This window comes from Rhodobacter capsulatus (genome assembly GCF_003254295.1).
In the GTDB taxonomy this organism is placed as follows: Bacteria; Pseudomonadota; Alphaproteobacteria; order Rhodobacterales; family Rhodobacteraceae; genus Rhodobacter; species Rhodobacter capsulatus.
Genome location: NZ_QKZO01000003.1, coordinates 73973 through 131643, shown reverse-complemented (window position 1 = coordinate 131643; position 57671 = coordinate 73973). Strand labels below are relative to the sequence as shown.

General features: G+C 68.7%; 45 protein-coding genes, 1 tRNA gene and 2 pseudogenes (1 of these 48 cut by a window edge). 15 read left to right on the top strand and 33 right to left on the bottom strand.

Features of this window, described 5'->3' with window-relative positions; translation table 11 throughout:
- The 5 genes from LY44_RS05255 to fabI form a co-directional block, all read right to left on the bottom strand.
- Nucleotides 1-355, bottom strand: partial view of a SurA N-terminal domain-containing protein gene (locus LY44_RS05255; protein ID WP_081024528.1) — the 5' portion only. The gene continues 1493 nt to the left of window position 1, outside the view; the window shows 355 of its 1848 coding nt (coding positions 1-355); the start codon lies at nt 353-355; the stop codon falls past the left edge of the window.
- Nucleotides 356-419: 64 nt separating this feature from the next.
- Entirely contained in the window at nt 420-1598 is a 1179-nt protein-coding gene (locus LY44_RS05250; protein WP_055209880.1) for an aminotransferase, read from the bottom strand.
- 153 nt (nt 1599-1751) lie between these two features.
- Entirely contained in the window at nt 1752-2258 is a 507-nt protein-coding gene (gpt, locus tag LY44_RS05245; RefSeq protein ID WP_013068061.1) for a xanthine phosphoribosyltransferase, read from the bottom strand.
- Between the two features lie 10 nt (nt 2259-2268).
- Complete coding sequence (locus LY44_RS05240; RefSeq protein WP_055209879.1) at nt 2269-2886, bottom strand: LysE family translocator; 618 nt, start codon at nt 2884-2886, stop codon at nt 2269-2271.
- Between the two features lies 1 nt (nt 2887).
- Entirely contained in the window at nt 2888-3709 is an 822-nt protein-coding gene (fabI, locus tag LY44_RS05235; protein WP_055209878.1) for an enoyl-ACP reductase FabI, read from the bottom strand.
- A gap of 125 nt (nt 3710-3834) precedes the next feature.
- Here fabI and pdxH point away from each other — a divergent pair, with 125 nt between their 5' ends.
- The 4 genes from pdxH (at nt 3835) to LY44_RS05215 (ending at nt 5771) form a co-directional block, all read left to right on the top strand.
- The gene (gene pdxH / locus LY44_RS05230) at nt 3835-4458 is read left to right on the top strand and encodes a pyridoxamine 5'-phosphate oxidase (protein WP_055209877.1); all 624 of its coding nucleotides are present in this window, start codon (nt 3835-3837) and stop codon (nt 4456-4458) included.
- A gap of 184 nt (nt 4459-4642) precedes the next feature.
- Nucleotides 4643-5176 (top strand): cold-shock protein, encoded by a 534-nt coding sequence (locus LY44_RS05225; RefSeq protein ID WP_055209876.1) that lies wholly within the window; start codon nt 4643-4645, stop codon nt 5174-5176.
- On the top strand, nt 5095-5646 hold the full coding sequence (locus tag LY44_RS05220; RefSeq protein WP_081024527.1) for a DUF192 domain-containing protein: 552 nt from the start codon (nt 5095-5097) through the stop codon (nt 5644-5646). The genes LY44_RS05225 and LY44_RS05220 overlap by 82 nt, the downstream gene beginning before the upstream one ends.
- Before the next feature lie 48 nt (nt 5647-5694).
- Nucleotides 5695-5771: transfer RNA gene (locus LY44_RS05215), tRNA-Pro, on the top strand.
- 167 nt (nt 5772-5938) lie between these two features.
- Here LY44_RS05215 and LY44_RS05210 read toward each other — a convergent pair.
- Together LY44_RS05210 and LY44_RS05205 are read right to left on the bottom strand one after the other, a co-directional pair.
- Complete coding sequence (locus LY44_RS05210; RefSeq protein ID WP_055209875.1) at nt 5939-6304, bottom strand: hypothetical protein; 366 nt, start codon at nt 6302-6304, stop codon at nt 5939-5941.
- 4 nt (nt 6305-6308) lie between these two features.
- A complete protein-coding gene (locus LY44_RS05205) occupies nt 6309-6725 on the bottom strand; it encodes a hypothetical protein (RefSeq protein ID WP_055209874.1) in 417 nt (138 codons plus the stop codon).
- 365 nt (nt 6726-7090) lie between these two features.
- Here LY44_RS05205 and LY44_RS18505 point away from each other — a divergent pair, with 365 nt between their 5' ends.
- The 6 genes and pseudogenes from LY44_RS18505 to LY44_RS05180 form a co-directional block, all read left to right on the top strand.
- Nucleotides 7091-7228 (top strand): HNH endonuclease, encoded by a 138-nt coding sequence (locus tag LY44_RS18505; RefSeq protein WP_317617964.1) that lies wholly within the window; start codon nt 7091-7093, stop codon nt 7226-7228.
- Entirely contained in the window at nt 7221-7517 is a 297-nt protein-coding gene (locus LY44_RS05195) for a hypothetical protein (protein ID WP_055209873.1), read from the top strand. Before LY44_RS18505 ends, LY44_RS05195 begins: the two co-directional genes overlap by 8 nt.
- Complete coding sequence (locus tag LY44_RS17590) at nt 7498-8346, top strand: hypothetical protein (protein WP_146707201.1); 849 nt, start codon at nt 7498-7500, stop codon at nt 8344-8346. Before LY44_RS05195 ends, LY44_RS17590 begins: the two co-directional genes overlap by 20 nt.
- A 170-nt stretch (nt 8347-8516) precedes the next feature.
- Nucleotides 8517-8801, top strand: coding sequence for a head-tail connector protein (locus LY44_RS05190; RefSeq protein ID WP_055209886.1), 285 nt, complete (start codon nt 8517-8519; stop codon nt 8799-8801).
- Nucleotide 8802: 1 nt separating this feature from the next.
- Nucleotides 8803-9282, top strand: coding sequence for an HK97 gp10 family phage protein (locus LY44_RS05185; protein WP_081024526.1), 480 nt, complete (start codon nt 8803-8805; stop codon nt 9280-9282).
- A pseudogene (locus LY44_RS05180) lies at nt 9275-9625 on the top strand (DUF3168 domain-containing protein); the annotation flags it as partial. The gene LY44_RS05185 and the pseudogene LY44_RS05180, both read left to right, overlap by 8 nt.
- A gap of 289 nt (nt 9626-9914) precedes the next feature.
- Here LY44_RS05180 and LY44_RS05175 read toward each other — a convergent pair.
- The 13 genes from LY44_RS05175 to LY44_RS05115 all read right to left on the bottom strand — a co-directional run bounded on the left by LY44_RS05175 (nt 9915) and on the right by LY44_RS05115 (nt 24683).
- A complete protein-coding gene (locus LY44_RS05175; RefSeq protein ID WP_055209872.1) occupies nt 9915-11957 on the bottom strand; it encodes a vWA domain-containing protein in 2043 nt (680 codons plus the stop codon).
- A complete protein-coding gene (locus tag LY44_RS05170) occupies nt 11954-13306 on the bottom strand; it encodes a serine/threonine-protein kinase (protein ID WP_055209871.1) in 1353 nt (450 codons plus the stop codon). Before LY44_RS05170 ends, LY44_RS05175 begins: the two co-directional genes overlap by 4 nt.
- A gap of 14 nt (nt 13307-13320) precedes the next feature.
- Complete coding sequence (locus LY44_RS05165) at nt 13321-13596, bottom strand: hypothetical protein (protein ID WP_055209870.1); 276 nt, start codon at nt 13594-13596, stop codon at nt 13321-13323.
- Between the two features lie 18 nt (nt 13597-13614).
- The gene (locus LY44_RS05160) at nt 13615-15273 is read right to left on the bottom strand and encodes a formylglycine-generating enzyme family protein (RefSeq protein WP_223230672.1); all 1659 of its coding nucleotides are present in this window, start codon (nt 15271-15273) and stop codon (nt 13615-13617) included.
- A gap of 46 nt (nt 15274-15319) precedes the next feature.
- Nucleotides 15320-16513: an ABC transporter permease family protein gene (locus tag LY44_RS05155; RefSeq protein WP_055209869.1), complete on the bottom strand. Its 1194-nt coding sequence runs from the start codon at nt 16511-16513 to the stop codon at nt 15320-15322.
- A complete protein-coding gene (locus tag LY44_RS05150) occupies nt 16510-17220 on the bottom strand; it encodes an ATP-binding cassette domain-containing protein (RefSeq protein ID WP_055209868.1) in 711 nt (236 codons plus the stop codon). Before LY44_RS05150 ends, LY44_RS05155 begins: the two co-directional genes overlap by 4 nt.
- On the bottom strand, nt 17217-18662 hold the full coding sequence (locus tag LY44_RS05145) for a trypsin-like peptidase domain-containing protein (protein ID WP_055209867.1): 1446 nt from the start codon (nt 18660-18662) through the stop codon (nt 17217-17219). The genes LY44_RS05150 and LY44_RS05145 overlap by 4 nt, the downstream gene beginning before the upstream one ends.
- On the bottom strand, nt 18662-19810 hold the full coding sequence (locus LY44_RS05140) for a serine/threonine protein kinase (protein WP_055209866.1): 1149 nt from the start codon (nt 19808-19810) through the stop codon (nt 18662-18664). Before LY44_RS05140 ends, LY44_RS05145 begins: the two co-directional genes overlap by 1 nt.
- 6 nt (nt 19811-19816) lie before the next feature.
- Entirely contained in the window at nt 19817-21280 is a 1464-nt protein-coding gene (locus LY44_RS05135) for a PP2C family protein-serine/threonine phosphatase (protein WP_055209865.1), read from the bottom strand.
- The gene (locus LY44_RS05130) at nt 21277-21882 is read right to left on the bottom strand and encodes an FHA domain-containing protein (RefSeq protein ID WP_055209864.1); all 606 of its coding nucleotides are present in this window, start codon (nt 21880-21882) and stop codon (nt 21277-21279) included. The genes LY44_RS05135 and LY44_RS05130 overlap by 4 nt, the downstream gene beginning before the upstream one ends.
- A 59-nt stretch (nt 21883-21941) precedes the next feature.
- A complete protein-coding gene (locus tag LY44_RS05125; RefSeq protein WP_160320061.1) occupies nt 21942-23534 on the bottom strand; it encodes an FHA domain-containing protein in 1593 nt (530 codons plus the stop codon).
- 73 nt (nt 23535-23607) lie between these two features.
- A complete protein-coding gene (locus LY44_RS05120; RefSeq protein ID WP_223230671.1) occupies nt 23608-24063 on the bottom strand; it encodes a hypothetical protein in 456 nt (151 codons plus the stop codon).
- Between the two features lie 65 nt (nt 24064-24128).
- A complete protein-coding gene (locus LY44_RS05115) occupies nt 24129-24683 on the bottom strand; it encodes a hypothetical protein (protein ID WP_111395971.1) in 555 nt (184 codons plus the stop codon).
- 376 nt (nt 24684-25059) lie between these two features.
- Here LY44_RS05115 and LY44_RS05110 point away from each other — a divergent pair, with 376 nt between their 5' ends.
- From LY44_RS05110 to LY44_RS05090, 5 genes are read left to right on the top strand one after another with little or no spacing between them, the layout of a single operon-like run.
- Complete coding sequence (locus LY44_RS05110; protein WP_055256477.1) at nt 25060-25707, top strand: hypothetical protein; 648 nt, start codon at nt 25060-25062, stop codon at nt 25705-25707.
- The gene (locus LY44_RS05105) at nt 25707-26450 is read left to right on the top strand and encodes an FHA domain-containing protein (protein ID WP_055209860.1); all 744 of its coding nucleotides are present in this window, start codon (nt 25707-25709) and stop codon (nt 26448-26450) included. Before LY44_RS05110 ends, LY44_RS05105 begins: the two co-directional genes overlap by 1 nt.
- Nucleotides 26362-29355: a tellurite resistance TerB family protein gene (locus tag LY44_RS05100; protein WP_223230670.1), complete on the top strand. Its 2994-nt coding sequence runs from the start codon at nt 26362-26364 to the stop codon at nt 29353-29355. Before LY44_RS05105 ends, LY44_RS05100 begins: the two co-directional genes overlap by 89 nt.
- The gene (locus LY44_RS05095; RefSeq protein ID WP_055209859.1) at nt 29342-30652 is read left to right on the top strand and encodes an ATP-binding protein; all 1311 of its coding nucleotides are present in this window, start codon (nt 29342-29344) and stop codon (nt 30650-30652) included. Before LY44_RS05100 ends, LY44_RS05095 begins: the two co-directional genes overlap by 14 nt.
- A gap of 9 nt (nt 30653-30661) precedes the next feature.
- Complete coding sequence (locus LY44_RS05090; protein WP_081024525.1) at nt 30662-33439, top strand: DEAD/DEAH box helicase; 2778 nt, start codon at nt 30662-30664, stop codon at nt 33437-33439.
- Between the two features lie 9 nt (nt 33440-33448).
- Here the strand turns inward: LY44_RS05090 and LY44_RS05085 are convergent, their stop codons facing one another.
- From LY44_RS05085 to LY44_RS17850, 13 genes and pseudogenes are all read right to left on the bottom strand, one after another.
- Nucleotides 33449-35293 carry a hypothetical protein gene (locus tag LY44_RS05085; protein WP_055209858.1) on the bottom strand — a complete coding sequence of 615 codons (1845 nt, stop codon included), beginning with the start codon at nt 35291-35293 and terminating at the stop codon, nt 33449-33451.
- On the bottom strand, nt 35290-43590 hold the full coding sequence (locus LY44_RS05080) for a hypothetical protein (protein WP_146707200.1): 8301 nt from the start codon (nt 43588-43590) through the stop codon (nt 35290-35292). The genes LY44_RS05085 and LY44_RS05080 overlap by 4 nt, the downstream gene beginning before the upstream one ends.
- Nucleotides 43574-44704 (bottom strand): hypothetical protein, encoded by a 1131-nt coding sequence (locus tag LY44_RS05075; RefSeq protein WP_055209856.1) that lies wholly within the window; start codon nt 44702-44704, stop codon nt 43574-43576. The genes LY44_RS05080 and LY44_RS05075 overlap by 17 nt, the downstream gene beginning before the upstream one ends.
- A complete protein-coding gene (locus LY44_RS05070) occupies nt 44688-45197 on the bottom strand; it encodes a hypothetical protein (protein ID WP_055209855.1) in 510 nt (169 codons plus the stop codon). The genes LY44_RS05075 and LY44_RS05070 overlap by 17 nt, the downstream gene beginning before the upstream one ends.
- The gene (locus tag LY44_RS05065; protein ID WP_055209854.1) at nt 45194-47347 is read right to left on the bottom strand and encodes a hypothetical protein; all 2154 of its coding nucleotides are present in this window, start codon (nt 47345-47347) and stop codon (nt 45194-45196) included. The genes LY44_RS05070 and LY44_RS05065 overlap by 4 nt, the downstream gene beginning before the upstream one ends.
- Entirely contained in the window at nt 47334-48914 is a 1581-nt protein-coding gene (locus LY44_RS05060; RefSeq protein ID WP_055209853.1) for a hypothetical protein, read from the bottom strand. The genes LY44_RS05065 and LY44_RS05060 overlap by 14 nt, the downstream gene beginning before the upstream one ends.
- The gene (locus LY44_RS05055; protein ID WP_055209852.1) at nt 48911-49969 is read right to left on the bottom strand and encodes an AAA family ATPase; all 1059 of its coding nucleotides are present in this window, start codon (nt 49967-49969) and stop codon (nt 48911-48913) included. The genes LY44_RS05060 and LY44_RS05055 overlap by 4 nt, the downstream gene beginning before the upstream one ends.
- Nucleotides 49970-49998: 29 nt before the next feature.
- Nucleotides 49999-50691, bottom strand: a complete 693-nt coding sequence (locus tag LY44_RS05050) for a hypothetical protein (RefSeq protein WP_055209851.1) — start codon at nt 50689-50691, stop codon at nt 49999-50001.
- A 49-nt stretch (nt 50692-50740) separates the two neighbouring features.
- Nucleotides 50741-53272: a vWA domain-containing protein gene (locus LY44_RS05045; RefSeq protein WP_055209850.1), complete on the bottom strand. Its 2532-nt coding sequence runs from the start codon at nt 53270-53272 to the stop codon at nt 50741-50743.
- The gene (locus LY44_RS05040; RefSeq protein ID WP_055209849.1) at nt 53272-54903 is read right to left on the bottom strand and encodes a hypothetical protein; all 1632 of its coding nucleotides are present in this window, start codon (nt 54901-54903) and stop codon (nt 53272-53274) included. The genes LY44_RS05045 and LY44_RS05040 overlap by 1 nt, the downstream gene beginning before the upstream one ends.
- A 10-nt stretch (nt 54904-54913) precedes the next feature.
- On the bottom strand, nt 54914-55891 hold the full coding sequence (locus LY44_RS05035) for a DUF58 domain-containing protein (protein ID WP_160320060.1): 978 nt from the start codon (nt 55889-55891) through the stop codon (nt 54914-54916).
- A gap of 10 nt (nt 55892-55901) precedes the next feature.
- A complete protein-coding gene (locus LY44_RS18120; protein WP_055209847.1) occupies nt 55902-57125 on the bottom strand; it encodes an AAA family ATPase in 1224 nt (407 codons plus the stop codon).
- A 4-nt stretch (nt 57126-57129) separates the two neighbouring features.
- Nucleotides 57130-57671, bottom strand: a pseudogene (locus LY44_RS17850) (hypothetical protein); the annotation flags it as partial.

The following is a 57671-nucleotide window of genomic DNA, read 5'->3' as shown; positions in this document are numbered from 1 at the left end:
CGGCGCGGATCTGACGGCTCACCTCGGCATCGCCGACCGACAGCTCCAGCCTGCGCGCCTGTTCGCTCAGCGCCGCGGTGTTGAAAAGCTGCGCCTGCACGACCTGATCCAGCCCCATCGCCCGGACCTCGGACATGCTGGGCGCATGGCCGATCTGCGCCGCGACGGCGTTGATTTCCTGGCGCAGCGCCTGCGCATAGTCGCGCGCGGTGATCTCGCTCTCGCCCACCGCGCCGATGCTCTGGCCGCGGTTCGAGAAATTCCCGACCTGGTAGCCGCCAAGCCCCAGCACGATCATCGCCAGAAGCACCCAGACCGTCACGCTCTTGCCAGAGCTGCGCAGCATCGTCGACATCGGACCTCCCGGGGTTTTCTGGTCTTTTGCGGTGTTTAGGGCTTTGGGCGCGGGGCCGCAAGCGTCACGGGGTCAGGGCGGCAAGCCGTCTCATCAATTCCGCGATCCCCGCGGTGTCGATATTGGCAAAGGCGATGCGCAGATGCCGCGCGCCTGCCGGGTCGGTTGCGGGCATGAACATCGTGCCGGGCAAAAGCAGCACCGAGGCTTCGGTGACAAGGCGTTTGGCAAAGTCGGGCGCGGGCAGGGGCGAGGGATGGGTGACATAGGCGAAATAGGCGCCACAGCCGAGCGTCGTCCAGCCGGGCAGGGCGGCGAGCCCCGCGGTGATCGCGGCGCGGCGCGACAGGATCTCAGCGCGCTCGCCCGCGACCCAGTCGCGCAGGTGGCGCATCCCCCAAAGTGCTGCGATCTGGCCCAGCTGGCCGGGGCAGATCGCGACGGTATCGAGGAATTTTTCGACCTCGGCCAGCCGCGCGGGGCTGGCGATCATCGCGCCGACGCGGTGGCCGGTCAGCCGATAGGCCTTGGAAAACGAATATAGCTGGATCAGCGTATCGTCCCAATCAGGATCGGCGAAGAGATCATGCGGCGCGCCCGTGCGGGCGTCGAAATCGCGGTAGGTTTCGTCAAGGATCAGCGCCAGGCCGTGACGGCGGGCCAGATCGGCAAAGGCGCGCACCAGCGCGGCCGGATATTCGACGCCGCCCGGGTTGTTCGGCGTGACCAGCACGATGGCGCGGGTGGCAGGGGTGATCAGCGCCGCTGCATGATCCGGGTCGGGCAACAGCCCCGGCCCGGTGGGCAGCGGTACGGCGCGCACCCCCGCTATGTCGAGCCACATTTTATGGTTGAAATACCAAGGCGTTGGCAGAAGAGCTTCATCGCCTGCACCCGCCAGCGTGGCAATCGCCGCGCAAAAGGCCTGATTGCAGCCCTGGGTGATCGCGACCTGCGCCGGGCGGATCGCGCCGCCATAGGCCAGGGACCATTGCGCCGCCACCTCGGCGCGCAGATCGCCGTTGCCAAGGACGGGGCCGTAAAGATGCGCGGCGGGATTATCAAGCGCGGCTTCGGCGATCGCCTGGCGCAGCGCCAAGGGCGGCGGATCGACGGGCGCGGCCTGGGAGACGTTGATCAGGGGCCGCCCGGGCGGGAAGGTCACCCCTTCCAGCCAGCGCCGCGCCTCCATCACCGGGGGGGCAAAGGTAGCGGCAAGCGCGGGGTTCAGCGGCTGGATCATCGCGGGCTCCGGTCAGGGTCGCGCCACCCTTCCATTCGCTTGCGCCCTTGGCAAGGGTGGGACGCCTGCGGCGGGCGCGTATTTGCACCAAGAAAAAACCGGCTGCTTTTTCTTGGTGCAAATACGCCCTTTCGCGGGGGGGGGGGGCGAGGCTCAGTCGGTGCCGCGATAGGGCTGGACGTATTGCAGCGCCATGTCCCAGGGAAAGAAGATCCAGGTGTCTTGCGAGACTTCGGTGATGAAAGTGTCGACCTGTTCGCGGCCCTTGGGCTTGGCATAGACGGTGGCGAAATGCGCCTTGGGGTAAAGGCGGCGCACCAGCTCCAGCGTCCGGCCCGAGTCGACCAGATCGTCGATCACCAGGATGCCCTCGCCGTCGGCGCCCATCAGATCATCCTGCGGCGCCTTGATCACCACCGGGTCCGATTGGGTCTGGTGGTTATAGCCCTTGACCGAGATCGTGTCGATGATGCGGATGTTCAGCTCGCGCGCGATGATCGCCGCGGGGACCATGCCGCCGCGGGTGATGCCGACGATCGCCTTCCAGGCGCCATTGTCCGGCCCCTTGCCATCCAGCCGCCAGGCCAGCGCCCGCGCGTCGCGGTGCAGCTGGTCCCAGCTGACGTGAAAGCCTTTTTCGTGCGGCAAACGTTCGGCCATGGATGCCTCCTCAGGTCAGGGCAAGCTTCAGGCCCATCAGCCCCAGAAGCCCGCCGAAAATGCGGTCGATCAGCGTCTTCAGCCCCAGATAGGCGGCCCGTGTCCGGTCGAGCGAGAAGATCCGCGCCACCAGCACGTTCCAGACCGTGTCGTTGAAGAAGATGATGCCCAAAATGACGCCGTAAGCCCAGAAAGGCAGCACCGGCGGCAGGAAGGTCAGAAACACCGTGCCGAAGAAGACGGCCGGTTTCGGATTGGCCAGTTGCGCCGCGATGCCGCGCCAGACTTGGCCGAGCGCGGTGCGCTTCGCGTCGTCTTCGGGCAGGTCCATCGACATCGGCTCTGCCGAATGGCGCCACATCTTGTACGCCAGATAAAGCAGATAGCCCGCCCCCGCGAATTTCAGCACGGTGAGCAGGGTGGGGGCGATCCTGAACAGGATCGCCAGCCCGAACATCGCCGCCACCGCCCAGATGCAGGCGCCAAGGCCGATGCCGACGGCCAGCCAGGCGCCGCGCACGAAGCCCTCGCGCAGCGAGGTGCGGGCGGCCAGAAGCACCGCCGGACCCGGAGAGATCGCCGCCGCCAACGAAATCATGTAGATGCCGAAGAAGGCGGCGAAGCTCATCTCAGTCCTTGCGCCCCGTCACCACGTCGATATCGGGCGCATCCACCGCCTTCATGCCGACGACATGATAGCCCGCATCGACATGCAGGTTCTCGCCCGTGGTGCCCGAGCCCAGATCCGAGAGCAGGTAAAGCGCGGCCTTGCCGACCTCTTCCTGGGTCACGTTGCGGCGCAGCGGCGAATTCAGCTCGTTCCACTTCATGATGTAGCGGAAATCGCCGATGCCGCTGGCCGCCAGCGTCTTGATCGGCCCGGCCGAGATCGCGTTGCAGCGGATGCCAAGCTTGCCCAGATCCTCGGCGATATATTTCACCGAAGCCTCGAGCGCGGCTTTCGCCACGCCCATCACGTTGTAATGCGGCATCACCTGTTCGGCGCCGTAATAGGTCAGCGTCAGAAGCGAGCCCCCCGCCGGCATCATCGCGGCCGCGCGGGCGCAGACGGCGGTGAAGGAATAGACCGAAATGTCCATCGTCATGGTGAAGTTGCCGCGCGAGGTGTCGACATAGCGGCCGCGCAGCTCGTTCTTGTCGGAGAACCCGATCGCATGGACGACGAAATCGAGCGTCCCCCAGGCGTCCTTGAGACCGGCAAAGAGCGCATCCATGCTGTCTTCGTTCGCCACGTCGCATTCGAACAGAAGCGGCGTGCCAAGGCTTGCGGCCAGCGGCTCGACGCGCTTTTTCAGCGCCTCGCCCTGATAGGAAAAGGCCAGCTCGGCCCCCGCCTCGCCAAGCGCCTTGGCGATGCCCCAGGCGATCGACTTGTCATTGGCGAGCCCCATGATCAGGCCCCGTTTTCCCGCCATCAAGCCTGCCGTCATCTGGATTCTCCTGCTTGCCTCTGGAAAGTGCGCCTTCCTTAGGCGAAGATTGCAAAGTCAGCAAGGCGGGTTGACGTCGGGGCAACGGCGCCTTGGCGTCGCATCCTTCAGGGAAAGGGCAGGACATGAGCGACAGAACCGGCATCTTCGCGGGCGAGGATCCCTTTGCCCTGGCGCAATCCTGGCTGATCGAGGCCGAAAAGACCGAGATCAACGACCCGAATGCGATCGCGCTGGCCACCGTCGATGCCGAGGGGCTGCCGAATGTCCGCATGGTGCTGCTGAAAGAGATCGAGGGGCGGGACGCGCCCTCGGGCGGGGCGTTCCTATTCTACACCAATTACGGCTCTGCAAAGTCGGCCGAGATCACCGCGGCGGGCAAGGCCGCTTTCGTGATGCACTGGAAAAGCCTGCGCCGTCAGATCCGCGTGCGCGGGCTGGTCACGCGTGAGGAGGGGGCGCAGGCGGATGCCTATTACGCCTCGCGGTCGCTGAAATCGCGGCTGGGCGCCTGGGCGTCGCGGCAAAGTGAACCGCTCGCCTCGCGCACGGCGCTGATGGCCGAGGTGGCGAAGGTGACGGCGGCGCATGGCACCGCGCCGACGCGCCCGCCGTTCTGGGGCGGCTTCCGGATCGTGCCGCTCGAGATCGAATTCTGGGCCGATGGCGCCTTCCGGCTGCATGACCGGTTCCGCTGGCACCGCGCCGCGCCGGGCGCCGCCTGGGAAATCCTCCGGCTGAACCCCTGATCCTGACGCGGCGTCAGCCTGAAATGCCGCTCAAATTGGCTGCATTTCACGCTTCGCCAAGTGCAGCCTGCCCAAAAAGACAAGCCAAATCAGCTTGAATCCGGTTGCCAACCTGTGACAACTGGTCTGCAGCGCTCTGGCGGACCTCCACAGTCCCGGCGCATCAGAAAATGGACGGCAGCGGATGGTTGACGAAACGGGCGCGGCGCGTGAAGTCGCGGGTCGGGTGAAATGGTTCGACGCGGGCAAGGGCTTCGGCTTCATCCTCGACGGTGAGGGCGGACCGGACATTCTGCTCCACGCCAACGTGCTGCGCAATTTCGGACAAAGCTCGGTGGCCGACAATGCGGGCATCCGCGTGCTGGTGCAGGCGACGCCGCGCGGCGCGCAGGCGGTCGAGGTGCTGGAAATCTCGCCGCCCGAGACCGACACCCGGCTGGCGCCGATCGAGGATCTGGGCGAGACCGACCCCGAGGTGATCGCGGCGCTGCCGCTGGAACCGGCGCGGGTGAAGTGGTTCGACAAGGGCAAGGGATTTGGCTTTGCAAATGTCTTCGGGCGGCCCGAAGATGTGTTCATCCATGTCGAAGTGCTGCGCCGTTCGGGATTCGCCGATCTGGCGCCGGGAGAGGCGCTATGTCTGCGGGTGATCGAGGGGCGGCGCGGCCGGATGGCGGCGCAGATCACAAGCTGGGAAGCGGCGCTGCGCGCGCGCTGAGCCGGTTGTTCGGGCTGTCGGCGCTGGCTCTGGTCTGGGCCGGGGCGGCCTTGGGCGCGGAGTGCGACCGGGCCGGTTTCGCGGCGGCCCGGCAGGGGCAGGGGCCCGCGGTCTTGTGCATCGAGGGCGCAAAGGGTCCGGTACGGCTCAGCGTCGAGATCGCCGATACCGAGGCCGAGCGCGAACGCGGCCTGATGGGGCGGCGGGATCTGCCCCCCGGCACCGGGATGATTTTCGTCTATCCGACGCCGCGGCGGGTGGCCTTCTGGATGCATGACACGCCGCTGCCGCTTGACATGCTGTTCATCGACGCCGCGGGCCGCATCGAGTCGCTGAAGGAAAACGCCCGTCCCTATGATGACACGCCGATCTGGTCGGCCGGTCCGGTGCTTTACGTGCTGGAGATCGCGGGCGGGCAGGCGACGGCGCTGGGGCTGAGCCCCGGTCAACGCGTTGCGCCGCTTGACTGAGGCATTTCCCCTTTTCAGCGCCCGCCGCTGCCGTTATGGAAGGCAAAGCGGGGCGTAGCGCAGCCTGGTAGCGCGTCTGTTTTGGGTACAGAAGGTCGTGAGTTCGAATCTCGCCGCCCCGACCAATCCGAATTTCCATTTATAATCGACGGCTTAGGTGTGGTTTTGGTCGGCTGTGTGTTACAGTCTGGCGTGTGTAACACATGGGCTTTCCGGTTGGGCCGACTCGCCTGTGACATGAAAACGGGCGAGGTTTTCACCCCGCCCGCGTGCTTGATGATAACGCCGGGGATCAGGCGGCTTCGAGCCTGCGTTCGACGGCGGCAAGAACGTCTTCGAGAAGGTCCGGTGGTCTCTGCGCAAGGGCGTCATCGGCTTCGTCGCGTTCGAGCGATTTCAGAACAAGATCGCGCTTGATCCGCGCGACCTTGGCTTCAGCTTCGGCACGTCGAAGCTCGGCTTCGCCTTTCCTAGCCGCATAGGTAGCGCGCTGATCTTTCTTTTGTTTCTCATAGGCGACAGGATCGCGCTCTTCCTTCCACCGTCTCGCGTTACGTTCTGCGCGCTTTCGCTCATTCTCGGCCTTGATGTCGGCCAGCAGCGCTTCGAGCTTAGCCGTTTTCCATGCAGGCGCTTGCCTTTCGTTGTTGGCTGTCATGGCGTTATATTATCGCATAAACCTTCATCGGGCGGGGCGGCGTTGCAGCGTCGCCCCTTTCTTGTTCGGCCGCGCGCGCGATTGCTTCGCCAAGGTCAACCGCAACGTCGAGTGCGAGAGGGAACTCTCGTTTGGTGAGGCCGGAGACAAGCTTCAAGCCATTGCCCGCGCGTTTGACCTGAATACCCGACAGCGCGGCGAGCCCTTCGAGCCATTGCTTCTTGCGCTCGGGATCGACCGAGAGGGTCGCGGCCCCTTTAAGCACATCTGCAAGCGTCGGGCCTTGATCCATCGGCACGGCAGCGTCAAAGCCGTTTGCGGTGATGATGATTTCGGCGCCTGTCCTTTGCACGACGACACCGGGCACAGTCGCCGGGATGGTGCCAGCCGCGATCTCTGACCGGACGAACCGGGCGATCACTTCGGCAATGGTGGTGTGCCTCGCCTCGGCGATCTGGCGCAGTTGTTCGATACGTTCCGAGGGAAGGCGGATACACCCCCGCGCGACTGCGCGAGATCGAAGAGCTGGGCTTCGACCCGGCCTTGGACCGCGAGGGCCTGCGCCGTCTGAAAGCGATGACCTGACATGCCCCGCCCGCCCCATATCTGCGCCTGTGGCCACCTTGTGGCGCGCGCTGCACTTGCCAGAAAGACGCCGACCGCGCCCGCAAGCGCCGCCACGATGCAAAACGCCCCTCGGCCCGCGAGCGCGGTTACACGACTGATTGGGAAAAAGAGCGCGCGGCGTTCCTGCTTTGCCACCCCTGTTGCGCGCTCTGCGGGGCGGTGGCGAGCGTGGTCGATCACATCACCCCGCACCGGGGGAACAAGGCGCTCTTCTGGGACCGCTACAACTGGCAAGCGCTCTGCAAGCCCTGCCATGACCGGGTGAAGCAAAGGCAAGAGCGGGCGGGCGATGTTTGAGGCGCCTGCACGCCGGAACCCCGAGCGGAACCTGTGGCTTGAGGTGCTTTATCGCACGGTGGAAGACGCGACCAAAGGGCCGCGCCATGTGCCCAAGCCCGCCGACAAAGCCCTGATCATGCGCGAGGCGCGCGACTACCTGACCCGGCCGAGTCGCGACCTTGCAATGGTCTGCGCACTGGCCGGGGTGGACATGGGAGCCGTGATTGCCCGGATGCGGGAGAATCTATCAAAGGATCTGAGATCGGAGCGGCCGCGCGCAAAAATTGTTGACTCTCGCAAAATTTAATCAAGATAATGCAAAATTGCAGGCCATTTCTGGAGTCTCTTTTATGTCACTCGTAAGCTTTGCACCTCCCGGCTTGTTCAAATTTTGCGCACCGGAGCATAATATCTTCAATGGCTGCAATACTATTAGGGTTGGAACTCTTTGGGGCTTTAGAGATGAAGAAAATGCTCACCTTAGGGATGAAGGAGAGGGGACGTTAGATTATAAGATTCGATTTCCTGATTTAACGCCAGTTTCAAATGAATGGATTTCTGAAATCGGCGGAGATATCGCCAGAAATGTGCATATTGGTCAAATGCAGTTTTCCAACGGAATATTTTCCATCCGCGAAGCCAGCATTGCAGCCTCCTACGCGAATTGCTGGGTCTTTTGCGTATCAACCACTTCAGACGCGGCCGGAAATATTTCTTGTGCTCACAACTCCAAGTGGACCATACCGGGTGAAAAGGTTACCGACTTTGCGACATATATTGCGCAATTGCTTTGGGAAAGCGTTGATTTGCTTGATCTCCCCGCAACCATAAGAGACACAAAGAGTCTTCAAGAGATACAGAGAGGGCTGTCATTAAATGCGGAAATGCGCCCCGTCACTTATAGGGACAGAGTCATTATTGCAACATGCGAAGAAGACTTCCCCGTATCTGAAGTGAGAGCCCTGAAGGAGAGCATTCCATTTATTAAACCCAGATCATTTGAGTCCGAGAGAGAATTTAGATTTCTATTTCACTTGTCATATCAGGGCAAAAGAATTTCGATAGAGAACAGGCCAAAGATCCTCAAGTTGCGACCAATAGATTCTCTGGCGCAAGAGTGGAAACCCCGGGCATAAACGCACAACCTTATGTGCCGGGCGTGTCATTGATTTTGCGGAACCTTCCCCGGACCGGCGGGGGGAGGTCTGCGCAGGATGGGCGCTAAATAACTTTTTCGCAGACTCTTCAAACCGTTGAAGGCATGTGTTACATTATCACGCATGCCTTTCTTGACGAGTTTTCGAGTATGCCTTTCGTTACCGTGCCCGAGCTGAAAGCCCAGCTCAACATCGACCACGACCTTGATGATGCGCTTTTGTCGCACCAGATCGACGCAGCCGAAGCCCATGTCGCAAGCTTCATCGGTGCGCCGCTGACCGAGCCCCTTCCGGCCGCGATCCGGCAAGCGGTGCTGATGCTGGCCGCCTTCTGGTATGAGGCCCGCGAGGCCGCGCAGGCCGGGGGTGCGCCCTATGCCGTGCCATTCGGGGTGCATGACCTCTTGCAACCTCATCGGGTCTGGGTGGTCTGACATGGCCGAGCTGGACCTGAACGCCCAAGCCGCCCGGCTGGCGCGGCGCCTTGAAGCGATTCCCGCAACCGTTCTGGAATCCCTGCGCCCCGCCGTGGTGCAGGCGGCCGAAGACCTTGCCGCCACCGCGCGCAGCCTTGCCCCCGAGGCCGAGGGTGATCTGAAGGCGTCGATCGTCGTGACCCCGCCCGGCGCCGAGACCCCGGCTTATGCCGAAGGCGGCGGCCGTCGCATCGCGGGGGGCAATCAGGCGCTTATCACGGTGGGCAACCCCGAACAGCGACACGGCCACCTTTTCGAGTTCGGCACGAAGCCGCATGTGAACGCCGGGCAATTCGCGGGCACGCAGCACCCCGGCACCGCGGCGCAGCCCTTCCTTCTGCCCGCCGCGCGTCTGACCGAGGATCGCGCCCGGCGCCGGATCGCCCGCGCGATCGGTCAAGCCGTGCGCAAAGCCGCGCAAGGGGGGGATCATGCTTGACCCGGCTCTTGCCTTTCAAACCGCGGTGCGCGCGGCGCTGATCACCGCGCCCGAGGTGCTGGCCCATGTGCAGCCCGCGAACATTCGCGCAGGCAGCATCCGCCCCGAGCGCCTGCCTTCGGTGGTGCTGGGCGATGCCCGCACCGAGTTCCTGGGCTGCGCGGCCGGTTCGCAGCGTCTCGCGCGGGTGTTCGTGACGCTGCACATCTGGGCGCAGGAAGACGGTGCCGACACCGCGCGCCAGATCGGGGCGGCGATCCATGCCGCGCTGGAGTTCGGGCCGAAAGACACGGCCGAGATCAGCCTCGACGACTGGGCGCAACCGTGCCTGGTCTGGCTGCGCGACCCGCAGCCCGAAGGTGTGTGGCGCAGTCCGGCGTGTGTGACACATGCGGCTTTCCGGTTCGGCCGACTCGCCTGTGACGGGAAAGCGGTCGAGGTTTTCCCCCGCCCCAGGGCTTGTGGACAGTGTCGGGGATCAGGCGGCGTCGCTCCTGCATCCGATGGCGGCTCGAACGTCTTCGAGAAGGTCCGGCGGTATCGCTGCAACTGCGATCGCGGCTTCGGTCTCGGCGCGCTGCCGGGTCTTGCAGGGGCTGCCCTTGCCGCCCGCGCAAGCCCTGCGCGACGGCTCAGGGCAAATCGTCAAGCCGCATCGGATAGACCAGCGCCGCGGCTCCGGCCCCGGTGCCCAGATAATCCACCCAGGCATCGGTGGCCTCGTTGTAACGGCTGTAGCGCTCGATCTTTTCATGCAGCTCGTTCACCACGGTCTGCTGTTCGGAAATCGACAGACGAAGCCAGTCGTCGTTGGTGATCGCCATGATCCGCGACTTGTAGGGCAGCCCCTCAAGATATTCGCTGATCGCCGTGACATCGGCAAGGCTGGCATCGGCGCGGCGTTTCACCTTGTCCGGGCTGCGGCTCATGTCGGCCGCGGCCCCCAGAACCTGCGCAAAGAACTTGTCGGGGTCGATCACATTGTCCTCGGCGGACTGGACGATGATCTTCAGCGCCTCCTGCAAATCGCTCAACTCGGACTTGCTGATCAGCACCCGGATCGACAAGGGCTTGAGCCCGGGCCGGTCGAAGTCGCGATCGGCGACCACCGCCTCGAACACATCGGGGGCCTTTTCGCCTTTTTGCGAGCCAAGCCAGGCCAGATGCATGGTGCGCCCGACCGAGGCGACCGCGGCCAGGCCCGCATCCGCAGGGGCGGGCTCTGCGGCGACCCCGGGCGCATCGGGCAGGTTCGACGCGCCGTCCTGAAACCGCGTCACCTGATCGACGATGAAGGCGCCCACGTCATGGGCCTTTTGCCGATAGATCTCGGGGGTTCCCTGCTCGATCGGAAAATACAGCGGATCACCATTGGGTTGCGCGGCAAGGCGACGATAGGCGGCCTCGGCGGTGGCGTGGTCTTTCGCCCCCTTGGGGGTGCGCAGATGCATCACCATGATGGCCGCCCGCGCCCGTTCGCGCGCCAGCGCGCTCAACCCTTCGGCGCTCAGCCCGGTGGCAGAAAGCGGATCGCCCGCCTCGCGCGGGCCCGCATCGGTGACAAGCACGATGAACCGCGCCCCGAACCCGGTCCAGTCGATCGCGCTGATCGCCTGATCGATCCCGGCGTAGGAATCCTCGCGGAAACTGCGCGTGGAAACCCGGGCCTCGGTCATCTCTTCCATGCCGGCCAGGAACTTCTCCGGCGAAGCGCCATCTTGCAAGGTGACGAAGGTGCGGGTCTGATAGTCAAGACCCGGCACCGCGGCCGCATCGTCGCGAAAGCCGATCAGACTGAAGGCGAACTTGTCCGAGGCCCCCGATCGCCCCGCCTGCGCATAGATTTCCGTCAGCGCCGCGCGGGTGGCATCAATGTAGGGCTGCATCGATATCGTCGTGTCGACAACGAAAACGACCCCGGCGCGATAGCCGGAGCCCGGCGCGGCAGGAGCCGGGGCCTCCCCGTCCTCAAGCGGAACCTCGTCCGCGGCCGTCAAGGGGGCGGGGGCCGCCGCGGAAGCGGAGGGCGCCTCCGCCCGGTCCGGGTTCGCCCGTGCCACGGCAACCTGCAACAGGTTGACGAAATTCCCGTTTTCGAACACCGCCTCTTCCGAGGAGAGGATCGGCATGACGTAAAGATTGCGCCGCATGTCCACCGTCGTGCGCGGCCCGAGCGCGACCAACCGTTCGGAGCGCGGGCCACCGGCCTCGGCAGCCTCGGCTTCGGCGCGCAAGGCCGCAGCCGCAAGGGCCGGGTCCTCGGCCTCCACGACGCCATAGGCGCTGTCATAGCCGTCAAAGAACAGCAGCCGCCCGAGGTTTTCCGATCCTTCAAGCGTCGCAACGATGTTCTGCTTCCAATCGGTCGTGGCAGAGGCCCTGACCCAGAACAGATCCGCGCCGGTCTCCTCGGCCCCGACCTTCAGCCAATCGCCCTCCCGGGCATAGACATAGAACGCCTGCAGCGGTTTGAGCCTGTCGGGCAAGGGCTGGTCCGGGGCGCTGTGCCGCGGCGTGATCTCGCGGATCAGCACCCGCTGATGCAGGCTGGTCTTGCCCTCCATCAAAAGCGGCGTCTCGGCGCGCGACGGGCAGGCCAGGGCCAGGCTGCAAAGCGGCAGCCCAAGGCCCAGGAGCGCGCAGCGGATCAGCGCGGAAAAGCGCAACAGCGTCATGGCGAAACCCTTGCTTGCGCGGCGGCATCTTCGGTCAGCGCTGCCGCCTTCTGGTAAAATCGCTGCGCCGCAGCCGGATCGGGCGCGGCAAACGGGGACCGGGCCGGGTCATGCGTTGCCGGATCATACATCCGGGCAATGGCAAGCGTCGCCTCGCGGCGGATCTCGAGCGGTTGAACCGGGTCGTTGGCCAGCTTCATCAGACTGCCCAGCGCCGCATTGAGATTGTCCGCGCCCCCCGTGGCGATCAGCGCATCGACCCGTGCCATCGGATCGTCGTCCTGCAGGGCCTGCCCCGCCAGGGCGACGGCATCGGATCTGGCGGACCCGTGCTGGCCCATCAGCGCAAAACCCGCGCCGCCAAGCGCCAGAAGAACGACAAGGCCAAGCGCGATCAGCAGGCCTGCACGGGCATTCGCCTTCCCGGCGGCCGGTTCGACCGCAGGCGGCAGGGGCGGGACGGCAGAGGGCGGCGGCGCTTTGGCGGCGGGGGTCTTGTCCAGCCGGTGCGCGGTGTCAAGCAGGGCCTGCTCGAACAGCGGCACAAGGTCGGTGGCGCGTCCGGCCGGATCTGCGACCAGCAGCCGCTCCAGCACGCGGCACAACGGTTCCGAGATCCGCGTCCCGTCGATCCCGATATCGTCGCGCCGGTCTTCGATCGCAGCCAGCCCCTTGCCCTCGCCGGGCACGGCCAGCCCCGCCACCTTCATCAAGACCAGCCCGAGCGCATAGCAATCGGTGGCCGCCCCGACCCGGTTGCCGAACAACCCGAATTGCTCGGGGGCGCAAAAGTCGAGTTTGCCCGCAAACCCGGTGCCGATGATCGACTTGTCGGTGCCGATCGTGTCGGAGGCCAGACCGAAGTCGATCAGCTTGGCCTTTTTCACGTTGTCGCCCGGAATCAGGATGTTGTCGGGCGCGATGTCGCGATGCACCAGACCGAGCGCATGGATGCAGTCAAGCCCCTGCGCCAGGCGCAGCCCAAGCCCGAGAACATCGGCCGAACCCAGCCGCTGCCCCCGCGCCAGATAGTGTTTCAGCGGCTTGCCATCGACAAATTCCATCACGAGGAACAGGCGCCCCTCGCGGTCCTGCAAGGTGGTTTCATAGCGAATGATCGCCTCGTGCTGCACCGCGCGCAAATGCGTCGATTCCCGGCGAAACAGCTCGACCGCCTGCCGGTTGGCCGCGAAAGCGGGCGACATCACCTTGACCGCGACCGGATGCCCCGTGGCCAGATTGATCGCGCGGTAAGTGGCGCCCATGCCGCCCTCGCCCAGCAGGGACTCGATCCGATAGCTGTCCTGCACCACCGATCCGGGTTTCAGCACTTGCGTCCCAGCGGACATCCTTGTCCCCCCGCTCAACGTTTTTGCGGCATGCGCAGCGCAAAGGCGGCGTGTTTGGTGAAGGTGCGGATATCCATGATCTGAAAGCAGATGCCCGCAAACACGAAGGACATCGTGACCCCGAAGATGATCATCAAAAAGCCGAAGACCATCACCCAGGAGGGGTCCGGGACGCCAGGCACCCCCGAAAGCCGGATCACCATCGCGCCCAGATAGCACGCGCCCACCACCATCAGCGTGGTGGCGATCCAGATCAGCACTTCAAGAGACTTGTTGAGTGTATCGCGCATTGGAACCCTTTCCTTGACTTACTTGAGATCGGCGGCGGCTTTGGCCATCGCCGTGAAATCCTTGGTGATCAGTGACATATCGGCGAAGCCCTTGGTGCGGCGGGCGTCCAGATGGGTTTCCAGAAGCGCCAGGCACGAGCCCCGCCGGGCCGAGCGGGCCAGGATTTCGGGCCGCAGATACTGCAACTGCGCCTCCAGCAGCGCGGCGGAATAGTCCGCCCCCAGCCCTTCGACGAGATCGGAATATTCGTTCACCTCGCCCTCGGTCAGGGCCTTCAACTCGCGCAGCTTCTGCAAGGCCGCCTCGCGTTCGGCACGCACCTCGGCCGCCAGAGCGGTGTCATGCGCGGCCATCGCCGTCATCTCCATGCTGTCGTAATCGGGCAGCAGCATCGAGATGGCAAAAGCGTTCAGCAGCCGTTGCACCGCCTGATCGCACACCATCACCGAGGCGGAAATCACCATCCGCAAGGTGCGGTCCCGCTGCGCGTTGCGCTCGGCCTGGGCGGCGTCGATCACCGCGCGGATACGCTCGATGCGGGATTTCTCGCGCCCGTCCGCCGCCGCCGCCGCCAATTGCTCCAGCAACTGCCGCGCCTCGGTTTCCGTGGCGGTGCCCTTCAACCCGGGATCGGGCCGCGCCAGATCGTCAAGCGCCCCGATCAGCGCCGCCTGCTGGTCGGGCGCGGTGATCGACAGGGCCGAGATCACCAGCCGGGTGCCGGTGAAGCGGTCGCTGGCCACCGTGCCCGAAATCAGATCATAGGGCGCGACCTCGTAGCGGATCGCCTGACCAAGGCTCTCGGCCGGGGTGCGCGCATCGCCCCCGCGCTTGACATAGCCGCCCGCCTGCCCGTGCATCCTGCCGTGCCGCACCATGTAAAAGGGCGCGCCGATGATTTCGGCGGCATTGCCAAGCATGTCATGCAGTCCCAGCGCATTGGGCTTGAGCGTGCCGATGATCTGGATCTTGCCGCCCGCGCTCTCGGTGCCGCCATAGGCCACGTATTCCGACAGGCTTTCGCCCTCTGCCAGCGGCGGCAGCGGCGCGCGAAACTGGGCCTCGGACAGCGCCGTGCCGCCGCGTTCGGCGAATTCCCATTCCTCCTCGGTGGGCAGACGCAGAAAGGCCCGCGTAGCGCCGACGGCGGGCAGCATCTGCGGCGCGGTGTGCAACAGCCAAAGCGTGTAGCTTTGCGCGAACAGATCGTAGTCGATCTTGCTGTGACCGACGGCGGGCAGGAAATCGCGCTTGCGCGGCGCCTTGTCGGGACATTCCGGCGCGGTCACGGCGGTATATTGCGCCTCGGCCAGTTCGTATTTCGCCATCCAGAAATAGCCGCGCGCCGAGCTGCCCGCCGCGCTGTCCGCCGCGCCGTCCGCATCCGAAAACGGTCCCGAGACGTAACCGCGCCGCAGCCCGTCAAGATAGGGCTGCGCCTCTCCCTCCTGACCCAGAACCACCGCGACATCGCCGATCGCCCCCTCGGTGTTCGGCGTGTCGATGCGACGAAACACCATCGCCCCGCCACAGGGCATGGGCAGGGTCAGATCTCCCTCGGCGGGTTGCGGGTTGTAATATTTTTCCTCCCAGGTGATCGCAGGCGCGGCCGCGGTCTGCGCGAAAACCGCACCCGACATGGTGGCCAGCGCAGCCGCCGTCGCGATCATCGTCATCCATCCCGTCCGCATCGGTCCTGTCCGCATCGGCATGCCTCCGTCCTCATCCTTCCCGCAGCACGTCTTCGGCCCCGATGCGGTCGATCGCCCGCACCGCCCAAAGCGCCGCCGTCACCGCCGTCACGATCCCGAGCAGCAATGTCACGCCGATATCGCACAGCCGCAGCCGCGCGACGGTTTCGCCGGTCGTGCTTTCGAAAAGCCGGTTCACCGCCAGATCGAGGCCCAGAACCAGCGCCAGCGTCAAAACGATCCCGGCCATCACCAGGATCAGCGATTGCAGCATCGGAACCAGCCGACGCCGCCTGTTTGCCATGCCGATCAGCGACAACAGGCTGAAGGCAACCCGTTGACGCGCCACCATGGCGCGCAGATTGGCCGCCATCGCCGCCCAGAACCCCGCCACCGCCAAAGCCGCGATCAGCGCGTAAAGAAGCCCGAGCGTGTCTCGAAACCCCAGCAGAAGCTCGGCATTCTGCGCCCGCGGCCGGGTCTCCACGCCTTGGGCCCGCAAGGCCGCGGCAAGCGGGGTCAGGTCTTCCAGACGGCGGGCATAAAGCCGGAACGAGGCGTAGCTGTCGGGCTCGGCCCGGGGGCTGCGCCAATCGGCCGGGGTGATCGCGGGATCGTCGCGAAACATCTCGACCGCCAGAAGATCGGGCAGCGCCAGAAACAGCGCCGCGCGCGGATAGCGCACCGCGGGCAGGACGCCGAGCACTTCGAGATCCGCCCGTGCCGCCTCTTGCCGCCCGTCGATATCGCGCGCGATCAGGATCTCGACCTGTCCGCCCGCCTGCAGCTGCAGCGCCTTGGCCAGCGTCTCGCTGAGCACCACCCCCCCGGGCGCGACAAAGGGGGCCGCCCCCGCGAGCAGCGGATCGCCTTCGCCCGATCCGATCAGCGTCACCGCGCGCGCGGTCTCGCGGCCCGCGCTGTTGCGCAGGGCATTGGCCTGGGCGTTGATCGAGCGCGTGGCGGGCATCGCGAAAGCCACGTCGGGCCGCTGGCGCAACAGCTCGAAAAACGCCGCATCGTGCCGCCCCGCCCCGACCGCGATCAGCTCGCGGTTGGCGGGGTCCTCGACAAGCCGATCGACCATCGCCTCGATCACGCCGTTTTTCAGCGACAGCACCACCAGAAGCGGCGCCAGCCCCCCCGCCAGGGCCGCAACGAAACACAGGCTGGCCAGCCATTCGTGCCGCATCTCGCGCCAGGCGATCATGAGCGCCTGTTTCATGCCGCCTCCTGCCCGGTAAACAGGCTCACCTGCACCCCCTCGCGGTCGATGACCAGCCGGTGACGGCAGCGCGGCGCCCCGCCAAAGGCGCCCTCGGCCGCCTTGTGCGAGGCCAGCAACACCGCCGCCCCCGCCGCGGCGGCCAATTCGGCGATCAGCGCCTCGACCGCGGCGGTATTGGCCGGATCAAGCGCCGAGACCGGCTCGTCCAGGAGCAGCAGGCGCGGCCGCGCCCACAGCGCCCGGGCCACGGCCGCGCGCTGGCGCTGGCCGACCGAAACCTGATCGGGCCGCCGCCCCAGCAGATCCGCGATGCCCAGCCGGTCAAGCACATGGCGGCTCCAGTCCGGATCGGGCGCAAGGCCGGTCAGCCGCATCGGCAGGGCGATATTCTCGCCCAGCGTCAGGAACGGCACCAGCCTTGCGGTCTGCAACACGAAGCCCAGAACGTCGGGGGGCGCGCAATGCGCCCGGTCGACGGCGCCGCCCGTCACCGCCCGACCGCACAGCCGCAGGCTTTCCCCCGGCATGCCGCCACCCGGGATCGCCGCGCCGATCAGCCCGAGCGCGGTGCTCTTGCCGGTGCCCGAGGCACTGTCGAACACCCGCACCTCTCCGGGCTCAAGGTCAAGCCGGTCGATGACCACGGCGAATTCGGGGCTCAGCCTGATCCCCAGATTGCGCACCTGCAGCACCCGCCCGGTCATCCGCGTGCCTCGGTCGGGATCAGCGACACCGGCTCGGAGCCCATCACGATGCGGGAGCGCGAGGTGATCTGCACCGGGCGGTTCGGGACCAGTCGGCGGCCATCGACCAGGGTGCCGTTGGTCGAGCCCAGATCGGTCAGCATCAGCCGCCGCCCTTCAAGGCGCAGCCCGGCATGCAGGCGGCTCATCCCCGCGCCATCGACGCGGATATCGGCCTCGGGGCCACGTCCGATGCGCAAGCCGCGGCTCAGCCGGTCACGATCGACGCCATGCCGCAGATCACCGCCGAACACCAGCGTCAGAGCCGTGGCCCCGGGGCGCCCGGTTCCGGGAAGGATCAGCGGCTCCGGGGCGGGCCCCGACGCAAGCTCCGGCGCGGGCCGGGACCGCGCCGCCAGCACCGCACCGCCGATCACCACAAGCGCGGCGGCGAAGGCCATCGCCGCGACCGCCCAAGTGGGAAGCCGGAACACCATCTTCGGCAGGCTCTCGGCGGGGGCGGCAGGCCGCGTCGCGGTTGCGGGGGGCAGCGGCGCGGGGGGCAATGGCGCGGGGGCCGGCGCTTGCGCCAGCGCCCCGGCCTCTGCCCCGGGCCCGGCGCAATCGCTGCTTGCGAGCTGAAAGGGAATGCCATGATCGTCCAGAAATCCGATCATCTCGGGCGCCCCGATCGCCCAATAGGTGTCGTTGGCGGCATCGCCCTCGCCGCTGTCTGTCGCCACCGCGGTATTGAGCCCCACGACCTGGGCGCAGCGATCCAGCAAGGGCCCGCCCGAGTTGCCCGGATTGATCGCCGATGTGTGCTGCACGATGTCGAAACGCGTGTCGCTGCCGGGATCGTCCCAATTGGCATGGGTGATCTTCGACACATTGCCGCTGGTCAGCGTCGAGATGAAAAAGTCCGGATCGAAAAGCGTCGTGCCCAGAAAATCCGAGGTCCCGGGAAAGCCGATCGCCTCCACGCTTTCACCCTTGCGCGCAAGCTGCCGACGGATCGGCAACGCCTTGATCCGGTGCCGGTTCGAAGGATCCCTGCCGCCCGCATTCGGGCGCAGCGTCAGCACCGCCAGATCGATTTCGGCGCTCTGGGCGGCGATCTCGGCATCATAGACGAAAACCGCGCCATCCTGATGAAACCCCACAAGGATCGTGCTGGCGCCCCTGATCACGTGATGGTTGGTCAGAAAGTGAAGCTCTGCCCCCTGTGCGGCGCGCCCCAGAATGAACCCCGAACCGGTTCCGACGCTTCCGGGGCCCTCGACCAGCACCCGGCCCACGGCGGGATCGGCGGCCGAGACGATCATCTCGAGCGAAGGCGTCTGGGCAGGGGCAACGGCAGGAAGGCCCCCGCCCGTCAGCGCAAGGCAGGTCAACACCAGCCCCGCGCCGCAGGACAGGCGCGCAGGGGCAAGGCGACGCAGTCTGAGGGTGGTGCTGCGCATCAGAATTTCTCCTGCGGGATCAAACCGAAAAGCGTCGCGCCAATGGCAATGCCCAAAATGATCAGAAGCATCGTGACGATCTTGGCGCGGTCGGATCGCGGTCCGTCGGACTGGATATGCGGCACTGGCCGAGGTCTGGCGGAGGCCGCGACCTCCTCGCTGGCGCCGGGAAGGGGAGGGGGCGTCGGACCCGCGCTCGGGCCGCCGGGCAGCGGCCCCATCCGCTCGATCGGGCGGCAATAGTCGAGCGCGGTCTGCGGCCGGTCCTTGGGCATCAGCGCGCAGCCCCGGTCGATCAGCGCGAGAAGCGTGTCGGAATGGACCGTCTCGACGCGATTGCGGCGCAGCATCTGGCGCACCGGCACATAAGGATCGCTGCCGCTGCGCGCCTGTTCCTCGGCACGCAAATCGGCGGGCGGGGGCACGCTTTGGGAGATCCATTCATAAAGCACGACCGACAGGGCAAAGAGGTCGGTCCAGGGCCCTTCGATCAGGGTCTGTCCCCCGGTCCGGCTGCGCGGCAGGCCGGGGAATTGTTCGAGCGCCCCGTATTTGCGCGACAGCATCGAGCCCAGCCCGCGTCCCTGGCCGATCCGGCGTGCCGCGCCGAAGTCGATCAGAACCGGCGCGCCCGAAGCGGTCATGATGATGTTGGAGGGTTTGACGTCGCGATGGATGAAGCCCGTCTTGTGCACGGCGCTCAAGGCCCGGCACAGCGTGACGATCAGTTTGCGCAGCTGTCTTTCGTCGGGCAGTTCGCCCGACTGCGCGCGCAGACGGGCAAAGACGTCCAGCGGGTCTCCGGCGACATAATCCATCAGACAATAGGCGGTTCCAAGCTTCTCGAAGGCGCCGCGGACCCGGACAAGGCCCGGTTGACGCGGCAAATCCTTGAGAATGAAGGCTTCCTCCAGAAAGGCCTTGCGGCCGATCTCGAAATTGCGTGCCGCCTCCTTGCCGTCGCGCGGCAGCACGATCCCGTCTGCGGCCCGCCGGGCGAAATCCGACGGAAAATATTCCTTGATCGCGTAATCGCCCGCCCCGTCCTGCGACCGGGCGCGATAGGTGATGCCAAATCCCCCTTGCCCCAACGGGGCGTCGAGCACGAAGCCCGCGATCTTCGTTCCGACCGGCAGCGCGTCCTGCATCGGTCGTTACTCCCCCGCCGGTGCCGCCGCGGCGCCGCCCCCGGTCCCGGCTTCGGGGGGCAGATTTTTCGGCACAGGCAGAGGCGAGGTCGTCAAGATGGCCGGACCCTGCGGCTTTTCCGTCGCCTCCGCAGCCTGCGGGGCAGAGGTCGCGGCCCCGGTCGCGGCTTCGGGGACCGCCTTCTCCTCCTTGGGCGCAGGGGGCGGCGTCACGCCCTCGGGCGCAATCGCATCGGGGGGCGGGATCGCATCGGGGGCCGGGCGCGCCGCGTCGACCGTCGCCCGGCTTTCCGGTGCGCCCTCGATCAGCCCGTCGTCCGTTGCCGCGGGGGCATCGGCCGGATCGGTCGCCGTCGCATCAGCTTCCGTCCGCGGCGTGCCCTCTGGCGGCGGGGGCGTTTCAGGCACGGCCAAGCCCGGAGCCTCGGACCCCGGCCGTTCCCGATCGCCGTCGTCACCACCGGGCGCGGCGGAATGCGGTCCGGCCTTCGGCGAAGCGGCGTCGGGCGCGGGCTTGGCGGAGGTCGCGTCTTCGGTCGCGGCGCTCTGGCCGGGGGCTGGCGGGGTCTCTCCGCCCCAGCCGATCAGATAGATCAGCGTCGTCAGACCCGCCACCAGCAGGGCCGCGCCACCGATCGCCGCCGCAGGCGGCACCTTGGACAGCAGCGAATTCCGTTGGTCGAAGAGACTGCGGGTGGACAGCAGCCGCAGCGCCGAGGGATCGTAGCGGGCCACGACGACGGTGGTATTGTCCTGCCTCGGGGCCCGTGCCGCATCGACGGCATTGAGCAGATCGGCCGCAATCTCCTGCGGCGCGCTGCGCCCGGGCTGCGACAGGATCTGACGGATGCGGCTTTCGTCCAGGGTCTCGAGCCCGTCGCTGGCCAGCAAGAGGATGTCCTTGCGCTCCAGCTGGATCGAATTGGCGTCCACCAGGGCGATCTTTTCGCCGATCAGCGCCGATCTGAGGGCATTCTTGCGCTGGTGCGCCTCGGCATCTTGCGACCGGATCTTGCCCGCGCGCACCAGTTCGGCCAGTTCGCCGCGCACCGAATGATCGGCGTTGAGCCGACGCAGCACGCCGCCGCGCAGCAGATAGAGGGCGCTGTCCCCGACCGAAAGCCAGTAAAGCCTGCTGCCCAGTTTCATCGCCGCCACCAGCGTCGAGCCCATCCCCGCCAGCTGCGGCTCGCGCGCGATGCGTTCGCGCAGGGCGGCATTGGCGACCTCCATCGCCTCGAACAGGCGTCCGGCGGGCTTGGGATTGCGCGATTGCGCGATGCAATGGCGCTCGAACGTGTCGATCACGATGCGCGAGGCCACCTCGCCGCCGACATGGCCGCCCATGCCGTCCGCCAGAACGATCAGATAATCGGTTGCCGGGTCGGTCTCGCTTTGACACGAGATCGCATAGGCATCCTCCTGCCGCTCGCGCGCGCCCAGACCCTGCCTGCCGACGGCGACGCTCATTTGCCCTCGCCGTCGCCCGCCAGGTCCGCCCAGTCGAACCCCGCATTGCAAAAGGCGACGAAGCGCACGGCGGTCTGTTTGGTCAGCTGGATCGTCGTATAGTTCTCAAGCGTCACCGGCATCGCGATGATCTGCCCGTTCATCCGCGAAACGTTCTTGCCGGTGCCCGGCACCGCCATGAAGCTGCGGCTTTCGTCGTCATAGATGATGCGCAAATGATCGTGCGAGGAGATCTGCGGATCGCCGAAAGGCATCGGGACGCGTTCCTCGTCGGACCGGCCCAGCGTGTTGAGCCCGGCCCCGATCTGCATCGACCGGCCCATGCCCGGCCCCTTGATCACCACGAGCCAGCCGGTCACGGGGTCTTCCATCGCGGCGGCGCCGTCCTCCTCGATCGCGCGGCCGATGGCGATCTGGGTGCGGTCCGCGCGCGCGCTCGTGCTCAGCACCGTCTTGGCCTCTCCGAGCGGGGTCACCGTCGTGTCCGTCCAGCCCGCGCCCAGCGTCTCGGTATAGGCATTCGCCGGATCGGTTTCGGCAAAGGGGGCATCGGCGTCATGTTCGAGCCCTTCGAGCCAGCTCGTCTTGTCGGTTCCACCCATGTCATACTCCTGTTTCTGGCCGCCTCGCGCGGCCGATGGGACTTGCTTCGGGGCGCCGTTCAGGCCAGCACGAAACGAACCGAAAGATCCCCGAATGTGAGCGTGTCGCCTGCCTTGATCGCCTTGGCGCCGGTGATGATCTTGCCGTTGACCCGGGTCTTGTTCAGGCTGCCCGCATCGGTCAGGTTGAAGCTGTCGGGGCCGGCTTGCTCGAGCTCGGCATGAAGCCGCGAGATGCTCTTGTCCTCGAGAACCAGTTCGCAGCTGTCGGAGCGTCCGATGCTGACGCGCGCCTTGCGAACGGCCAGCCGCTCGCCGGTATCGGTCCGCACGAGCCAGGCGCGCGGCGCGGGCAGGGCGACGTTGGGGGCCGGCGGCGGCGCGGGGGGCAGATCCTCGGGAAGATCAAGCGGAAAGTCCGCCTCAAGGTCCAGCTCGGGCGCCGATTTGCGCGTGAGCCCCAGCACCAGCCCCACGATCAGCAGCACCGCCGCCAGACCGCCACCCGCCGCCCACCACATCAGCTTGAGGCCCTGCCACTCGCGCTCATACCAGGGCTCGGGGGCCGGGGCGGCGGCCGGTGGCTTGGCGGGCGGCGCCGGTGTCACTTCGGGCGGATTGCGCAGCGCCTCGGGCGTGAAGCGCGCCGTGATCAGTTCCTCGTCGTAAACCCCTGGCACCCCGGCGCGCGGCTTGCGCAGCGTCACGGTGATGTCGGCCTCGACCGGGGCCCCCTTGGGGACGATGAGACCGGAGCTGTCGGCGGCGCGGTTCACCGTGGCAAGGAACTCCGCGACATCGGCCGCGACCCGGCCCTTGTCCCGGCTTTGCAGCTCGATCCCCTTGCTGGTGCCCAGCGTCCCCTCGCTCAACTTTTGCAGGTAATCGAGACCGCTGCCGTTTTCCACCACGCCGACCGGACGCCAGAAAAGCCCCAGCGTCGAGATCGTCACCCCCTTTTCGGCCGCCGCCAGGGACACTTCGGCAATCGTCCGGTTGCCCTCTTCCTGGCCGTCGGAAATCACGATCAGGTTGCGCAACACCGTCGAGGATCGTGCCGCCAGAACGTCGATCGCGTCGCGGGTGCTGGTGGCGATGCGGGTGTTCGAGCCGCGCAACTCCAGCGTCTCGACGATGCGGGCCAGCGCTTCGTGGTCGGTGGTGAAATCGGACAGGCGTTCAAGCGATTCGCTGAAGCCGTAAAGCGCCACCGGCTGCCCCGCGGGCAAGCCGCGCAGCACCTCGGCGATGACGCTGCGCTCGCGCGGCCAGCTGGGCTTGCGCGCAAGGCCCAGCGCCGGGGTGGTGTCGATCAGCACCATCGTCTCCGCCAGCCGCAAGGCGGGGTCGATCTCGGCCAGATCGCGCTTGAGCGCGAAATCGCCCTTGGCCGCACCGGCTTCGACTTTCGAAATACGGTCGCGTTCGCGGCTTGGCGGCACCCGCAACACGCAGCTGTCCGCGGGCGCGGGCGCCTTGGGGGCACAGTCGAGCACGGCCAGACCCTCGGCGGGAAAGCGCGTGGCCGCGGCCGTCGTGCCGGGCGCGGGCTTGTCATCAGGGCCGATCTGCTGGGCCGCGACGGGGGCGGCCATCGCAAGCACGGTGGCCGCCATCGTCATGGCGGTGCGGAAACGCGAAGTGGTCTTCATCTGGGTGTCCCCCGTCTTGCGCATTCAGCTGGGGCGCCGTCGCCAACCGGGCCGCGCCACCGTCGAGCCCCGGTCAGCGGGACAAGGCTCTGATCGACGCCGAAAGGCGGCGCAACTCGGCCCGTGTCACCGCAAGATCGCCCCCGGCCTCCACATCGGCCTGCACCGCGTTGATCTGCCCTTCGAGCGCATTCAGCTGCGCCAGCTTTTCGGGATTGCCCGCCACCTGCGCCCGTGCCGCCGCAGCCTCGCCCCGGACGGCCGCAATCTGCGACTTCAGCGACGCGATCGATTGTGCGTTGGAGGCCGTTTGCGATTGCAGCCCGCCGATACGGGCCTGGGCGGAATTGTTGTTGCGAATGATCGCGGCCGCTTCGGCATCCTTCGCGGCAATCTGCCGGTCATATTCGCCAGTGTTGAGATTGCGCACATTGTCGAAAAGATGGGCCGTCTCCGGATCGGTGGAACCGCTGCACCCGGACAGTATGACGGCACCGGGCAAAAGCAGCGCGAAAAGAAAGCGTGTCATCATGAGATTTCCTCGGACCGGTTGAAAGCCGACGCCTCCCGGTCAAATGGGCGGCGCCGGAAAACTCAATTGGCGATGGCCAGAAGTTTGCGGTTGCGCGCCAGACGCGCCTGGGTGCTTGCCGCGGCGCTCGACAGCGTGGCCAGATTTTTCTGGCCGCCTTTCGACGCCGCCTGCAATTCGTTGCGCGTGGTACTCATGTTGCGTTCGCTCGTGGCCAGCGCGGCATCGACCGTGCGCCTGTTGGCGTTGATCGCATTCAGCCGCGCCCGGTAGGAGGCATCACTGATCTGCTTGTTGGCAAGTTGCCGCTTGAGCGAGGCGATTTCGGAATTTTGCGACCGCAGAACCGCGCGCAGGCTGGTTTCGACGCCGTTCAGCTTGGCGCTCACCCCCTTGAGGTTGGCCAGAACCTGATCGCGCTTCACCAGTTCGGTCTTTTTCGCGGCCGCCGCCTGACCGACCTGATTGCCCGCGACCCCGCCCGCGACGGCGCCCAGCGCAGCCCCCCGGGCGCAATCATCGCCGTCGCCGCCCATCAACAGCACAAGGCCGCAGCCCGCCAAAGCACCAACCGCGGCCCCTTCCAGGGTGTTGCGCACGATGATGTTGCTGGTCACCTGATTGAGGCTTTTCGCATCGGCTTCCAGCTGTCGCTCGGCCGGGGTTTTCTGGGCCGATACCTAGGCCAGCCCGACCCCGCCGCCCCCCGCCATGCCCCCCGTGGTCTCGGTGCAGGCGCCAAGCCCCATGGACGCCAGCAGAAGGCTGGTCACAATCACCTTGCGCATCACAGATGCCTCCAATCTTTTGTCGAATATCTTGCGCAGAGATTATATCCAGTTTCTCGAATCTCAACACAAATTTGTGTCCTCAATGTGATAAAATACAATATATTCATTCGGCACTCATATTTAAAGACGCCATCTTGTGCGCGTGGCGGTTTCCATTGCGGTCAAAACAATTTCCCGTCCGCATTCATGCCAACCCGGAAATATGGACTCGCGCAGCGGCAGGACGATTGGCAAGATCGGGATTGATTCGGCCGGAAGGCTGCAAATGGAATTGGAGGAGGCTGCAGTGCCGGCAAGGACGCGACGCCAGTCCCCGCTTCACAATTTGTTTTCGCGTTACATGCGGGTGGCAAGTGTGCTCGGAAGCTTTTCCGACATCCTTTCGGTCGGCGGCACGATCGCGGGATTGTTTGGCTGGGTGGCTTCCGGAAACGATCTGGGGGTTCCGCAACTCCCGCTCGATCAGGCGCCGCTACCCATTCGCATGGCGCTGTTCTGGCTTTTCTCGGCGGGTCTTGGCTGGGTTCTGGGTCTGATCGTGCAAGTGCTGCGTCACCATGCGCGCACCGTCCGGTTGATGATCTCGCTTTTGGCGACGCTGGTTGCTGCGGGGTTTCTCACCGGCTTTGGCGATTGGCTGATCGCTCCGCGCCACCCCTCGGATCTGCCGCAGCAGTTCGTGCTGACCTTGCTTGGCGCCATGGTGGCGATGCGCTGCACGGTCGAGAACCTGTCGGCCAGCCGGACCGGTGTCGGCGCGGCCGAAGTCGAAGAGCGAAGCCTTGTGCTGCTGGCCTTTGCGATCTCGACCGCCGCGTTCCTCGTGTTCATCGAACTTGGAGCAAACTGATGGCGGGCAGCGGATCTCTGGAGGGCAGGGCGGCCGCGTCGTTGCTGCTTGCGGCCGGAACGATGGACCTGCTGACGGTCTATGGCCTGGTGCAGCTGGCAGAGCCGTTCGTGGCGCGGGAGGCGCGGGAAATCCTGCCCGCCGAGGTCGCCCCCTATGCGAATGCGGTTCTGATCTTGTTCGCATTGGGGGCGTTTTGGGTGGTCACCGACGTGGTCCTGTCGGGGCACAGCCCGGGACGCATCGCCTTGGGGCTGTCGATGCGCGACCGCGAGGGGCGCCCGTTGTCGCTGCCGCGGCGGATCACCCGGGCGATCGGCCGGGTCATGTTCGGCGGGCTGACCGGTTTGCGCGTGACCGGGCTTGCGGGCTATGACCGGATGGCGGGAACGGTCTGGTACGGGCCTTTGGGGGTTCCGCCGACGGCGGCGCGGCGCATCGCCTTTCTCAACGGTCGGCTGGCGGGGCGGTCGGTGGCCCTGGGCAAGCTGCCCGGATATGCACCGGCGGCCCCCATCCGCATCGGGCGCGACCGCAAATGGGCGCAGCTGCCGCTCGACGATCCCCGCGTCTCGGGGCAGCATTGTCTGCTGCGGGTCGAGGGGGGCATGGCTCACGTTCGGGATCTGGGGTCACAAAATGGCACGCTGATCAATGGACGCCCTGTCACGCCCCAGAAATGGTCGGCAGTTCCGCCTGGCGCAGAGATATCGGTCGCCGGATTGCGCCTGTTGCTGCGGTAATCCCGCCGCGAATCCCGCCGTGCGCGGGGCGCGTGCGAAGGACGGGGCGCCTGAACCGCAACTTGGCAATCCCGCGACATCAGGCGGCTGCAATCAGTCAGCCCACGCCTTTCCCGACCCTTTCGGCGTCTTGCTTAAACCTGGGACATCGCCCAGATTGACGGAATACAAGCATCACGATTTGAGACCCGCAATGCTCGCAGTCCTTGTTTCGCTTCTCCGCATGATGCTGTTTTATGCGCTTTACGTCATGCTGTGCCTGTTCGCGATCGCTCTGGGGCTGCCAAACTGGCCGGTCGGAGCCCAGATGGCTTTGGCATTCGGGGGGCCGGCGGTCTTGGTCTGGGCGCAGGAAAGACGGCGCCGCAAGCGGCGGCTTCGTCGTGACACGGTTGAAACGCCGGACAATCCGCGTCATGCGCAAAACGCCCGGGTCAACGCGCCGCCGCCGCTTCCGCCCGTAACGCCGGGCGCGGCATTGCCCGGGGCCGTCTGGATCGGGCGCGGCAGCCTTGAAACCGGCAAAGCCGCGCCTGCCCCGCAAGTCTTGCCACAGCCGACAGAGGCGCCCCGCCTGGACGCGAGGCCGGATGCGACGGGGGATGCGACGGGGGATGCGGCGGGGGACGAGAGCCTGCGGCGGGACCGCGAAGCCTTGCGGGCGCAACGCGAGCGCGCAGAACAGCATCGGCTTGGACAGAACGACTGGAGGAACAATCGTCAAAGGGAGCTGGAAGAGCAGCGCAGGGCCAGTCGTGACGAACCGCCGCAACAGCAAGCCTTGGCAAAGCGCCCGACACCGGCGCGTTCCTTGCAAGGCTGGGTTCCGGGCCATCAGAGCGTCGATCTGGCCGGGCGCGATATCGGCGGGATGGTCTATGTTGGCACTCCGCTGCGCCTTGGGGGCGAGGGGTATTCCAGGAAGAGCCGCCCCTATATTGATCCGACGCTGTCGGTTGCGGCCTACGGCGCCGACAAGGAGGGCAAAGAGATGCCCTACTGGCCAGGTTATTCGGAGATTTCCCCGGTTTGCCGGGCCACCTATCTCGATTGGCTTGCGGGTGGCCGCAGGGATGCCAGCTATGACCCGGGCTACATGTTCCTGTATTTCTATGGACTTGAACGTCGTTTCTTCATCGATCAGGCGCCCGAAGAGGAAAAGCGTGAGATCCTCGAGGAAGTCAGGCGCCTTGCATCGCTTTACGCCCACAACGGATCGGCGCAGCGCTATCTGGGCGAGTTCATCCAGATCGCGCAGATCGCGGTTCGTGACCCCGCCGCGTCGGAGCCCCTGTTCGATTTCCATGGCTGGGAGCTGCCCTTTGGCGTGAAGGCCGCGATCGGAACGAAGATTGCGCAGGGGGAACCGCTTGGCTGGGATTGGACGCTCAGCTGGCTGATCTGCCATCCCGAGCATCCGATGCGCACCGCATCGAAACGCTGCGCCGAGGAATTTCGCGCGCTCTTTCGGCTGCGTTTCGAAGCGCGATTTCCCGAGGGCCTGAAGGTCACCAAGCCCCGCAAGAGCCTTGAGGCCCGGTATCAGGCCGCGTCGCAGGAGTTTCAGGCCGATCTTTCGCCGCGGCTCGACGGCAAGCCCTTGCCCGATATTTCCGGGGTCCGGAAGCCGGTCGAGATCGCCCGGGAAATCGCCGATGAGGTTACGGAAGCGCTTGAAAGGTTCAGCCGCTATCTTGGGCGCAACCCGGAAGGCCGTGGGAGTCTTGAGGCCCATGCCCTGCTGCCGCCGGAATTGCGCGCGCTGTTCCCCTCGACGCAGCTGGAAGCGCTGAGGGCCTGGGCATCGGAGCGCGTGGCGGCAGGGGGGCTTGTTCCCGCGACGGATGTGATCGCCCGGATCGAGGGCACGCGGCCCGAAAAGCTCACCAAGGCACAGCTGACGGGGGCTGCCGACACGCTGGCCCGCATCGGCTTCGGGCTTGCGCCCGATCCGCGCTTTGCCTTGCGCGCCCCGAAAGTCGATGAGCCGCTGGTGATTTTCGCGCTCGAGGCACCGGTCGAGAACCTCGAGGACGTGTCTGCGGCCTATCGGTTGGCGCTTCTCGAACTGGCGCTTGGCGCCGTGGTCGTGCTGGCCGATGGTGTGGTGTCCGAACCGGAGCGGCAGGCGCTTCTGGCGCGGATCGCGCGGGCAGACCAGATCTCCGAACCCGAGCGGTTGCAGCTGAAAGCCAACATGGAATGGCACCTTGCCGTGCCGCCCGATAGCGCGCTCTTGCGCCGCAAGCTCAAGGAGGCCGGCCCCGAGGCGCAAAGCGCCCTGCGTGCCGCGCTGGTGGCCGCCGCCCATGCCGACGGCTTGATCCAGCCAGAGGAGGTCGCGCAGATCGAGAAGCTCTACCGGGCGCTTGGCCTCGATCCGGGGCTTGTCTATTCCGATATCCATGCGGGCGATGATGTCCCGGTTCGGGTCCGGCCCGCCAGCGCCGGAGCCCCGGGCGAGCCGATCCCGGATCAGGCATCGGCCCCCCGCCGCGCGCTCGATCCGGCGCTGATCGCGGCGATCCGCTCGGATACGGCGCGTGTTTCCTCCGTCCTGGGCGAGATTTTCGGCACGTCGGCCGAGGCGCAGGAGGAGGCGTCGACGCCCGAGTCTGCCGCTTCCGGCGGCAGTGTGACGGTGATCAAGGGGCTGGATCCGGCCGCTTCCGCGCTGGTGTTCGAGATCGTCAACTGCACCCATCTGACCGAAGCGGCCTTCGAGGCCGCCTGCAAACGGCATGGTCTGATGTCCGCCGGGGCGCTGGAGGCGATCAACGAATGGGCGTTCGAGACGCATGACGAGGCGCTGCTGGACGCTTACGACGGTTACGACGTGTCGCCGCAGATTGCTGCTGCGGTGCGGGGGCACTTTGCCAAGGAGGAAGAGAATGTCGACGCTTAAACCCCGTGAGCGCGATGCGATCGTGCAGGCCTTGCGCGCCGGTGTCGTGCCCAAGCAGGGGCTTCGGCACCTTCAGGTCGGCCGCGTGCGCGAAATCGAGGAGCTGGTCCGCGATATCGACCGCATCGCCGATGGCGGCGCCGCAATCCGCTTCGTGATCGGCGAATATGGCTCGGGCAAGACGTTCTTCATGAACCTGATCCGGCTGGTGGCGTTGGAAAAGGGGCTCGTGGTGATGTATGCCGATCTGGCCCCGGATCGGCGTCTGCATGCCTCCGGCGGGCAGGCGCGCGGGCTTTATGCCGAGATGGCGCGCAATCTTTCGACGCGGACAAAGTCGGACGGCGGCGCGCTGGCCAGTGTCGTCGAACGCTTCGTTTCGCAAGCGCAACGCGAGGCGGACGAGACCGATACGCCGACGGGCATGGTGATCCGCGCGCGGCTGGCGCATTTCGAGGAATTGACCGGCGGCTTCGATTTTGCCGAGGTCATCCGCCGCTACTGGGAGGGGCATGAGGCGGGCGATGAAGAGTTGAAGTCGGCGGCGCTGCGGTGGCTGCGCGCCGAATTCGCCACCCGCACCGATGCGCGCAAGGCGCTTGGCGTGCGCACGATCGTTGACGATGCAAGCGTCTACGATCATCTCAAGCTGATGTCGGCCTTCGTGCGCGCGGCGGGCTACAAGGGGCTGCTCGTCGGGCTTGACGAGATGGTGAACCTGTTCAAGCTGACCTCGGCGCAGGCGCGCAACGCCAATTATGAACAGATCCTGCGCATTCTCAACGATGTGCTGCAAGGCAGCGCCGAACATCTGGGGTTCCTGATGGGGGGCACGCCGGAATTCCTGATGAACACCCGGCGCGGCCTTTACAGCTACGAGGCGCTGCAATCGCGGCTTGCGGAAAACAGCTTCGCGCGCGACGGGCTGGTCGATCTGTCCGGGCCGGTGATGCGGCTTGCCAGCCTGACGCCCGAGGATCTGTTCGTGCTTTTGCACAACATCCGCGCGGTCATGCAGCACGAAGACGCCATGCTCCCCGATGCCGCGCTTGAAGCCTTCATGGCGCATTGTTCGGACCGCATCGGCGAGGCCTATTTCCGCACCCCGCGCAACACGGTCACCGCCTTCGTCAACCTTCTGGCCGTGCTGCAGCAAAATCCCGGCGTCGCCTGGTCCGATCTGATCACCGGCATCGCGTTGCACCCCGATCAGGGCGATGACATGAGCGACGTCGACGAAACGACCGGGGCCGCGCCGCCGCAAGGAGAGGACGAGCTTGTCAGTTTCCGGCTTTAGGGCAAGGGCGTGAGCGGCGCCTTCGAGAAACTCGCCCGCCCGGTCCAGAAATGGATCCGCGCGCAGGGGTGGCGCGAGTTGCGCGACATCCAGAGCCGCGCGATAGGCGCGATTTGTGACGGGCAGGGCGATCTGATCCTTGCCGCGGCCACGGCCGGGGGCAAGACCGAGGCGGCTTTCCTGCCGCTGATCTCGCAGGTGCTGGAGGCCCCCGCCGCCGAACCGGGCTTTGATCTGCTCTATATCGGTCCGCTCAAGGCCTTGATCACCGATCAGGCGCGACGGCTTGAAGACATCTGTGCCGAGAGCGGTTTGCCCGTCGTGCCCTGGCATGGCGATGTCGCGGCCTCGGTGAAAGCGCGCGCTCTCAAGGCCCCGCGCGGCATCCTTCTGATCACGCCGGAATCGCTCGAGGCGCTGTTCGTGCGGCGCGGGCTTGAAATTCCACGCCTTTTCGGTGCCACGCGCAGCGTGGTGCTGGATGAACTCCATTCCATCCTCGACAGCGAGCGCGGCGTGCAGGTGCGCTCGCTTCTGACCCGGCTGGAACAGGCCACGGGCCGGTCCCTGCGGCGGATCGGCCTTTCGGCGACGCTGGGCGACATGGGCCTTGCGCGGCGCTATCTGCGCCCCGATGCCCCCGAAACGGTCACGCTGATCGCGGCCTCGGGGGGCGAGGCAGAATTGCGCTTGCAGCTGCGCGGCTATCTCTCGGGTGAGGAAGACGAACGCGGCCCCTCGGCCACCGACGCGATTGCCGCGCATCTCTTCGATCATCTGCGCGGCAGTGACAATCTGGTCTTCGCGGGGGCGCGGCAATCCGTTGAAATCTATGCCGACCGGCTGCGTGCGCGCTGCGAAGAGGCGCGTCTGCCGCAGGAATTCTATCCCCATCATGCCTCCTTGTCGCGCGAGCATCGCGATTTCGTCGAAACGCGGCTGAAGGACTGGAGCAAACCCACCACCGCGATCTGCACCTCGACGCTCGAACTGGGCATCGACATCGGGGATGTCACCTGCGTGGCGCAGATCGGCGCGCCGTTCAGCGTGGCCGCGTTGCGTCAGCGGCTCGGGCGTTCGGGGCGCCGCGCGGGCCAACCCGCGATCTTGCGGCAATATTCCGTCGAGACGCGGCTGACACCGCAAAGCGGGCTTGTCGACCGGCTGCGGCTTGGCCTTGTTCGGGCGGTGGCGATGATCGAGCTTCTGCTTGCGGGCTGGTGCGAACCTCCGCGCGCCGATCAGCTGCATCTTTCGACGCTCGTGCATCAGGTTCTTTCGGTGATCGCGGGGCAGGGCGGCGCCTCGGCTTCACAGCTATATCGGCTGCTGTGCAAGGAAGGGCCGTTTCGCCAGGTCTCGGCGCCGCTCTTCATGGATGTCCTGCGGGCGATCGGACGCGCCGAGGTCGGGCTGATCGAACAGGCCGCCAACGGGCTTTTGTTGCTTGGTCCGCGCGGCGAAAAACTGGTCGCGCACTACGGGTTTTACGCCGTCTTCCCGACACCCGAGGAATACCGGCTGATGTCTGCGGGCCGCGACCTCGGGACGATCCCGCTCGACAACATCCTTGCCCCCGGCATGATGCTGATCTTCTCCGGGCGTCGCTGGAGCGTGCGGGACATCGACACCGGCGCGAAAATCATCGTCGTCGAACCTGCAAAGGGCGGTGTGCCGCCCCGTTTCGGCGGCGAGCCCGGGCTGATCCACGACCGGGTGATCGAAAAGATGCGCGAGATCTACACGGGCGATCAGACCCCGGTCTACATGGACCGGACCGCAGCGGAATTGCTGTCCGAGGCCCGCAGCCATTACCATGCTGCCGGTTTCGGGCGGTCTGCGATCGTGAATATCGGCCCACGAAACTGGTTTCTGGCGACAGGATGCGGCACCGTTCGGACTGCAACGCTCGCCTTGGCGTTGCAGGGCGTCGGGCATCAGGTCGAACGCCACGACGGGTTTCTTGAGGTCACCTGCGGCACCGATGCGCCGCCCCTTGAAAAGACGCTCGCGCGCTGGGCCGAGGGGGCGGCGGTGGATTTTTTCGCGGCGGGGCCGAACCTCGTGTTCGAACCCTATCACCCCTATCTTGACGGGGATCTGCTGCGCACCGATGCGCGCAGTTCACGGCTGGACGCCGACGCCTTGCCCGGACTTTGTGCCCGGTTGCTCGAAGATTTCGTGTCATCCCCGGTCGAAGCCGGGACCTTCCGCGCACCATCGGGCGCTATTCCGCCGCTGCCGGACGCGGAATATCGCTTTGTGGCGCTTGATGTCGAAACCGCCAACGGAGATTGCGCCAGCATCTGCCAGATCGGCCTTGCCTGCGTGCGTCCTGACGGGACGATCGACAGCTGGTCGAGCTATATCGACCCCGAGGCGCCGTTCGCGCCGTTCAACACGCAATTGCACGGGATCGGGCCTGCGAAGGTGCGTGGGGCACCAAGATTTCTCGATGTCATAGCGTTCCTTGAGCCGTTGCTGCGCCGTCATGTGATCTTTCAGCACAGCGGCTTCGATCGGCGGGCGATCTCTGGCGCGCTTGCCTTGGCGGGCGTGTCGGAACCGGACTGGCGCTGGCAGGACAGCGTCCGGATCGCCCGCTGCGCCTGGCCCGAATTTCGCGGCAAGGGCGGGCATGGCCTCGCGCATCTGAAGGACCGTCTTGGCCTCGACTTCGCGCATCACGACGCCGCGGAAGACGCGCGCGCGGCGGCTTTGGTGGTGCTGAAGGCAGAACAAAGGCTGGGGTGCGCGTTCGACGATATCTTGCGGATGCGCCGGTGAAATCCCCTTTCAGCGCGCGTTTTGCGCGCAGTCCCGCACCAGGCGCAAAAGGCGCATGGACCGCCTTGGGTCGGGAACCGGTTTCCCGTCTTGCAGCCTTGGCAGTTCCGCGCGATCGCAGGCCCCGGAGAGCGATGCGTAGCGCAGGCGCAACGGCGCATCGGGGGCCCGCAGCCGCAGCGGATCGGGCAATCTGGCCGCAAGCGCATCCGCAAGCGCATCCGGATCGGCCGGTCGTTCCGCGGCCGCCAGCAGCTGCGGGGCGAGGGCCCGGAGTTCGGTCCGGCTCAGCGCGCCGTTGAGCGCAAGGCTTCGGCCGGTCTGCACAAGAACGCTGCACGGCCCCTCGGACAGCAGCGGGCGCAGCGGCCGGGCGCCCGTCGCCCCCAGCCAGTCCCACAGATCCGCGGCCGCCTGTCCGATCCTGCTGCCGGGCGCGGTCCGGGCGGCCAGACGCGCAACCTCGGCGGCAAGGGCGGTGATTTCCGTCACCGCGCCCGGATCGGCCAGCAGGCGAAACTCGAGCCCCTCAAGATAGCGTTGCACAAGCGGCTCAGGCAGGGCGCGGGGATCACGCGGACCGGCAAGCCAGTCAAGGAACCTCTCCCGCTCGGTCGCGGGCAGGCCGGCCAGACCCGGCGCCTGCGAGGCCGTCCAACCGGCGGCCTGGAAACGTTGCGCATCAGCGGGTTCCAGCGCGAAGGGCATGGCGCCAGCGGGGGTCGAGGGCGCGCCGCCCTCGCCCGAATAGGTCCAGCGCGGCAGCCCGGGCAAGGGATTGGCACGCCATTCCCGGGGCAGCGGGGCTTCGATATCCCTGCACGCCTGAATGTCGGGCGTGGCAGGCCTGCGCCGCAGCGCGACCCTGATCCCCTCGGCGGCGAAGAAGGTGCCGAAATCGGGATCGACCTCTTTCCTGTCGAACAGCGCCTCCAGCTCCTGCAGCCGCGCGGGCAGCTCCAGGTCCCAGCCCGAGGCGGCCAGCGCAAGGGTCACGCTTTCCTCGGGCAGGCAGTCATGTCGGCTGCCGATCTCGACACGCGGCGGCATCGGGTGGCAATGCGCGCGCAGGGCACAGGCGATCTGCAGGGCGCGGGCCTGCAGCAACAGCCGCCGCAGCGCGGGCGCGCGCGTGTCGGGGAGCGGCGGCGCCGCGCGCACCACCTGCGCCGCGCCGGGTTTCGGGTCGACGACATCGGTCACCGGCTGCAGCATCACCGCGCATTCCGGCCCGCGTTCGTGGAAATCGAGATGCAACCCGCCGTCCGGATCGAACCTCAGCGTGACCTCGGCGCCGCCCGCCAGCTCCAACCGCCCCAGCGCCGTCACGGGCCCGCGCAGCCGCGTGTCACCGGCGCAGGCGCGGGGAACCTCGGTCTCGCGGCGGTAGCGTGCAAGCGCTTCGAGGAGCCGATCGGGATCTTTCAGAACAGTTAGGGCGGGTGGTGCGGCGGTGCTGCCCTTGTTGCCGGGCAGATGGCCCCACCAGGGCCGTCGCGGCTTGCGGGCCTCCCGCGCCTCAGGGATTGCGCGGGCAAGATCGCGCCCGGGCAATCCGTCCAACGGCGCCGCGGCCGGGCGCGCAAAGGGGCCGGTGGCGTGCAAGAGCTGCTCCAGCTTCTGGCGCAGCGCGATGGTCGCCGCGGAAACCTCGGCGGTGCCGCCATTGATCATGAGCGCCGCCAAGGGCGGGTGGGCCTGCACGCGACCAAGGGCCGCAAGCGCCGCCGGGCGGAGCTTGAACCCGTCGCCCCAAGGCAGCCAGCCGGTCTCGACCGGCTGGTCACGATGAAACACGAGATCGCCTTTCGCGGGCAGCTCGATCCGCCATGCAGTTGCGGCTTTGTCTGTCATGGCGCCTGCTCCAGCAGAAGGTGCAGCTGATCGGGGCCCAGATAGCCCGTCGGATCGGCATGAGTTCGGCTTTGCCATAGCCCGATCGCGCGCCGGGACTGCGGCCCGAGGATTCCGTCGACGCCAAGGCCGGGGTCGACCCGGTCGCGCAAGGCGCGTTGCACCGCGCGAACATCGAAGGCGGGCTCGCCCGCCGCATCGACGGCGGAGACCGGGGCAAGCCGTGGCACGGAAGCCGCAGGCACTTGCGGGGGCACGGTCAGGGGCGCCGCGCCGGGGACAGGTGCCGTGCCGGGGACGGGCGCGAGGCCCGGGACAGGTGTTGTGCCGGGCGCGGCCGGGGGCGGGGCCACCGGCGCCTGCGCGGCCAGGGTGATGGCGGCGCCCAGCGGCACCTCCCACACGGCGCGGGCGGTGACCAGATACACGGTTCCGGCCGAGGGCACCGTCAGCATGGCGCGCAGGCCTCCGGTCAGGGGGGCGAGCGGCAGGCCGATGCTGCGCTCCTCCGGGCTGCGCAAACGGCTGTCGGGCGGCCCGGAGCGCAACAGCAGCCGACTGTCCGTGACGGAGACGGCAAGCCAGTCGGGCGCCTCCGCGCCCATCGCGCGGCTGCGCGGATGATCGGCGACGCTGTTCAGCTCGGTCCAGACCTGCCTGCGGCTGGCGTCGTCGCAGAACATGAGCGCGGTCTGCCGACCCTCTGCCGCGTCGAGCCGCAACCGCACCATCCCCGGCGCCGCGGGATCCGCGCGCAGCACGCTCACCCCCTCGGGCAGGCTTGCCATCAGCTCCGGCAGGGCCGGGCAGACCAGCGCCCCGGCCTCGATCCGTTCTCCGGCGCCCGCCAGCAGATAGGCGCCGTCGCGATCGACATAGGCCATGTCCCCCGAACGGGTCGGCAGCAGAACGCCGCCCGGCGCAAGCCGCCAGCTGCCGACGGGATGCCCCGCGCGGTAGGCCAGAACCCCCAGATCCGAGGGGATCAGCAAGGTTTCGGCCGGATCGCCCTGCGCCGCGCCGCGCAGCCGCAGATCGGTGAACCCTCCGGCGATCAGCGCGCGCGTGAGCGGCAGGCCGTTCAGCGCCACCGCTTCGGCCCCCGCTGCCGGTCCGGCCGAAGCGGCGGCCTCGGCGCGGCGCGACAACCGCCAGGGACCGGATTGTCCCCGCTCGGCGTCGCAGGTCTCCGCGGCCTGGCGCCCGCGCGCCCCGTCCCACAGCAGCGCCTTGCCGTCGGCCTGCCGCAGGCAAAGCGCGCTTGCACCCGCGTCATCGGCCCCGGGCCAACGCGCGTGCGTCAGCAACGAGACCTTCGCCGCATCGAACCCGGTCCCCGGGCGCCGTGTCGCCGCCAGACCGGGGGCGTTTGCGTCGAGCCGCCACCAGCCGCTGGCGGTCAGGGTTTCGATCCGGTCGGGGAAGGGCAGGGCGATCGCCCGGAACGTGTCGAAGTCGAACCGTCCCGCCGTCAGCCGCGCCGGTTCCCCCCGGAACCGGAGCGCAACCGTGCCGCTTGTCCGGGTCCGGCTTGCCGACAGATCGCCCGTGACCGCGGCCAGCGCCACCGGATCGTCCGTCTCGTGGGCCGCCGGGGCCAGCGCGCCCAGATCGCGGCGGCCGTCGGCCCGCCCCTCGAGCGCGCTGCCGTCCGCACAGGAGAGCCACAGCGGCGCCGCGGGCCGGGCCGGTTCGGCATGCTGAAGGCCGTTGCGCAACCGCACCGCGCGCGGGGCGCAGCGCGCCAGAACCGCCGGATCGGCGGTCTCGGCGGTGACCAGTGTGGCGGGGTCGATCCGGCCCGTCGCGGCCCCCGCCACGCCGTCGGCGGTGACGAATTGCAGCGCGCCGCCCTCGGCGGCAAGGGCGAGCGGGGTATCAAGCGCCAGCCTGCCCGTCGTCCAGGCCAGATCGCGCCATCGGTCGTCCAGCGTCAGAAGCGCGGCGTCGGGGCGGCCCTCCGGGTCAAGCCCATAGCGCAGCCGCCCCGCCTCGGCCGTGACGCGGCCCGAGAGGCGGTCCCGCAGCGCGGCGCCGCGGGCCGGATCGAGTTGGACGGGGGCCGCCCCGGCGCGATCGAGCCGCGTGGCGGACAGGTCCGAAACCGCGTAAGTCCCGGGGGCCAGCGTCACGCCGTTGCCCACTGCGGCGGCCCGGTCCTGACACCAGAGCCGATCGGCATCCTCCAGCGCCGTAAGCCGGTTGCCCCGCTGCACCACCGGGCTGTCGCGCCACAATTCCACCGTTTCCCCCGCGCAGCTCAGCCGGTCGTTGAGCGTGTCATGCGGCAGCGTGCCCGCAAGGGGCTGGGCGATCGGCATCTCGCGCCCGTCCTCCAGCAGATAGGCGCCGGAGACGCCGCCCGCCTGCTTCCGCCAGCGCCAGAAGCCGGTGTCGCGAACCAGCAGGTTTGACAGATCGGCAGGCCGGGCGCAGCTGGTCAGCTGGCTCAACGGGCCGGTTGCCTCCAGACAGCCGCCGCCCTCGAAGGCGATCTGCACCCGCCCCGGGTCTGTCGCCGGCCGTCCGGCGCGGGTTGCAGCGATCCCGCCTGCTGCCGGAACAAGCAGTGCCCGATTGGCAAGCGGACCGCGTGGCGAGAGCAGGCGCAGCCCCATCCGGGTTCCCGCCAGAACGGCATCGGCGCCCGGCTCTGCCACCAGCGACAGCACCTGATCGAAGGGCATGGCGGCGCCGCGCTGCCAGTCGAACGGCAGCCGGTCCGGCCCGACGCCGACCCGTTGCACCGCGATGCTGTAGCGCGGCCGGGTCGCGGCGAAACCGACCTCGATCCCCTCAAGCTGCGCGACAAGGCGCGATGTCCAGCCCTGCTCGGTCGCATCGGGGGCGCGCCAGCGCGCGCCTGCCCTGTCCCAGATCACCGGGCCCGCGGGCGTGGCGGCATGAACCCGCCAGAGGTCCGGCGCATGACGCATCGCATCGAGCGGGCCGCCGGGGGCGGGCGCCTGCGGTGGCCGAACCCCCGCAAGCTCCGAGACCCGCGCGGCGTCAAAAGTGCCCGCACCGGTCACCGCAACCGCCGTCTCGGGGGTGGCGGCAAAGCCGAGGAGCTGGTCGATCTCGAAGTCAAGGCCGCGCCCGGCGATGCGCCAGCCCTGCGCTGGGTCTTCGGTCGTCACCCTGATCACGCCCTTCACCACCTGCCATCTGCGCCCGTTCTCGCGCGCAAGGACACGGTCGCGGAACGGCGCCGGGGTGCCCGCCCATTGCCCGCCCTGCGGCGCAACCCAGCCACCGGGGGTTTGCAGTTTCAGCGCGCCGCCCTCATTGGCGATCCGCTGCGCGCCGATGGGCGCGGCGCTGGCGCCGTCGAGCCGCTCGGCGGGCACGAGCCCCAGCGGGGTCAGGTAGACCGGCCCGCCCGCGGCGCTGCCCACCGAGGTTCGGCGGTCGTGCAAGAACCCGCGCCGGTCGAGATCGTCCACCTTTTGCCCGTCGACCCGCAGCGTGGCCGCGAGCCGCTGCGCGCGGGGCGTGATCGTCAATTCAAATGCGCCGTTTTGCAGCGAAACGGTTTGCGCGGCCGGGCCCTGCGTGCCGTTGCGGGCGTCGATCTGCGCCGTCCCGTCCAGAAAGGCGCCCTCATACATCGCCAGCGGCTGCGCCATTCCCTGCGCCGAGACCCGCCGCATCCCCGTCCGGGGATCATCCTGCCAAAGACCGTTGCCGGTCATCCAGGCGATGGCGCCCGCCGCAAGCGCGATGCCGCGCCCGGGCTGAAGCGGCAGCAGCACGCCCTGCGGCATCGCCTGTTCCGGCGGCAGGCGCAGCGGTTCCGCAGCATCGGCCTGTTGCAGCACGATCTCCCGACCTGTCCGGTCCCAGGCGACCCAGCCCTTGTCCAGCGGCTCGGGCGTGTCGAGGGGGGCGAGCGGCTCCGAACGACCGGGCACGAGGCCGCGAAGCGCGGCCCCGGCAAGATCGGGCGGGTTCAGATAGCTGCGGCCATCGATGTCGCGCAGCTGCCGGGCGATCTCGTTTCGATCTTCGGGCCGGGTGAGATCAGGGGCGGGCAGAGCGGTCTCGCTCAGGATCCTGCCGCCCGGCCGGTCCAGCTCGACCCGGCGCCGGTCGGTCACGACCGTGATCCTTCCCCGCGCGGCCAGGGCGTCAACCAGCACCTCGCCGGGGGCCAGCCGCAGCGCCAGCGGCGTGGCGCTTTCGCAAGGCGCGAACCGGGGCGGCGGCGGCGGGACATGGGGCATCGGGCCGATGAAATCGGGCGGCGGGGCCGGAGGCGCGGGCGGCGGGATCTCGCAACGGCTCGTGCCATAGCGGATCAACTGGCCCTCGGCGGTCAGGCCAAGCCAGTCCGCTTGCTCGCCGGGGCCGGTCTCCAGCCCGATCAGCGCCGCGAGATCGGCGGGAAACCGGATCAGCGGGTCGGAAAAACGCGCGCGGCGGGCGGCGAAAGCCCTGCCATCGGCGGTCAGGAACGTGTCTTCGACCGACCCCGGATGCGCCAGCGCGATCGGCGCCTTGGCCAGCGCGGCGGGGACGGGGGGAGGCAGGCTGCCCGCGGCTCCGATCAGCCGGATAGAATTGCCGCTGTAGGCCAAAAGCTCCCCGTCGCGCCGGTGCAGATGATCGACCCGCGCAAGCATTCGCTGCGGCGCCTCGGGCGCAAGGTGCCACAGCGCCCCGCCCTTGCCCTCCCAGAACAGAGCCGTCCCCCCCTGCATGAAAAGCTGGCCCTCTCGCGTCACCCTGGGCCCGTCGAGCCTGCGGATCGGACGCAATGCGGGATCAAGCACGATCAGCCCCCGCGCGGTCTGCACGATCTGCCCGGGGCCTGCGGGCAGCGTCACCGCGCCCCACAGATCGCCCGCGTCAAGCACCAGGGGCGGTGGTGCGGCGCGGCTGCAATCGGGCGCGTGCCGGGCGGGCTTGCCGGTGCAGTGCCACAGGGCCAGCTGCGCGTCGATGCGCCACAAGGCGGCCGCGCCGCCCCTGGCGCCAAAGCGGAAGGCGCGGTCGGTGCCGGGGTCGTAGCGCCAGGCCACCTTGGCAAGGGGCTGCGCCCCCTCCGGTTGGTTTTCAAGCACATGGAACGCAGCCGGGCGTTCGGGCGGCCCGTCGCTCAGGAGGATCTGGCCGCCCGGCAGGGTTTGCAAGGTCCAGCCCCGCGCCGCCGCGGGCAGCGCATAGCTGGCGAAAGGCGCGGTTTCCCCGCGCTGGAACAGCGCCAGTTGCCGGTCCGACAGCGCAAGATAGGCGCTCGGGGTCTGCGCCAGATCGCGCAGCCGCGCCGGATCGAACGGCAGCTTCGGAAACGCCGGTCGGCTGGCCGGTTCGAAGGCGATCCCGTCACGGCTTAAGGTGCCGACCCAGAGCGCGCCGTTGTCGTCCCAGGCCGAGACCACCGGCCCGCGCGCGCCCGAGACCCGGTCTATCTGAACGATGCTCCGCGGCTGGCCCCGGAACGGCCGTTTCTGCCAGAGCCGCTGGCGCAGATCATAGCTCCACAGCGCATCGTCGGTCAGCAGCTCGAAGCTTTCTGCAACCGCATAGGCCTTGCGCACCTGCGCCATCGCGGGGCCGGGGCCGGGCGCGGGCGCAAGCACCTGTATCGACCCGCCGGACCATTGGCGCAGCGCGCCGTCGGGATCGAGAAACAGCACCTCGCCCCGCTCCTCGACCAGGGTCGGATGGATCCCGTCGAGCGTCACGCGCCAGGTCAGCTGCACCGCCTCGGTCTGACAACTGTCGGGCGCGGACATCGTTGCCAGCGGCAGCGAGCGCAGATGGTCGGGACCGATCTGCACCAGCTGGCCGGTGATCACCCGAAGCTGCGCATCGGCGGGCAGATCGAGGCCGCGCACCTGCAGCCAGCGGTGCCGCTGCGGTTCGTAAAGGCCCGCGCCGCGGCTGGTTGCCACGATCAGGCGACCATCGGGCAGGGGAACGACGCCGCGCAGATCGCCCTCGGGCGGTGCCGCGCCGCGGAACAGGCACCCCGCCGGTGTTTGCAGATACCGCCGACCGTTCTCGCGGGCCATGACGACGGGGCCGTCGGCATCGCGCCAACCGCCTTCGAAACCGGCGCCCGACATCAGCGCGACCGCGCCGCGGAACAGCCCGTTTCCGGTGCGCCACAGCGGCACGCCCCCCGCGACCGAAAGCAGGCTGGTATCGCCCCCGGCCCCCGGAACGGTCCAGATCTGGCCAAAGCTGCGGTCTTGCGGCCGATAGCTCTGCACCTTGCCATTGCCGGCAAGGAACAGCGTCCGGCCGTCCGACATCGCATCGCCGACCTCGGCGCCGGAAAGCTCTGCCGCGACCGGCGCGCCGATCACGGGCTGCCAGCCCTGTCCCTCGCCGCGGAAAAGCCGGCCGCGATCATCAAGCGCAAGGATCTGGTCAGAGGTCAGAGCCACGTCGCGCAGGGCGCTGCCTTGCGGCCCGGGCCATGGCCCCTTCCAGCCGCGCGCCTTGACGTCATAGCCCCATAACGCGTTGCCCGTGGCAAGGATCAGCGAAGCGTCAGAGGCCGCCATCGAGACCGGCCGGATCGGTGCGGGCAGTCCTTGCTGCGTCAGCCGCGTGACCCTGCTTGCGCTCGGCGCGCCCGCCTGGCCCGGGACCGGAGGCGAGAGGAAATAGACCGTGCCCTGGCCGGTGATCACCGCAAGCCCGCCGCCATCGGGATGCGCCAGCCGCAGCCGCGTGCCCAGAAAGGCGGCTTCGGTCACCTCTGCGCGCAGCGCCGGGAGCTCTCCCGAAAGGGTGATCGTGCGGATCTCGCCCTGCTGTCGGTCCACCAGCCAGAGCTGCCCGGCGCTGGCGACAAGCTGCGGCGCGTCAAGCGGCAGGGCGGGATAGTCGGACGCGGCAACAAAGGCATACCCTCTGGTCCTGATGTCATGCACGAAGATGCCGTCGCGTCCCAGCGCGACCAGACGATCCCCCAGCGCGGCCGCGGCAAGAAAGGTCGCACCGGCGGGAAAACCCGGCGCGCGGGGCGGGGTGGCCTCTGCTTCTTTGTCCAGACGCAGGATGCGGCCCGCCCGGCCCAGCCCCCAGACCACGCCCGGTGCGGTGACGATGATCTGGCGCAGCGGATCGTCGAGCTTGCGCTCTGTCACGATGCGGCCCTTTTCCAGCGTCACGAAACGATCGGGAAAGCCCGCATGCAGGCGGATGCCCTCGGTCTCGGCGAAATGTGCGGTGGGGGGGCGGCCGTCAAGTTCCTGCCAGCGGCGTTCGGCGGGGTCATAAAGATGCAGCCCCGCCGCGCCCAGCGTGATCAGCTGACCGGCCTGGGCCACCGCATGGTGCAGCCCGCTGTCGTTCAGCTGTGGAAAAAGCGCGGTCTCGCTGCGCAGGATGCGGATCTCCTTTCCGGTCCCCAGCCGGGCAAGGGTCAGGCAGCCCGGCGTGCCGCCCTCGGCGCAGGCGTGGCGCAGCAGCGCGACCGGCCCGCCCTCGCCCGGACGATCAAGCGAGAGCACCGCGCCCGGCAGGGCATCAAGGCGCTGCGCGGGCCCGGTCGCGTCGCTGTCCAGCGCGAACAGGCCCGCGCTCGAGCCGATGAAATAGCGATTGCGCCACGTGGCCAGCACATGCCCCGTGCCCGGCACGGCGGGCAGGGCGGTCCAGTGGCCATCGGCTTCGCGGAACAGGCCGAGCCCTTTCTCCCCGGCATCGACAAGCATGCCGCTGCCATCGTCGGCGGCGATCCAGTCCTGCACATCCGCCTGTTGCACGGGCTGGCCGTCGGCGCCGGTGAAGCGCGAATCTTCCAGGAGGACGCGCCAGTCCGCGCCGGTGCTGCGGGCCAGTCCGCCGGTCGCGGTCAGCGCATGAACCACGGAGCTTTGCGCGCAGCTTTGCCAGGGCGCGCCCGGCGCCGGGGTGCAGCCTTGCGACAGCAGCGAAAGCGGCCCCGACAGGCCTTTCGCCTGCCCGGGCAGGGTCTCGGTGTCGAAGCGCCGGGTGAGCGTGTCGAGGACGGTGATCGTGCCGTCTTCGCGCCCCATCACCAGCGCGCGCCCGCGCGCGACCGCATCGACGATCGGCGCTTCCGGCTGGCGGTAGTCGCTCAGGATGCGCGGGTCGTCGATCTCGGCGGGCAGCGGCGGGTCAAGCAGGCTGCTGCCCGCCAGAAAGGAGGCGATGGCATATCCCGCCAGCGACGCGGCCGTCACCCCGCCCAGCGTCAGCGCCACAAGCCCGGCATCAAGACGCCCGCGCGGGCGAATGTCGCCCAACGCCCGGCGCGCGGCGGCCTGCTCGCTTTCCCGGGCAAGCCTGCGCAATTCACGAAGCTCGGACATGCGCCATCCCCTGTTCTGTCTGTGGTTGGGGCCGCTCGGGCGCCGCGGCCGCAAGGCCCGCCGCCGCCATCTCGCCCGAGGGGCGGCAGGTTTCGACGCCCGGAAGCAGCCGCCCGAGCCAGCCGGTCCGGGCCGCGGCTGCCGTGCCGCGCAGGAGGTTTGCCTCGGTCTCGGCGGCCCAGAATTCGAAGCTGATCAGGGTCTCGGCGGCGGCCAGCTCTGCGGCAAAGGCGGTTGGTCCAAGGCGCAGTTCGGCCCAGCGGGCGAACCAGTCGAGCGCGCGGGGCGCGCGGTCCTGCCGCGCCAGCCGCGCCGCCCCCAGCGTTGCCGCTGCCAGCGCCGCCCGGTCCATCCCGGCCGCCTGCAACTGCGCAAGCGCCTGCACAAGATCGCCCTGCGTCGGGCTGGCCAGCGGCGCCCAGGGCGCGTCTTGCCAAAGCGCGTCCAGCACTGTCAGGTCCGGCGGGGGCGGATCGTGCCGCGCCAGCAGGGCGCTGACCTCGCAAAGCCGGATCTGCACGGCGTCAGAGCCATCGCAAAGCCGCATCAACCAGCGCGCGCGCCGCGCCATCTCGGCCGCGTCCGTTTCGGGAAAACGCTGTCCGGGCGCTTCGGCCGCCTGCCTCGCGGCGTCTTCGAACACCCGCAGATCGGCAGAGATCAGCCGTGTCAGGAAGCCGTCTTTCGGCCCGATGCGGGATTGCAGCGCCACCAGCCCCTCGGCAAGCGGGCTGCGCAGCAGGGCGCGCAGCACCACAGTCTGCAGAAAGCGCAGCGGCTGCGCGAGGCCGAGGAATTCGATCAGCGCCAGAACGGCAAGCGGCACCGGCGCCAGCAGCCAGATCAGCGACCACGGCCGCGCCGCCGTCCACACCCACGACCAGGCCGGAACCCAGAGCGCATCATGGGCAAGGTAGATCAGACGGCCCGCGCCGGTCGGCGCAAGCGCTTCGGTATGCACCGACCAGAAGCACAGCACCGCTGTTGCCAGCACCAGCGCGGTGGCGAGCCAGCGGATCTTCAGACGGCGCTTGCGCTGCGCGCGCGGCATGAGCGCGGCCAGCACGCTTGAGCGGCCGCGCCCGGCCAGCGGGGTCTCATGGCGGGGGGGCATGGTCCGCCTCCTGTGCCGAGGTGGGGGGGCGCTGGCCCGCGCCCTGTTGTGCGGCGGGCGGGGGCGGGGGCGGCATGAGAATTTGGCGCAGCGTTTCCAGCACCATGACGCGGTTCTGCGCGATCCAGATCGACCCGGCCAGAAGCAGGGCAAAGCCCAGAAACCAGGGCAGCAGCTGCAACAGCCGCCGCGCGGCGAGCCGCAGGGCGAGCCCGAAAATGGACATGCGCAGCCTGAAATCGGCGGTGCGCGCATCGCGCCGCAATGCGTCGCGCTGTTGCGCCATCTGCGCGAGGCCCGGCGCCGTGTCGAGGCGCTGCCGGTCGCGCCGACGCGTGCTGCCAAGGCGCGCGGCCAGATCGCGCAACCGGCTTTCTTCTGCCCTTGCCGCGGCGGCAAGGCCTGCGGCCTGCGCGCTTTCCGCGCAAAGCCGCGCGCAGTCGGTTTCCAGCCAGAGCGTGCTTGCGGCGCGGTCGGGGGTTTTGTCGCTCATGGACGCCGCAACCTTTCGCGCAGGGCCTTGATCCGGTCATGCAAGGCCGCGGCCTTGCGGTCGGCGGCCTGCATCGCCTGCTCGCTCGCCGCGACCTCGGCCAGATAGGTCCGGACGAAGGCGAAGCGGGCGGTTTCGAGCGCCGGGCCCGCGGCGGCGATCTCCGAAAGCTCCCCGTCCAGCGCCGAGACCGCGCCCAGAAGCGGCGCCACGGCGGCATCGATCTCGGCAAGCCGGGTCTGCGCCAGATCAACCGCCGCCCTGGCGGCAGCAAGGCGTTGCCGGGCCGCGCCGACCTCGGAGCGCGCGGCATCGTTCAGGGCATCGAAGTCATGCAGGATCTCGGTCATCGCCTGCGCCCAGTCGTCCTTCAGGGCGGTGACCTCGGCCGCCATCCCGGCGCGCAGCTCCTGCGCGAGGCGGCCCGAATAGAGCGACTCTGCCAGCTCGCGCCGCGCCTCGGGATCACCGGCAAGGGGCGAGCGGACCAGCAGGTGTTCGTTGATCCAGCGCAGCCGGGTTTGCAGCGGTGCGAAATCCGCAAGGTCGATCAGCTCCACCGCGATCTCGTCGGTCGCACCGGGGGGCGCACCGGGGGGCGCGCCGGGGGGCGCGCCGGGGGCCGGGGGCAGACCGGTGAAGACGAAGGCCGGTCTGGCGCCCGGTTTGTCCAGCACCGCCGAGCCATCGGCAAAAAGACCGCCCAGAACCAGCTTCAGCGTCGCCCCGAGCGCACCGCCGAAACTGTCGATCTGCGGCAAGATCCGCTGCCCCGAGGGCACGAAGACGGCGGGTTCGTCGGGGTGCCCGACGCGGGCCTCTTCGCAATGCGGATCAAGCCAGTAGGTGATCGGATGATCTTCCGTCGCGGCACGCCAGTAATGCTCGGGGATGCGCCCCTCGAACTGCACCTGATCGGGATCGTAAAGCACGAAATGCGCGGGGTCGGCCCGCCCCGCGGCATGGGCTACCGCATAAAGCAGCCCACGGCTGTCGCGCAGCGCGGCGGGCATCTTGCGCAGCCCGTCCACAAGCGCGGGCAGCTGCGCATCGGTGAAGCGCAGCAACCGCGACTGCGGCCGGGCCAGCGCCTGCAGCAGGCTGATTTCGATCTCGCGCTCCTCGATCTCGCCGCGCAGTCGCTCGATATCCTCAGGCGCGCGTTCGCGTTCGGGAATGGCGGCGAGCCTTATCCGGTAGCCCAGCGGGAAGCTGCGCGCGGTCAACCGCTCTGTCAGCGCCTGCAACGCCTGCGCCGAAGGTGCGATGCGCAGCGACGTGACCCGAAGCGCGGGCCCGGTCTCGTCGGGCTGATCGGGCGTCGCGCCGACCGGGGCGAGGATTTCGGCCGGGGCCATCGCCGCGCCGACCGTGGCGGGGGCACCGGCATCGGCCAGCCCGACCGGGGGCGGCACCTCGGCCAGGGCCAGCCGCAGCGCGCCATCGGCCGTCGCGGGCGGGACGAAATGCACCTCGGTTCGGCGTGAAAGCAGCCCGGCCTCGCACAGCGCGTTCAGCAAGGCCGTCACTTCGGGCCCTTCGGGCAGCATCTTCCCCTCGGGCAGCCACAGCGCCAGCCCGCCGCGGCTCTCGGGGCGCAGCAGTGCCAGCCCGCCGATCCGCCCTGAGGCCTGCAGTCCCGCAAGCAACGAGCCCCGCGCGGCGTCGTCGTCCAGTTCGATCAGCGTTGCGCTTTCGCCCGACAGCAGCTTCGCGTCGCGCCCGCGCCGGATCAGCGCGCCAAGCGCCGCGGGATCGTCGTCAAGCACCACCCGCCGCAGGCTGCTTTCGGGCGGGCCGGGGCGGTCCTGCAGGCGCGTCCAAAGATGCAGCAAAACCCCTTCGAGCAGGCCTGGCACGGCATCGATCGTGCCGGTGGAAAGGGGCACGCCGGCCACTTCCTCTGCGCCGCGGCCTGCCGCCTCGAAAGCCTCGGCGATGCGCCCGCGCAGCATTTCGATCTCGTCCTCGGAGGCCGCCCAGGGGCCCTCGGGCCGGGGCAGGATCGGCAGGATCATGCCTTCGGGATGGACGCGGAGGCGCAGGTCGCAGCGGGCGGCAAGCGCGAAATGCGGCGCCAGCGCCTGCAAGAAGGCGTCGGATTGTGCCGCGCGCAGCCGGAAGTAAGACCAAAGATCACGCTTTGCCATTCAACGTCTCCAGCGTGGCGTCAAGCATCCAGAGGACCAGGCGGCCGATGAATTCCGCCATCGAGCGGGGTTGCTCGGGGTCCGGTGCGGCATCGTCGGCGGGCGGCAGCGGCAGGCGCAGCTCTCCGACCTCGCGGCTGTCGCATTGGCCGAGGAGTTCGACCGGGGCCGTTCCCGCAGGATCGTCTTGCCAGACCAGCCGGGCAAGGACGGCACCGGCGCGCCCCTCTGCGCCCAGATCCTGCTCGAAACGACTGCGCGCCTCGTCCCAGCTTTCGGCCGAAAGATCGCGCACCGGCGCGGCCCACAAAAGGAACCGCGCGCCGTATTCCTCGATCAGCCGGGTCTCGCTTTGGGCGTCCTTGCGGGCCAGCTGGCCGGTGGCCCGGCGCAGCAGACGGCGGACCGCGGGCCAATCCGGCGCACCGGGAAGATCTGGCGCAAGGTCGGGTCGTTCCGCATCCCAGGCCAGAAAGTCGGGAAACAGCCCGGTGCCCATCAGCAGATCGGCCCGCAGCTTGCCGTCGATCTGCAAGGGCGGCAGCTTCCCCTCGATCGCGCGCTCAAGTTGGCCCGGCAGATGCGCCGCGGGGCCATGCGCGCAGGCCAGCAAAAGGTCCGATTGCGCCAGCCCCAGCCGGTTGAGCGCCACGCGCAGCCGCAAGGCGTAATCGGCCCAGGCCGCGCGCAGGATCAGCCCCATTCCGTCCTCGGCCCCGGCCTCGAGCAATGTCGCGGCCAGAAGATCGCGGCGCGGGTCGCGGCGCGGCGGACGGTGGCGCACCAAGATCCCCTCGTGCAGCAGGCGGCTGGCGAAAACCGCGCGCGGCAGCACCAGTTCGGACATCAGCGCGTCCGAGATGTCCTCAAGCGCCTGCGAGGGGCGAATGCCCGAGACGCCGCCCTCTTTCGGCCGGATCCCGGCGCGGCGGCGCAGGGAAATCTGCCGCGCCTTGCGGCGGCGCTCGGCGCGCATCCGTTCCGGATCGAAGTCCGGCGGGGTCAGGAAGACCAGCGCGGTGAGGGCCGGATCGGCGATCCGCCGCGGCCCCGGCATCGCCGCCAGGTGACGCATCCGGCCGCGTTGGATCGTGCGCGCCTCGGCCAGAACATCCATCGCCGCCGCGGCCCAGAACGGGCGCCCCATCACGGCGGGGTCCGCAAGCGCGGTATCGACGAATCGCACGATCCGCGCCTCGAGCGCGCTTGCGGTGCCGGAGGGGGCGGCCCCGGCAGGCGCGACAAGCGGCATCTGCCCCAGATCCGCCGCCGCCTTGCGCAGGATCGGCTCGCAGACCCGGATCGCGGCGAAGGGGCCAGCCTCTTTCAGCAAGAGCTGACCGCCGATCGCGCCGCTCAGATCCAGCGATCTTGCCATCATCGCATGCATCCGGCCCCAGAACGGATCGGACCCCGGCTGCCGCGCGGCAAGCGCGCTGGCAAGCGAGATCGCCAGCTCTGCGGGCAGCGCGACATGGCGCTGGGCGAAGGCCGCCTGCAGCCGCGCCGGGGCCGCCGCAAGCCCGGGGTCGGCGGCATGCAGCAGGATTTGCGGGCCGGTCGTCATGGCCGCGCCAGATCCTGACGGATCTTCTCGACCGTGCCGGGTTCGTGCTGGTCGAGCCCGTAGCTCAGGATCACGTTCAGGTCCTGCGGCGTGATCTCGGCCGTCTTCGCTGTCGCCGCTGCGCTGCGCAACAGCGCCTGCGCCAACACCACGGCAGAGAATTTCACCAGCCGCCGGTTGGACATTTCCGACAGCTCGCGTCGGCGCAGATTGGCCACGATATCGGCAAGCCGCGCCAGCACGGCGCTTTGCGGATCGATCGCAAGCTTGCCCTCGGTCGTCTGTTTCTCGACGCCGTCGCGATAGGCCTGCAGCCCGTCGAGCAGCCCCGCGAAGGCCTCGCGCCTGACCGTGCCGTGATCGTGGGTCTCGGTCCAGGCGGCGGCCAGCAGCCGCCCCAGACTTTCGGTGCCCGCGGGGGCATTCTCCATCCGGCAGCGCAGCAGGAACCGGTCATAGACCGCGCCCAGCCCGTCTTCCCGCGGCGGATGGTTGGTCGCGGCAAAGAGCAGCTTGAGGGGCGTTTGGATCACCTGTCCGCGGTCGTGGAACTTGCGTTCGTTCATGAAGGTCAGCAGCGCGTTCAGGATCGCCGAGGAGGCGTTGAACACCTCGTCGAGAAACACCACCTCGGCGCGCTGCATCTGCCCCTCTTCGAGCCGTTCGAGCGCGGGGGGCTTGTCCATCAGCTTGGCCAGGTTGAAAAAGCCGAACAGCTCCGAGGGTTCGGTGAACTGGGTCAGCAGATATTCGAAATAGCGCTCGTCGCGTTTGCCTGTGCTTTTGGCCGCGGGCGCGGTGTCCTGCGCATCGCGGGGATCTTGCGTCAAGACCCCGGTCAGGCTGCAAAACGCCCGGATCAGCCGCGATTTGGCGGTGCCGGGCGGGCCGATCATCACCATGGCTTCGCCCGTCATCGCCGCCAGCATCATGCAGCGCACGGCCTCTTCCATGCCGTGAAAGCGGCGGTTCAGCTCGGCTTCGAGGGCGAGCAGCCTGATGAGCGTTTCGCGGTGGGCGGTGTAAAGGGCGGTGACGGCGGGGGCTGAAAACATGATCGGATCCGTTGCGGGGCAAAAGGAAATCAGGGGGTGCAGTCGGTCAGGCTGGGCCAGCAGGCGGGCCAGTCGTCCCCGACGACGGGGGGCGGTGCGGGGTCTGTGGCGGTTGCGTCCCCGCCCGGCAGGGGCTGCACGGCCTGGGCTTCGGGCAGATCCCAGCCCGGGGTTTGTGCGATGCGCCGATAGAGCCACCGATCCCAGAAACCGGGCCGGTCCGCCTCTGCCGCAAGCGCGGCAAGGGCGGTTCTCAGCGCCTGCGCGATCGGGTCGGCCCCGGTTTCCGCCGCCAGCGCAAGGATCGCCAGGGCCAGCGGCGAGAAGCGCGGAAAAGGGGGCGGGCCGGGATGGAAGATCACCCGCTCGGCCAGATGTTCATGGCAAAGCACCCCGATCTCATGCGCGAGACCGCGATCGGCAAGGGCGCTGTGCAACACGGCGGGCAGGATGGCCGTGGCGCCGATGCTCCTTCCAAGCTGGACCCCGGCCTGATCGGGGGCCGCGATCAGCGCGCGCAGATCGGTGCCCGCGGCAGCGCCCGAAAGCAGGCCGCCGACAAGGCCCGGAAGCGGCGCTTTCGCGCCGAAACGCAAGCGCGCAGGGGGCGTTCGGGGCAACCGCTCCGGCCGGGTCCCGGCCAGAAGCGCCGCCATGTTGCCGCGCGCGGCGGCCTGCAGCGCGGCAAGGCTGGCCCGAAGGTCGATGCCGGGATGAGTCATCGGGTGCTCCTGAACAAAGGGTCTCGGGGCTGCGATCGGCGCGCAGGGGTCATCGCCGGACCTCCCGCAGCCAGAGGGTCGCGGCGAGCAGCAGAAAGGCGATCACGATCAGCGGGCCGTGCAATGGCCGGTGTTGCATCGTTCCCGCCACCGGCAGCGGCGGCAGCGCGGAGAGGTCGAGCCGCGTGCCCGAGGTGGCCTGCGCCAGCCCCGTCAGCAGCGGCAGATCAACGCCGAACTGCAGCGCCTCGCGCTCCGGCAGGCTGCCCGGCGCCGCATCCGGGATCTGCACCGGGATGCGTTGCACATCCGCCCCGTCCTGCACCGTCAGCAACCCGCGGCTGGTGCCCTGCGCGGGGCGCGCGAAGCTGCCCGTCCAGCCGCCCCGCCGTGCGTCATGTTCCAGCGCGATGCCCGTCGTCGCGCCATCGGGCCATTGCAGCGTGGCCGAGATCTGCCCCGAGACCGCGCGTTCCGCCCCGGTCAGCACCGTGACCCAGAGCCGCAGCACCGCGCCCTCGTCCTCGAGCTGCAGCAGGTAGCGATCCTGATCGGGCCAGCCGAGAAGCGACGAAAGCATCGCCTCGGTCGCGGCTTTGCCCGACCAGGCGCGGCCCATCGGCCCGAGAAAGGCGCCGGTGACCACGCCCGGACGGCGGCTGTCGCGCCGAAGCGCGAAAAGCGGATCGGGGGGCGGGGTCTCGTGCAGCAGCCGCACCGTGGCATCCTGCCGGGGGTAGCTGATCGCCAGCCCCTCGACCCGCGGCAGCGCCTGCGGCGCTGCGCCATCGACCGCGAGCGGCGCGAAGCCGCCTTCGCGGAAGTATTCCGTGCGTGGCTCGGGGGTGAAATAGCGCAACTCCAGCTGCTCGGCATTGCCGCCCTCGCCCAGCCGGATCTCCTCGCCCCAGGCGTCGATATCCATCGCGAAATGCTGGTTGGACACCGAAATGGCGGTAGTGAAACACTGGGGCGCGGTGGCCGGAGGGTCGAATTCCGCATCCGAAATGAAGAAGAAGGCGCAGTAGTTCGACACGAAACCGGCCGAGGCGCGGATCGTGCTGTCGGGTGCGGTGCCGCCGCCCGCGGTCAGCCCGGCCGCAAAACGACGCGCCGCCGCGAGCGCCGAGGGCGAGGCCTCGGTTTTCTCGAACCGCGGCATCGTGACATCGGCAAAGGGCAGGATCGCCACCGTGTCGCGCGGCCGCAAGTGTCGCAAGATCGCCTGGATCGCGCTTTGCGCCGAGCCAAGGCGCGTTCCCGCCATCGAGCCCGACACATCCACCATGATCACGATATCCCGCGGCGGCGGTTCCTGCTGGAAGGCGCGCGGGTCGCTGTCGACCGGCAGGATCGGCGCCAGCGCCGAGCGGCCCCAGTCGGAGATGCGCTGTTCCTTTTCGCGGCTGTCGCGCAAGCCGCCGTTGATCAGGAACAACCCGGTGCCGTCGGCGGCCTGCAACAGCTTGCGGTCATAGCCTTGCGGAAAATCCGCGGGCACGGCGGCATCGATCACCACCAGATCGAAGCGCCCGGGATCGGGCGGCGCCTCGGGGCGGGCGCGGGTGATCTGCCAGCGCCGGGCGGGCAAGGCCTCGGCCCAGGGGGCGGGGCCGAAGACGAGCAGCCTTGCGGGCCCGCGCACCAGGGTGAAAAGATCGCGCGATTGCTGCCCGCCCTCGGTGGCGAAGGAGAGCCGCAAGCCCTGCAATCCGCGCCGGGCGAAACGGGTGACGAGCCGTGCCGCCTGCAGGGTCTCGGCGGGGGCGACATCGACGCTTTGCGCCTGCCGGTCCTGGCTCACGCCGAGCTGGCCCGCCCCCAGTGTCGTGACCCGGATCACCGCCGCATCGCCCAGCCGGAATTCCGGCCCCAGATCCGCCGCCACCAGCCCGGCGCCCGGCGCGCTGGCGCCTGCGATCACCACATGCACCGCGATCCCGGCGGCGCGCAGCGCGTCGTGCAGCGCGGGCTCGGGCGGCGGCGTCAGCCCGTCGCTCACCAGCACGATCAGCCGTCGCCCGGCGACCTCGGACAGCAGCCCCTCGGCCTTGCGCAATCCGCTTGCAAGCGCGCTTTGCGCCGCGGGCCGGGGCGTGTCGCGGCGGCGCAGATCGGCGGCGAGTTCGGGCAGCGCCATCTGCCCGCCTTCGATCCGGGCGGCGGCCCCGAAACTCACCAGCTGGCCACGCCACAGCGCGGCTTCTTCTGGCGGCAGGGCCGCGGCGAAATCGTCGATCCGCCGGGCCGCAAGCTGCAGCGCGTCGCGTGCGGCAGTTTGATCGCGCCAGAAGCTTTCGGAATTATCGAGCACGACGACGATCTGCCCGCCGCTCGCCTGATCGGCGTGATGCGTCAGCACCGGCCGTTCGGTTGCAAGCGCCAGCAGCCATAGCGCCGCCGCGACCGATGCGAGCGACATGAAACGGATCGGCCCGCGCCGCCGGTCGCGCAGTGCAAGCAGCAGGCTCAGCCCCAGCGCGGCCGCCGCCGCCGCCAGCGCCCAGGGCACGGCAGAGCCGCCAAGGCATTGCAGGCTGTCCCCGTGAAGCGCGAGCGCGGGGGCGAGGGTGCAGTCCATCACACACCCTCCTTGCGGCGCAGCGCGCGGTTCAGACGCTCGCCCAGCAGCGCCGCCAGCGCCAGCACAAGCGCCCAGGGCCAGGCCGGTTCGGTCTGCCGTCTGTCGCCCGGATCGGTCAGCAGCGCCAGATCGGCGGGTCTCCCGGCTGGTCGCGCGGTGGCGCTTTCCCGCCAGGCCTGCGTGATCTCGGTGCCGTCGGGCAGACCCCAGCGCAGCGGCTGCGGTTGCGGCGGAGGTGCCGCCAGATCGGCCAGCCCGCCGAAGAACAGCGCGAGCGTCAGATTGCGCGCGGGGCTGGCGGGGTCCAGGACCGGCTCGGGCAGGATCAGCCCCGGCGGCGAAAGACGCCGGGCGGCGATGACCGCGCCGGTCTCGAGCGTCAGGACGGGCAGAAAACCCGGCGGCAGGGGCGCGGGCCAGGCGGCGGGACCGGCGGCTTCGAGCGCGTCGAGACTGAGCATCCGCAACAGGGCCGGGTCTTCGCGAAAGGCGCCAAGCCGCAGGGGGGCGCGGGCGCCGGAAAAGGCGGGATAGGTCAGGATCAGCGGGCGTGCAAGATCGCCCGGGCGCAGCGCGCTGCGCGCGGTGACCAGCAGATCGCCCGCGCCGCCCGCAGCCAGCGCCGCCGGGCGCGCAAGGCCGCTCAGGCGCCAGTCCACCGCCAGTTGCGGCGGCGCGCTCAGCGTCGTGACGATCCGGTCATCGCCGCGATAGGCGCCGCCCTCGGGCAGAAGCGCCTCGTAGCGGCCCGGTCCGGCATAGGAGCCGATCGCTTGCCAGGCGCCCGGTCCGCCCTCGGCCAGCGCCATCACCGGCAGCTCCTGCGCGCGGCCGGGACCGTTCAGCAAGACCCGCTCGGGCAGGGCGGCGCTGGCGCTGCCAAAGATCAGCAGCTCCGGTTGCACCTGGCCGAAAGCGGCGGGCCGCAGCGCCAGACTGCGCAGCCCCGCATTATCCTGCGGCGCGCCGATCTGATCCCACAGGATCGGCACGCCATCGGGCAGGCGGGTGGCGCCGGTGGGCGGCAGATCGCTGACGATCAGCACATGGCTGAGCGCGCAAGCGCCGCGGGGCAGGGCGGCGGCCTCGGTCAGGCGGGCGGGGTCTGCGCCTTGCGGCAGCGCTGCGGCGGGGGCAAGGGCGGTCACCGGCCGGTCCGCGGGCAGCGGCGTCACCGGCCCGGCCTGCGCGCCCACGGCCACAAGCTCGACGCAAAGGCTTTGCGGCCCGGCACCGGCGATCACCCGGCGCGCCGCTTCGATCCGCGCCAGCGCGCGCGCATAGCGCGTCGCCCCGGCATCCTGCGTGCCCGGCTCGGTCAGGCTCATCGAATGGCTGGCATCAAGCACCACCCGCAGGCCCAGATGGTCGGGCCGCTCTGCCAGAATGGTCCGCTCGGCGTTTCGCAAGGCCCAGAGCGCGGCCAGAACCGCGAGCACGAGGCAGAGCAGGGAGATCGGATCCCGCGGCCAGACAAGGGCCAACCGTGTCGCGCGCGTCGGCGCTGGCGGCAAGGCGCCCAGAAAGCGCAGGAACGAGATCCGCACCCGCGGCGGCCCTGGCCGCTGGAAGTGCCAGGCCGCAAGCGCGGCCCCCGACAGGCAGACAAGAGAGACAGCCCAGATCATCGCGCCCGCCTCATTCCTGCCCGCCGAGCCCGAGGCCGCGAAGCAAGGGCAGCGCCGGGAAGCTTTGCGCGAAAAGGTCGCGCAGATCGGTCTTTTCGAACCCGTCCGTGGCGGGCCATTGCACCGCTTGCGCAGGCCAGTCGAGCCCCGGTCCGGCGGCCTCGCGGCGCAGCGCCCGAAGATGCTCGGCGATGGCGGCACCGGCCTCGGCCAGCACGGCCGCGTCATGGCGCAGCGGGCCGGGGTCTTCCTGCGCATCGGGGCGGAGGAGCCGGAACTGGCCGAGCTGGCGCAGCATCGCGGCCTCATGGGCGAAGCTGTCGAGGTGCAGGATCGAGACCGACCGGCGCCGCATCTGCGCGGCGCGCAGAAAAGCCGCAAAGCGCCCCCCGCGATCGTCGAAGAGGAGGTCGGAGATCACCACCACCGCGCTGGCCGGTTGCAGCTGCCGCTCGAGCGCCGTCAGATCGGCAAATGCCGGGGCCGCGCCGACGCCGGAGACATCGCCCGCGTGCCAGAGCGCCTCTGCCCACCGCGCGGCCTGCTGCGGGCCGGAGGTGCCGCGCAGGGTCACGCTCGGCTGGCCCGCGCCGCTGAACAACCGCGCCAGCAGCACGTCGTCGCCGCCCGCCAGCGCCAGCTCTGCCAGCGCGCGCAGCGCCCAGAGCGCGAACAGCAGCTTCGGGGCGGTTTCGGGCAGAAGCATCTCCGGGCGGTTGTCGATCAGGACCGCAAGCGTCAGGCGCTTTTCGGCCTCGAAGCTGCGCACCAGCAGCCCCGCCGTCTCGCCGCGGCGCAGCGAGGCGCGCCAGTCCACCGTGCGGATATCATCGCCCGGCTGGTAGGCGCGATAGTCGCGGAACTCGAGGCTGTGCCCCTGCGCGCGCCGCAGATGCGGCCCGAGCGCCGCGGCGGGCGCGTTGCGCCGGTAGCGCAGCACCAGCCGTTGCAGCATCGCGCGTGAAAGCGGGGGGGCGGTGTCTTGCAAGGCGCGGCTCCTAAAGCGGAACCGAAAGGCGCGCATGGCTCTGCGCTTCGGCGAAATCCTCGGCATAGCCCCAGGCGCGGGCGCGCGGATCGAGGTCGGGGGCGGCGGCGTCGGCCAGCGCGCGGATGAAATCGTCAAGCGCCCGCGCTTCGGCCTGCGGCGAGAAATGATCGGCATAGCCCTGCGTCACCTTGAGGCGGTGACGCAGCACCGGCACCACGGTTTGCGCCAGCGCTTGCGGCGTATGTGCCGAGGTGCCGCGCGCCGCATCGGCCGGCTCGACCAGCGCCACCGCTGCCCAGCCCACCGCCGCGCGCGCCATCGCCCCCGCCGCCCGCGGCCCGAGCGGATAGGTGATGCGGTCGCGAACCAGCTCTTCAAGCGCCTTGCGGCGGGGCTGTGACAGGTCGCGCACCTGCGCCATGTTGCCGTTGCTCGCCTGCACGATGTTGATGATCTGGGTCTTCACCACCGGCAGCAGCGCGACGCTGCGGATCGCCTGCGAAAGGGTGTGCAGCCCCTCCATCGCCGTGTTCCGGGCGTGGCTGTCGTCCCGTTCCGCGCGCGCAAGGGGCGGCCGCAGCGGGGCCAGGTCCTTGTCGATGATCTGCCCGATCACATCGGCATCGGGCAGGCTCATCAGCACCTTGAACATGAAGCGATCCGATTGCGCCTCGGGCAGCGGATAGGTCCCCTCCTGGTCGATCGGGTTTTGCGTCGCCATCACCATGAAGGGCGATTGCCACGGCGTGGCCTGCCGCCAGTCGCGCAGCGGGCGCCGGACGCCAAGCACCGTCACCTGATATTCCGCCATCGCTTCAAGCATCGCGGCCTGGGTCTTCGGCGTGGCGCGGTTGATCTCGTCGGCAAGCAGCAGCTGGCAGAAGATCGGTCCCGGTTTGAACACCAGCTCGCCCCGGTTCGGCCCCGGCATCTCGGTGCCGGTGATGTCGGAGGGCATCAGGTCGGGCGTGAACTGGATTCGCCCCACGGCGGTCTCGCCAAGGCCGAGCGCCGCCGAGAGGGCGCGCACGAGGGCGGTCTTGCCAAGTCCCGGATTGCCTTCAAGCAGCACATGCCCGCCGGTCAGCAGCGCAACAAGCAAGATATTGACCACCGGGTCGAGCCCGAACATGCCGCGATCGCGCACCCGGTCGGGGATCGTGCGGATCCAGGTGACCTGGGCGGCTTCGAGATCGGAGGGCGGCACAAGGCTGTCGGCGGTGTCGGTCATCGGTTCATTCCACAAGTGATCTGATCCAGGCGGGCAGGCGTTGTGCCGGGGGCTCGGTGGGGCCGGGGGGGGAGGAGGGCTCTTCGGCATCGAGGAAGAGCCGTGTTTCGATCGTCTCGGGCGCCTGTCCCGGCTCGGCGTAAAGCTGGCTTGCCGCGCCAACCGCGGTGGCGGTCGGGGACGTCTCCGCGACGGTGCCGCCCTGCCGCAAGCTGCGCGCATCGGGCGGCGGCGGCTGTGTGCCTTCGCCTTGCCCGGGCACAAGACCCCGTCGGGGCGCCGCGGTGTCGGGCGCCGCGGTGTCGGGGGGGGCGGTGTCGGTCGTCCTGACATCCCCCGCCGAAGCCTGTTCGCCCGCGGTTTGCGCGTCATAGGTCCTGCCCGAGCTGCGTTCGCCCGCGATGGTTCCCTGTCTTGCGGCCGCGCCGCTGCCCTGATCTTTGCCCCCCGCCTGATTGGCGGGCGGCTGGCCCGCCGACGCGGAACCGCTGGCCGCGGCGCCCGGGCCGCCGCCAGACCCGTTCTCGCCAGCGCCTGCCCCCAGAG

What these genes read in the sequence shown, in the direction of transcription:
- LY44_RS05250 (WP_055209880.1), bottom strand. Translation starts at nt 1,598, where the DNA reads ATGATCCAGCCGCTGAACCCCGCGCTTGCCGCTACCTTTGCCCCCCCG.
- gpt (WP_013068061.1), bottom strand. Translation starts at nt 2,258, where the DNA reads ATGGCCGAACGTTTGCCGCACGAAAAAGGCTTTCACGTCAGCTGGGAC.
- LY44_RS05240 (WP_055209879.1), bottom strand. Translation starts at nt 2,886, where the DNA reads ATGAGCTTCGCCGCCTTCTTCGGCATCTACATGATTTCGTTGGCGGCG.
- fabI (WP_055209878.1), bottom strand. Translation starts at nt 3,709, where the DNA reads ATGACGGCAGGCTTGATGGCGGGAAAACGGGGCCTGATCATGGGGCTC.
- pdxH (WP_055209877.1), top strand. Translation starts at nt 3,835, where the DNA reads ATGAGCGACAGAACCGGCATCTTCGCGGGCGAGGATCCCTTTGCCCTG.
- LY44_RS05225 (WP_055209876.1), top strand. Translation starts at nt 4,643, where the DNA reads ATGGTTGACGAAACGGGCGCGGCGCGTGAAGTCGCGGGTCGGGTGAAA.
- LY44_RS05220 (WP_081024527.1), top strand. Translation starts at nt 5,095, where the DNA reads ATGTCTGCGGGTGATCGAGGGGCGGCGCGGCCGGATGGCGGCGCAGAT.
- LY44_RS05210 (WP_055209875.1), bottom strand. Translation starts at nt 6,304, where the DNA reads ATGACAGCCAACAACGAAAGGCAAGCGCCTGCATGGAAAACGGCTAAG.
- LY44_RS05195 (WP_055209873.1), top strand. Translation starts at nt 7,221, where the DNA reads ATGTTTGAGGCGCCTGCACGCCGGAACCCCGAGCGGAACCTGTGGCTT.
- LY44_RS05190 (WP_055209886.1), top strand. Translation starts at nt 8,517, where the DNA reads ATGCCTTTCGTTACCGTGCCCGAGCTGAAAGCCCAGCTCAACATCGAC.
- LY44_RS05185 (WP_081024526.1), top strand. Translation starts at nt 8,803, where the DNA reads ATGGCCGAGCTGGACCTGAACGCCCAAGCCGCCCGGCTGGCGCGGCGC.
- LY44_RS05175 (WP_055209872.1), bottom strand. Translation starts at nt 11,957, where the DNA reads ATGACGCTGTTGCGCTTTTCCGCGCTGATCCGCTGCGCGCTCCTGGGC.
- LY44_RS05170 (WP_055209871.1), bottom strand. Translation starts at nt 13,306, where the DNA reads ATGTCCGCTGGGACGCAAGTGCTGAAACCCGGATCGGTGGTGCAGGAC.
- LY44_RS05165 (WP_055209870.1), bottom strand. Translation starts at nt 13,596, where the DNA reads ATGCGCGATACACTCAACAAGTCTCTTGAAGTGCTGATCTGGATCGCC.
- LY44_RS05160 (WP_223230672.1), bottom strand. Translation starts at nt 15,273, where the DNA reads ATGACGATGATCGCGACGGCGGCTGCGCTGGCCACCATGTCGGGTGCG.
- LY44_RS05155 (WP_055209869.1), bottom strand. Translation starts at nt 16,513, where the DNA reads ATGAAACAGGCGCTCATGATCGCCTGGCGCGAGATGCGGCACGAATGG.
- LY44_RS05150 (WP_055209868.1), bottom strand. Translation starts at nt 17,220, where the DNA reads ATGACCGGGCGGGTGCTGCAGGTGCGCAATCTGGGGATCAGGCTGAGC.
- LY44_RS05145 (WP_055209867.1), bottom strand. Translation starts at nt 18,662, where the DNA reads ATGCGCAGCACCACCCTCAGACTGCGTCGCCTTGCCCCTGCGCGCCTG.
- LY44_RS05140 (WP_055209866.1), bottom strand. Translation starts at nt 19,810, where the DNA reads ATGCAGGACGCGCTGCCGGTCGGAACGAAGATCGCGGGCTTCGTGCTC.
- LY44_RS05135 (WP_055209865.1), bottom strand. Translation starts at nt 21,280, where the DNA reads ATGAGCGTCGCCGTCGGCAGGCAGGGTCTGGGCGCGCGCGAGCGGCAG.
- LY44_RS05130 (WP_055209864.1), bottom strand. Translation starts at nt 21,882, where the DNA reads ATGGGTGGAACCGACAAGACGAGCTGGCTCGAAGGGCTCGAACATGAC.
- LY44_RS05125 (WP_160320061.1), bottom strand. Translation starts at nt 23,534, where the DNA reads ATGAAGACCACTTCGCGTTTCCGCACCGCCATGACGATGGCGGCCACC.
- LY44_RS05120 (WP_223230671.1), bottom strand. Translation starts at nt 24,063, where the DNA reads ATGACACGCTTTCTTTTCGCGCTGCTTTTGCCCGGTGCCGTCATACTG.
- LY44_RS05110 (WP_055256477.1), top strand. Translation starts at nt 25,060, where the DNA reads ATGGACTCGCGCAGCGGCAGGACGATTGGCAAGATCGGGATTGATTCG.
- LY44_RS05105 (WP_055209860.1), top strand. Translation starts at nt 25,707, where the DNA reads ATGGCGGGCAGCGGATCTCTGGAGGGCAGGGCGGCCGCGTCGTTGCTG.
- LY44_RS05100 (WP_223230670.1), top strand. Translation starts at nt 26,362, where the DNA reads ATGGACGCCCTGTCACGCCCCAGAAATGGTCGGCAGTTCCGCCTGGCG.
- LY44_RS05095 (WP_055209859.1), top strand. Translation starts at nt 29,342, where the DNA reads ATGTCGACGCTTAAACCCCGTGAGCGCGATGCGATCGTGCAGGCCTTG.
- LY44_RS05085 (WP_055209858.1), bottom strand. Translation starts at nt 35,293, where the DNA reads ATGACAGACAAAGCCGCAACTGCATGGCGGATCGAGCTGCCCGCGAAA.
- LY44_RS05080 (WP_146707200.1), bottom strand. Translation starts at nt 43,590, where the DNA reads ATGTCCGAGCTTCGTGAATTGCGCAGGCTTGCCCGGGAAAGCGAGCAG.
- LY44_RS05075 (WP_055209856.1), bottom strand. Translation starts at nt 44,704, where the DNA reads ATGCCCCCCCGCCATGAGACCCCGCTGGCCGGGCGCGGCCGCTCAAGC.
- LY44_RS05070 (WP_055209855.1), bottom strand. Translation starts at nt 45,197, where the DNA reads ATGAGCGACAAAACCCCCGACCGCGCCGCAAGCACGCTCTGGCTGGAA.
- LY44_RS05065 (WP_055209854.1), bottom strand. Translation starts at nt 47,347, where the DNA reads ATGGCAAAGCGTGATCTTTGGTCTTACTTCCGGCTGCGCGCGGCACAA.
- LY44_RS05060 (WP_055209853.1), bottom strand. Translation starts at nt 48,914, where the DNA reads ATGACGACCGGCCCGCAAATCCTGCTGCATGCCGCCGACCCCGGGCTT.
- LY44_RS05055 (WP_055209852.1), bottom strand. Translation starts at nt 49,969, where the DNA reads ATGTTTTCAGCCCCCGCCGTCACCGCCCTTTACACCGCCCACCGCGAA.
- LY44_RS05050 (WP_055209851.1), bottom strand. Translation starts at nt 50,691, where the DNA reads ATGACTCATCCCGGCATCGACCTTCGGGCCAGCCTTGCCGCGCTGCAG.
- LY44_RS05045 (WP_055209850.1), bottom strand. Translation starts at nt 53,272, where the DNA reads ATGGACTGCACCCTCGCCCCCGCGCTCGCGCTTCACGGGGACAGCCTG.
- LY44_RS05040 (WP_055209849.1), bottom strand. Translation starts at nt 54,903, where the DNA reads ATGATCTGGGCTGTCTCTCTTGTCTGCCTGTCGGGGGCCGCGCTTGCG.
- LY44_RS18120 (WP_055209847.1), bottom strand. Translation starts at nt 57,125, where the DNA reads ATGACCGACACCGCCGACAGCCTTGTGCCGCCCTCCGATCTCGAAGCC.